This window comes from Micromonospora ureilytica (assembly GCF_015751765.1).
Classification (GTDB): Bacteria; Actinomycetota; Actinomycetes; order Mycobacteriales; family Micromonosporaceae; genus Micromonospora; species Micromonospora ureilytica.
Map to the genome: position 1 here is coordinate 113,281 of NZ_JADOTX010000001.1, position 56,388 is coordinate 169,668.

52 protein-coding genes, 1 tRNA gene, 3 pseudogenes and 1 riboswitch (2 of these 57 cut by a window edge) are annotated in these 56,388 nt (G+C 71.9%); of the genes and pseudogenes, 30 read left to right on the forward strand and 26 right to left on the reverse strand.

The window, feature by feature from the left end; genetic code table 11:
- Nucleotides 1–2,164, forward strand: the 3' portion of a protein-coding gene (locus tag IW248_RS00570) for a cellulose binding domain-containing protein (protein WP_196925216.1). 545 nt of this gene lie to the left of the window's left edge; 2,164 of the gene's 2,709 nt are visible here — the last part of the coding sequence; its start codon lies off the left edge, out of view; the stop codon is at nt 2,162–2,164.
- Nucleotides 2,165–2,319: 155 nt separating this feature from the next.
- On the opposite strand, the gene IW248_RS00575 is transcribed toward IW248_RS00570, so the two are convergent.
- Nucleotides 2,320–2,718: a hypothetical protein gene (locus tag IW248_RS00575; protein WP_124815212.1), complete on the reverse strand. Its 399-nt coding sequence runs from the start codon at nt 2,716–2,718 to the stop codon at nt 2,320–2,322.
- 184 nt (nt 2,719–2,902) lie between these two features.
- Nucleotides 2,903–3,043 (reverse strand): hypothetical protein, encoded by a 141-nt coding sequence (locus IW248_RS00580; RefSeq protein ID WP_196925217.1) that lies wholly within the window; start codon nt 3,041–3,043, stop codon nt 2,903–2,905.
- A 387-nt stretch (nt 3,044–3,430) separates the two neighbouring features.
- Here IW248_RS00580 and IW248_RS00585 point away from each other — a divergent pair, with 387 nt between their 5' ends.
- On the forward strand, nt 3,431–3,793 hold the full coding sequence (locus IW248_RS00585; protein WP_030330302.1) for an STAS domain-containing protein: 363 nt from the start codon (nt 3,431–3,433) through the stop codon (nt 3,791–3,793).
- An 18-nt stretch (nt 3,794–3,811) separates the two neighbouring features.
- On the opposite strand, the gene surE is transcribed toward IW248_RS00585, so the two are convergent.
- Both surE and IW248_RS00595 read right to left on the reverse strand, forming a co-directional pair.
- Complete coding sequence (gene surE, locus IW248_RS00590; protein WP_124815210.1) at nt 3,812–4,639, reverse strand: 5'/3'-nucleotidase SurE; 828 nt, start codon at nt 4,637–4,639, stop codon at nt 3,812–3,814.
- Nucleotides 4,636–5,613, reverse strand: coding sequence for a PfkB family carbohydrate kinase (locus IW248_RS00595; protein ID WP_196925218.1), 978 nt, complete (start codon nt 5,611–5,613; stop codon nt 4,636–4,638). Before IW248_RS00595 ends, surE begins: the two co-directional genes overlap by 4 nt.
- A gap of 172 nt (nt 5,614–5,785) precedes the next feature.
- Here IW248_RS00595 and IW248_RS00600 point away from each other — a divergent pair, with 172 nt between their 5' ends.
- Nucleotides 5,786–6,253, forward strand: a complete 468-nt coding sequence (locus tag IW248_RS00600; RefSeq protein ID WP_196925219.1) for an SRPBCC family protein — start codon at nt 5,786–5,788, stop codon at nt 6,251–6,253.
- A 148-nt stretch (nt 6,254–6,401) separates the two neighbouring features.
- Here IW248_RS00600 and IW248_RS00605 read toward each other — a convergent pair whose 3' ends face one another.
- The 5 genes from IW248_RS00605 to IW248_RS00625 all read right to left on the reverse strand — a co-directional run bounded on the left by IW248_RS00605 (nt 6,402) and on the right by IW248_RS00625 (nt 12,578).
- Nucleotides 6,402–6,905: a hypothetical protein gene (locus IW248_RS00605; protein ID WP_196925220.1), complete on the reverse strand. Its 504-nt coding sequence runs from the start codon at nt 6,903–6,905 to the stop codon at nt 6,402–6,404.
- 142 nt (nt 6,906–7,047) lie between these two features.
- Entirely contained in the window at nt 7,048–8,112 is a 1,065-nt protein-coding gene (locus tag IW248_RS00610; protein ID WP_372431633.1) for a coiled-coil domain-containing protein, read from the reverse strand.
- A 5-nt stretch (nt 8,113–8,117) separates the two neighbouring features.
- Nucleotides 8,118–8,249: riboswitch (cyclic di-AMP (ydaO/yuaA leader) on the reverse strand.
- A gap of 144 nt (nt 8,250–8,393) precedes the next feature.
- The gene (locus IW248_RS00615) at nt 8,394–9,311 is read right to left on the reverse strand and encodes a cation diffusion facilitator family transporter (protein WP_196925221.1); all 918 of its coding nucleotides are present in this window, start codon (nt 9,309–9,311) and stop codon (nt 8,394–8,396) included.
- A 106-nt stretch (nt 9,312–9,417) separates the two neighbouring features.
- Complete coding sequence (locus IW248_RS00620; protein WP_196925222.1) at nt 9,418–11,535, reverse strand: HelD family protein; 2,118 nt, start codon at nt 11,533–11,535, stop codon at nt 9,418–9,420.
- A 107-nt stretch (nt 11,536–11,642) separates the two neighbouring features.
- Complete coding sequence (locus IW248_RS00625) at nt 11,643–12,578, reverse strand: alpha/beta fold hydrolase (RefSeq protein ID WP_196925223.1); 936 nt, start codon at nt 12,576–12,578, stop codon at nt 11,643–11,645.
- Nucleotides 12,579–12,751: 173 nt separating this feature from the next.
- Between IW248_RS00625 and IW248_RS00630 the strand changes: the two genes are divergently transcribed.
- Nucleotides 12,752–13,378, forward strand: a complete 627-nt coding sequence (locus tag IW248_RS00630; protein WP_124820309.1) for a carbonic anhydrase — start codon at nt 12,752–12,754, stop codon at nt 13,376–13,378.
- A 75-nt stretch (nt 13,379–13,453) separates the two neighbouring features.
- Here IW248_RS00630 and IW248_RS00635 read toward each other — a convergent pair whose 3' ends face one another.
- Nucleotides 13,454–13,783, reverse strand: coding sequence for a hypothetical protein (locus tag IW248_RS00635; RefSeq protein ID WP_196925224.1), 330 nt, complete (start codon nt 13,781–13,783; stop codon nt 13,454–13,456).
- 309 nt (nt 13,784–14,092) lie between these two features.
- Here IW248_RS00635 and IW248_RS00640 point away from each other — a divergent pair, with 309 nt between their 5' ends.
- The 3 genes from IW248_RS00640 to IW248_RS00650 all read left to right on the forward strand — a co-directional run bounded on the left by IW248_RS00640 (nt 14,093) and on the right by IW248_RS00650 (nt 16,735).
- Nucleotides 14,093–14,584: a DUF3145 domain-containing protein gene (locus IW248_RS00640; RefSeq protein WP_124820305.1), complete on the forward strand. Its 492-nt coding sequence runs from the start codon at nt 14,093–14,095 to the stop codon at nt 14,582–14,584.
- A 96-nt stretch (nt 14,585–14,680) separates the two neighbouring features.
- Nucleotides 14,681–16,414 (forward strand): glycoside hydrolase family 3 protein, encoded by a 1,734-nt coding sequence (locus IW248_RS00645; RefSeq protein WP_196925225.1) that lies wholly within the window; start codon nt 14,681–14,683, stop codon nt 16,412–16,414.
- Nucleotides 16,415–16,516: 102 nt separating this feature from the next.
- Nucleotides 16,517–16,735: a hypothetical protein gene (locus IW248_RS00650; RefSeq protein ID WP_030488757.1), complete on the forward strand. Its 219-nt coding sequence runs from the start codon at nt 16,517–16,519 to the stop codon at nt 16,733–16,735.
- A 50-nt stretch (nt 16,736–16,785) separates the two neighbouring features.
- Here the strand turns inward: IW248_RS00650 and fabF are convergent, their stop codons facing one another.
- From fabF to IW248_RS00685, 7 genes and pseudogenes are all read right to left on the reverse strand, one after another.
- The gene (fabF, locus tag IW248_RS00655) at nt 16,786–18,012 is read right to left on the reverse strand and encodes a beta-ketoacyl-ACP synthase II (protein WP_124817184.1); all 1,227 of its coding nucleotides are present in this window, start codon (nt 18,010–18,012) and stop codon (nt 16,786–16,788) included.
- 2 nt (nt 18,013–18,014) lie between these two features.
- A complete protein-coding gene (locus tag IW248_RS00660) occupies nt 18,015–18,254 on the reverse strand; it encodes an acyl carrier protein (protein ID WP_030330276.1) in 240 nt (79 codons plus the stop codon).
- A gap of 85 nt (nt 18,255–18,339) precedes the next feature.
- Complete coding sequence (locus IW248_RS00665) at nt 18,340–19,284, reverse strand: beta-ketoacyl-ACP synthase III (RefSeq protein WP_124817182.1); 945 nt, start codon at nt 19,282–19,284, stop codon at nt 18,340–18,342.
- A 5-nt stretch (nt 19,285–19,289) separates the two neighbouring features.
- A pseudogene (locus tag IW248_RS00670) lies at nt 19,290–20,207 on the reverse strand (ACP S-malonyltransferase); the annotation flags it as partial.
- Nucleotides 20,208–20,285: 78 nt separating this feature from the next.
- Nucleotides 20,286–21,617: a PucR family transcriptional regulator gene (locus IW248_RS00675; protein ID WP_307787597.1), complete on the reverse strand. Its 1,332-nt coding sequence runs from the start codon at nt 21,615–21,617 to the stop codon at nt 20,286–20,288.
- A gap of 18 nt (nt 21,618–21,635) precedes the next feature.
- The gene (locus tag IW248_RS00680) at nt 21,636–22,337 is read right to left on the reverse strand and encodes a response regulator (protein WP_196925227.1); all 702 of its coding nucleotides are present in this window, start codon (nt 22,335–22,337) and stop codon (nt 21,636–21,638) included.
- Entirely contained in the window at nt 22,334–23,518 is a 1,185-nt protein-coding gene (locus IW248_RS00685; RefSeq protein ID WP_196925228.1) for a sensor histidine kinase, read from the reverse strand. The genes IW248_RS00680 and IW248_RS00685 overlap by 4 nt, the downstream gene beginning before the upstream one ends.
- Nucleotides 23,519–23,830: 312 nt before the next feature.
- Between IW248_RS00685 and IW248_RS00690 the strand changes: the two genes are divergently transcribed.
- Complete coding sequence (locus IW248_RS00690) at nt 23,831–24,160, forward strand: hypothetical protein (protein WP_124823068.1); 330 nt, start codon at nt 23,831–23,833, stop codon at nt 24,158–24,160.
- Nucleotides 24,161–24,216: 56 nt separating this feature from the next.
- Here IW248_RS00690 and IW248_RS00695 read toward each other — a convergent pair whose 3' ends face one another.
- A complete protein-coding gene (locus IW248_RS00695; RefSeq protein WP_124823069.1) occupies nt 24,217–24,867 on the reverse strand; it encodes a hypothetical protein in 651 nt (216 codons plus the stop codon).
- Nucleotides 24,868–25,120: 253 nt separating this feature from the next.
- Between IW248_RS00695 and IW248_RS00700 the strand changes: the two genes are divergently transcribed.
- Nucleotides 25,121–25,693 (forward strand): copper resistance CopC family protein, encoded by a 573-nt coding sequence (locus IW248_RS00700; RefSeq protein ID WP_231396124.1) that lies wholly within the window; start codon nt 25,121–25,123, stop codon nt 25,691–25,693.
- Nucleotides 25,694–25,857: 164 nt separating this feature from the next.
- Here IW248_RS00700 and gltX read toward each other — a convergent pair whose 3' ends face one another.
- The 3 genes from gltX to IW248_RS00715 are packed head-to-tail and all read right to left on the reverse strand — an operon-like array spanning nt 25,858 to nt 29,942.
- Nucleotides 25,858–27,267 (reverse strand): glutamate--tRNA ligase, encoded by a 1,410-nt coding sequence (gene gltX, locus IW248_RS00705; RefSeq protein WP_307787598.1) that lies wholly within the window; start codon nt 27,265–27,267, stop codon nt 25,858–25,860.
- Between the two features lie 51 nt (nt 27,268–27,318).
- On the reverse strand, nt 27,319–28,596 hold the full coding sequence (locus IW248_RS00710) for an MFS transporter (protein ID WP_196925229.1): 1,278 nt from the start codon (nt 28,594–28,596) through the stop codon (nt 27,319–27,321).
- On the reverse strand, nt 28,593–29,942 hold the full coding sequence (locus IW248_RS00715; RefSeq protein WP_196925230.1) for a GH1 family beta-glucosidase: 1,350 nt from the start codon (nt 29,940–29,942) through the stop codon (nt 28,593–28,595). Before IW248_RS00715 ends, IW248_RS00710 begins: the two co-directional genes overlap by 4 nt.
- A gap of 188 nt (nt 29,943–30,130) precedes the next feature.
- On the opposite strand from IW248_RS00715, the gene IW248_RS00720 reads away from it, so the two are divergent.
- Entirely contained in the window at nt 30,131–30,577 is a 447-nt protein-coding gene (locus tag IW248_RS00720; RefSeq protein ID WP_030488771.1) for an SRPBCC family protein, read from the forward strand.
- A 136-nt stretch (nt 30,578–30,713) separates the two neighbouring features.
- Here the strand turns inward: IW248_RS00720 and aceE are convergent, their stop codons facing one another.
- Nucleotides 30,714–33,452, reverse strand: coding sequence for a pyruvate dehydrogenase (acetyl-transferring), homodimeric type (gene aceE / locus IW248_RS00725; RefSeq protein WP_196925231.1), 2,739 nt, complete (start codon nt 33,450–33,452; stop codon nt 30,714–30,716).
- A 178-nt stretch (nt 33,453–33,630) separates the two neighbouring features.
- Between aceE and IW248_RS00730 the strand changes: the two genes are divergently transcribed.
- Together IW248_RS00730 and IW248_RS00735 are read left to right on the forward strand one after the other, a co-directional pair.
- The gene (locus tag IW248_RS00730; protein WP_196925232.1) at nt 33,631–34,077 is read left to right on the forward strand and encodes a hypothetical protein; all 447 of its coding nucleotides are present in this window, start codon (nt 33,631–33,633) and stop codon (nt 34,075–34,077) included.
- A 26-nt stretch (nt 34,078–34,103) separates the two neighbouring features.
- Entirely contained in the window at nt 34,104–34,508 is a 405-nt protein-coding gene (locus tag IW248_RS00735) for a YjbQ family protein (RefSeq protein WP_196925233.1), read from the forward strand.
- Between the two features lie 137 nt (nt 34,509–34,645).
- On the opposite strand, the gene IW248_RS00740 is transcribed toward IW248_RS00735, so the two are convergent.
- The gene (locus tag IW248_RS00740; protein WP_196925234.1) at nt 34,646–36,295 is read right to left on the reverse strand and encodes an alkaline phosphatase D family protein; all 1,650 of its coding nucleotides are present in this window, start codon (nt 36,293–36,295) and stop codon (nt 34,646–34,648) included.
- 204 nt (nt 36,296–36,499) lie between these two features.
- Here IW248_RS00740 and IW248_RS00745 point away from each other — a divergent pair, with 204 nt between their 5' ends.
- The 8 genes from IW248_RS00745 (at nt 36,500) to IW248_RS00780 (ending at nt 43,428) form a co-directional block, all read left to right on the forward strand.
- Entirely contained in the window at nt 36,500–36,979 is a 480-nt protein-coding gene (locus IW248_RS00745) for a MarR family winged helix-turn-helix transcriptional regulator (protein ID WP_372431642.1), read from the forward strand.
- Between the two features lie 51 nt (nt 36,980–37,030).
- Complete coding sequence (locus IW248_RS00750; protein ID WP_196925235.1) at nt 37,031–39,457, forward strand: thiamine pyrophosphate-dependent enzyme; 2,427 nt, start codon at nt 37,031–37,033, stop codon at nt 39,455–39,457.
- Nucleotides 39,458–39,569: 112 nt separating this feature from the next.
- Complete coding sequence (locus IW248_RS00755) at nt 39,570–40,007, forward strand: DUF3052 domain-containing protein (protein ID WP_124822862.1); 438 nt, start codon at nt 39,570–39,572, stop codon at nt 40,005–40,007.
- 88 nt (nt 40,008–40,095) lie between these two features.
- The gene (locus IW248_RS00760) at nt 40,096–40,560 is read left to right on the forward strand and encodes a peroxiredoxin (RefSeq protein WP_124822863.1); all 465 of its coding nucleotides are present in this window, start codon (nt 40,096–40,098) and stop codon (nt 40,558–40,560) included.
- Nucleotides 40,561–40,636: 76 nt separating this feature from the next.
- Nucleotides 40,637–40,708, forward strand: a tRNA-Val gene (locus tag IW248_RS00765).
- A gap of 164 nt (nt 40,709–40,872) precedes the next feature.
- Entirely contained in the window at nt 40,873–41,445 is a 573-nt protein-coding gene (locus tag IW248_RS00770) for an RNA polymerase sigma factor (RefSeq protein WP_196925236.1), read from the forward strand.
- On the forward strand, nt 41,442–42,587 hold the full coding sequence (locus tag IW248_RS00775) for a hypothetical protein (protein ID WP_196925237.1): 1,146 nt from the start codon (nt 41,442–41,444) through the stop codon (nt 42,585–42,587). The genes IW248_RS00770 and IW248_RS00775 overlap by 4 nt, the downstream gene beginning before the upstream one ends.
- A 289-nt stretch (nt 42,588–42,876) precedes the next feature.
- Nucleotides 42,877–43,428 (forward strand): hypothetical protein, encoded by a 552-nt coding sequence (locus tag IW248_RS00780; RefSeq protein WP_196925238.1) that lies wholly within the window; start codon nt 42,877–42,879, stop codon nt 43,426–43,428.
- A 44-nt stretch (nt 43,429–43,472) separates the two neighbouring features.
- On the opposite strand, the gene IW248_RS00785 is transcribed toward IW248_RS00780, so the two are convergent.
- On the reverse strand, nt 43,473–44,216 hold the full coding sequence (locus IW248_RS00785) for an SDR family NAD(P)-dependent oxidoreductase (RefSeq protein WP_196925239.1): 744 nt from the start codon (nt 44,214–44,216) through the stop codon (nt 43,473–43,475).
- A gap of 248 nt (nt 44,217–44,464) precedes the next feature.
- Between IW248_RS00785 and IW248_RS00790 the strand changes: the two genes are divergently transcribed.
- The 3 genes from IW248_RS00790 to IW248_RS00800 all read left to right on the forward strand — a co-directional run bounded on the left by IW248_RS00790 (nt 44,465) and on the right by IW248_RS00800 (nt 46,700).
- The gene (locus IW248_RS00790) at nt 44,465–45,100 is read left to right on the forward strand and encodes an HAD-IA family hydrolase (RefSeq protein ID WP_307787600.1); all 636 of its coding nucleotides are present in this window, start codon (nt 44,465–44,467) and stop codon (nt 45,098–45,100) included.
- A gap of 99 nt (nt 45,101–45,199) precedes the next feature.
- Entirely contained in the window at nt 45,200–45,466 is a 267-nt protein-coding gene (locus IW248_RS00795) for a GNAT family N-acetyltransferase (RefSeq protein WP_196930464.1), read from the forward strand.
- 91 nt (nt 45,467–45,557) lie between these two features.
- On the forward strand, nt 45,558–46,700 hold the full coding sequence (locus tag IW248_RS00800) for a polysaccharide pyruvyl transferase family protein (RefSeq protein ID WP_196925240.1): 1,143 nt from the start codon (nt 45,558–45,560) through the stop codon (nt 46,698–46,700).
- A gap of 8 nt (nt 46,701–46,708) precedes the next feature.
- On the opposite strand, the gene IW248_RS00805 is transcribed toward IW248_RS00800, so the two are convergent.
- Complete coding sequence (locus tag IW248_RS00805; RefSeq protein WP_124822874.1) at nt 46,709–46,915, reverse strand: DUF8847 domain-containing protein; 207 nt, start codon at nt 46,913–46,915, stop codon at nt 46,709–46,711.
- Nucleotides 46,916–46,997: 82 nt separating this feature from the next.
- On the opposite strand from IW248_RS00805, the gene IW248_RS00810 reads away from it, so the two are divergent.
- From IW248_RS00810 to IW248_RS00820, 4 genes and pseudogenes are all read left to right on the forward strand, one after another.
- Nucleotides 46,998–47,516: a DinB family protein gene (locus IW248_RS00810; protein ID WP_196925241.1), complete on the forward strand. Its 519-nt coding sequence runs from the start codon at nt 46,998–47,000 to the stop codon at nt 47,514–47,516.
- A 164-nt stretch (nt 47,517–47,680) separates the two neighbouring features.
- Nucleotides 47,681–48,158, forward strand: a pseudogene (locus IW248_RS33830) (ATP-dependent helicase); the annotation flags it as partial.
- 89 nt (nt 48,159–48,247) lie between these two features.
- Nucleotides 48,248–50,986, forward strand: a pseudogene (locus IW248_RS00815) (DEAD/DEAH box helicase); the annotation flags it as partial.
- An 82-nt stretch (nt 50,987–51,068) separates the two neighbouring features.
- Nucleotides 51,069–51,968: an SWIM zinc finger family protein gene (locus IW248_RS00820; RefSeq protein WP_196929981.1), complete on the forward strand. Its 900-nt coding sequence runs from the start codon at nt 51,069–51,071 to the stop codon at nt 51,966–51,968.
- A 4-nt stretch (nt 51,969–51,972) separates the two neighbouring features.
- Here the strand turns inward: IW248_RS00820 and IW248_RS00825 are convergent, their stop codons facing one another.
- Nucleotides 51,973–52,230, reverse strand: coding sequence for a DUF3040 domain-containing protein (locus IW248_RS00825; protein WP_088988248.1), 258 nt, complete (start codon nt 52,228–52,230; stop codon nt 51,973–51,975).
- 432 nt (nt 52,231–52,662) lie between these two features.
- On the opposite strand from IW248_RS00825, the gene IW248_RS00830 reads away from it, so the two are divergent.
- The 3 genes in view from IW248_RS00830 to IW248_RS00840 are tightly spaced (at most 8 nt apart) and all read left to right on the forward strand, a layout consistent with a single transcriptional unit that may run on beyond the window.
- Nucleotides 52,663–54,762: a DUF1800 domain-containing protein gene (locus IW248_RS00830; protein WP_196925243.1), complete on the forward strand. Its 2,100-nt coding sequence runs from the start codon at nt 52,663–52,665 to the stop codon at nt 54,760–54,762.
- A gap of 8 nt (nt 54,763–54,770) precedes the next feature.
- Nucleotides 54,771–56,153, forward strand: coding sequence for a DUF1501 domain-containing protein (locus IW248_RS00835; protein WP_196925244.1), 1,383 nt, complete (start codon nt 54,771–54,773; stop codon nt 56,151–56,153).
- A protein-coding gene (locus IW248_RS00840) for a ferredoxin reductase family protein (protein ID WP_196925245.1) crosses the window boundary here: on the forward strand, nt 56,150–56,388 show its beginning. The gene runs 1,180 nt beyond the window's last position; only the first 239 of its 1,419 coding nucleotides appear in the window; its start codon is at nt 56,150–56,152; its stop codon lies off the right edge, out of view. Before IW248_RS00835 ends, IW248_RS00840 begins: the two co-directional genes overlap by 4 nt.

The window sequence follows — 56,388 nt, forward strand, 5'->3', positions numbered from 1 at the left end:
CGGGCTCTGGCGCAGCGCCGACCACGGCGTCACCTGGGCCCGCGTCGCCGCCCTCCCCAACGTTGGCAACTACCGCGCGGACCCCAGCGACCCGAACGGCTACAACGGGCAGAACCAGGGCCTGACCTGGGTCAGTTTCGACAAGAGCACCGGCACCGCCGGCTCCACCACACAGACGATCTACGTGGGCGTGGCGGACAAGGAGAACCCGGTCTACCGCAGCACCGACGGCGGCGTCACCTGGGCGCGCATCCCCGGCCAACCCACCGGCTACCTGGCCCACAAGGGCGTCGTCGACCCGGTCGGAGGTCACCTCTACATCGCCACCAGCGACACCGGCGGCCCGTACGACGGCGGCAAGGGCGACGTCTGGAAGTTCACACGGTCGACCGGGGCCTGGACGCGGATCAGCCCGGTGCCCTCCACCAGCGCAGACGCCTACTTCGGCTACAGCGGGCTGACCATCGATCGTCTTCGCCCGAACACGCTGATGGTGGCCACCCAGGTCTCCTGGTGGCCGGACGCCATCTTCTTCCGCAGCACCGACGGCGGGGCGACCTGGACCCGGATCTGGGACTTCACCAGCTATCCCGAGCGGTCCCGTCGCTACACCATGGACATCAGCTCGGTGCCCTGGTTGACCTTCGGTGTCAACCCGGCGCCCCCGGAGGCATCGCCCAAGCTCGGCTGGATGAACGAGTCGGTGGAGATCGACCCACATGACTCCAACCGAATGATGTACGGCACCGGCGCCACCATCTACGGCACCACCGACCTGACCAGATGGGACACCGGCGGCCAGCTCACCCTCCGGCCGATGGTCCGAGGGCTGGAGGAGACCGCCGTCCTCGACCTGATCAGCCCGCCCAGCGGCGCACCCCTGATCAGCGCGCTCGGCGACGTCGGCGGCTTCCGACACACCGACCTCGACACGATCCCGTCGATGCTGTTCACCCAGCCGGTCTTCACGAGCACCACCAGCCTGGACTACGCGGAGAGCAAGCCCGCGGTGCTGGTCCGCGCCGGTAACTTCACCGACGCCGACCGGCCCAACGACAGTCACGTCGCCTTCTCCACCGACGGCGGCGCCACCTGGTTCCAGGGCACCGAGCCGTCCGGGATCAACCTGGGTGGCACGGTGGCTGCCGCCGCCGACGGCAGCCGGTTCGTCTGGGCGCCCGGTGACGCGGGCCAACGCGTGGTCCACTCGGTCGGTTTCGGCAACTCCTGGGCAGCGTCGACCGGCATCCCGGCGAACGCGACGATCGAGTCCGACCGGGTCGACCCCACCCGTTTCTACGGCTTCAGCGGTGGGCGCTTCTACCTGAGCACCGATGGCGGGGCCAGCTTCACCCCGACCGCGGCGACCGGGTTGCCCGCCACCGACGTGCGGTTCAAGGCCCTGCCGGGCCGGGCCGGCGAGTTGTGGCTGGCCGGGCCCGGCGGGCTGTGGCGCTCCACCGACGCCGGCGCCAGTTTCAGCAGGCTGAACGGCGTCAGCGCCTCCGGCAACGTCGGTTTCGGCAAGGCGGCACCCGGGCGGACCAACCCCGCCGTGTTCCTCTACGGCACTGTGAACGGTCAACCGGGAGTGCACCGCTCCGACGACGCCGGGGCGACCTGGGTACGCGTCAACGACGACAGCCACCAGTACGGCAATCCGACCGAGGCGCTGACCGGCGATCCGCGCGTCCACGGCCGGGTCTACCTCGGCACCAACGGTCGCGGGATCCTGGTCGCCGACCCCACCGACGGCGAGCCGCCGACCACCCCGCCGCCGACCACGCCGCCGCCGACGACGCCACCGCCGACGACCCCACCGCCGACCACGCCACCGCCCACCACCCCGCCGCCGACCGCCGGTTGTGCGGCGACCTACCGGGTGACCGGTTCCTGGTCAGGCGGTTTCCAGGCCGAGCTGGTGGTCAGCAACGCCGGCAGCGCCCCCATCGCCGGCTGGACGCTGAGCTGGACCTTCACCGACGGCCAGCGGGTCAGCCAGCTCTGGGGCGGCACCCACACCCAGACCGGGGCCGCCGTGTCGGTCCGGGACAGCGGCTGGAACGGCGCGCTCGCCGCCGGGGCCAGCACCACCGCCGGTTTCCTCGGCTCATGGACCGGCACCAACACGTCCCCGGCCGCCATCACCTGCACGAGTCGCTGAGCGGGTGATCCGGGCCGGGACCCCGGATCACCACCGAACACCGGTCCGCCGGGCCGCCTGAGGGGTCCGGCACCCGGCGGACCGGGTCCACCCCCATGCACCACGGAGGGCCCCGATCGACCTGAGTCGATCGGGGCCCGCGGTGGTGCTGTGGTTCAGACGGCGGGGGAGCTGGGGCGGTCGACGTCGACGAACTCCACGTCGTCGACGGCACGGTCGTCCCGGCTGCCGGCGGCCCGCGCGGCGGAGCCGACGGCCCAGCCGACCGCCGCACCGACGAGCGCGGCGCCGATCAGGAGCGTCCAGGGCAGTGCCGGCTGGCGGCCGGCGAGCGCGTCGAAGGCCAGCGAGGCACGGCGTCGCGCCTCGTCGGCGGCGGATCCCACCAGGTCACCCGCCCCGTCGGCGAGGTCGCTGCTGTTCTGGCGGGCCGAGCGGGCGGTGTCCCGCACGCTGTCTCCGGCGTAGCTGACGGCCGAGAGCAGGTGCTCCCAGGCCTGGTCCGCGATCCGCTCCGGCTTGCTGCGCCGTTCCAGCAGGTTGGTTCCGAACATCGTGGTTACCTCCTCAGGTGCCGAAGCCGCCGGCCACTTCGGACCTCGGCGTCTTTCCAGCGCGTCACGGTGTCGCCTACCCCGCAGTGCCCCGCGTCAGCCGGCCGCAAACCCCGACCTCCGCGGAGCACCGGTAGTTCGGTGCGCCGGTCATCCGCGCACCATGACCCGGCGCGTCACCGACTCAGCGCACCGCTGACACGGAGACACCTCGGGCGAAGTCGTCGTCATCATCGTCATCGTCGCCCCCGCCACCGAAACCGCAGGCCAGGACAAGGGCGAGCAGAACGCCGACGCCGGCCAAACCGGCAAGTCGCTTGATCATCGAAGATCCTCTCCGTCACGGCGGGTGTCCCGGTCGATGCTAGGGCGCGTCGGCAACCGTGGACGCGGACCGCGCCGGCCGGCTGTGGGCGACACGCCGACGGCACACGGGGCAGGCGTACGTCAGGGGCCGGTTGTCGGGTCGGGCGGGTCCAGACCGCTACCCTGGTTCGGCGGCGCGTCGGTCACGACCGATCGCCGATGCTCAAATAACAAAAAGTCTTGAGTAATCAGATACTGAAAAGTGCGGATATGGGTGGCTTTGTGGGTCCGGATCCGCGAATTGCTCATCCCGAGGGGTGGCGACCGAGGCCATCGGAGGAATACTCTCGGTCGCGGCCCGCGTACTGATGAGGCGCCCGGGGGACGGGCGGGTGGAGGTGCTCGCGTGAGCCTGTCGATCGTGAAGTCGGTTCTGTCCGGTGGTGTCGTGGAGATCGCCCCACGGGGCGAGATCGACGTCGACACAGCGTACGAGGTGCGCGAAGCGATCGCGGAGGTGCTGGCCAAGGGCCGCCCGCTGCGCATCGAACTCAACATGAGGTTGGTCACCTTCATCGACTCGGTCGGCATCAGCGCCATGGTTGCCGGCTTCCAGACGGCCGAGGTCAGCGACGTCAAGCTGGTGGTCACCGAGCCGAGCCGGTTCGTGCACCGGCAGCTCTGGGTGACCGGCCTGCTCGGCCTCTTCGGTGCCCCGGAGCCCTACTTCGCCGGCGCAGCCACCCCCGAGGTGCTGCCCGGCGCCTGAGCGCGCCGGGCGCCCCCGTCAGGGCTGCTCGTCCAAGCCGGTCAGGTCGATGTCGGTCGCCTCGGTGACCGCTCGGATGGCCGTCACCGACGCGTACCCGGCGGCCAGCAACGCCACGTCCGTGCCGGGCTGTGCGGCCTGCCCCGGCTCCTCCAGCGACGTGCGGACGAACCCGTGACCGGATTCGGCCACCGTCATCTGCACCTGACCGAAGCTGGCCAGGGTGCCTCGCCGCACCCCGCGCAGTTGCCCGTGCGGCAGGTCCGGGGTGTTCACGTTGAGCACGCTCTCCATCGGCGCGGAGGTCAACCGGGGGAGCAGGTCCAGGGCGACCCGCGCCGCAGTGCTCCAGTGCCGCTCGGCGTCGCGTACCCGGGCGGCGGCGTCCACCGCGGCGCCACCGCTCGCGGCCGTCGCCTCGCCGGCCGAGAGCACGTCGAGGGAGACCGCTATCGCCCGGCAGCCGTTCGTGGCGGCGGTGAACGCGGCGCCCACGGTCCCGGAGTGCAGCACCGCCCGGCCGGCGTTGGCGCCTCGGTTGACACCCGAGAGCACCACCGACGGCGGTGGGCCGAACGCCCCGTGCAGGGCGATCAGCGTGATGAAGCCGGGGGACCCGGCGACCCCGTACGCCGGCACACCCTCCAGGTCCGGCAGCGGGTGATCGTTCACGACGACTCGCCCGTCGCGCTCCAGGGCGCTCATCGCGGCGCTGGTGCCGCTCGCCTCCTCCATCGGCGCCGCGACCACCACGTCCAGGCCCCGCTGCCTGGCCGCCCAGGCCAGTGCCTGGATGCCCGGCGCCGCGATCCCGTCGTCGTTGGTGATCAGCACTCGCAGGGTCATCGCTCGACCACCCGGCCGGCCAACTCGTCGGGGGTGGTCCGTTCCTGTTGCCGGCTGTCCGCCGGCACCAGCCGGACCCGGTCCACCAGGCCGGTGATCGAATCCAGTCGACCGGTGCCCAGGCCGTGCCGGGTCACGTTCAGCGCGCCAGCGGCGGCGCCGGTGCGGATGGCGGTCCGGATGTCCCCGCCGCTGGCCACGACGGCCGCCACTCCGGCGGTCATCGAGTCGCCCGCGCCGCGCGGGTCGGCGGCCTCCAGCCGGGGCATCTCGACCTGGAACAGCTCCCCGTCGATGAGCGCCAACGCCGGCTGGTCGGCCCGGCTCACCACCACCGTCTCGGCGCCGCCCGCGTGCAGTTCGTACATGGCCCGGGTCAGCTCCATGGTGTCGTCGCTGCGGGCGCGGCCGTCGCGGATCAACTCCTCGTGACTCACCTTGAGGAAGAACACCCCGCTCTCCAGCACCGAACCGAGGTGATCGCCGGAGAGGTCGACCACCACCCGGCCGCCGTTGGCACCGAGGTCGGCGGCGAAGCGTCGGTACAGGTCGGCGGGCACGAGCCAGGGTTCGTTCGGCCCACTGAGGATGCTCACCGAGGCCCGCAGGCCCTCGCCGAGGGCGAGGTTGTACAGCTCGTCGATCTCGTGCCGGCTCAGCGGCTGTCCGGGCACGTCGGCGACCTCCTGCCGGGATCCATCCCGGCGATCGTGCACGTACCCACCACTACCGGAGTCACGGACCACCACCTTGAGGTCCACGCCCTCGCTGACCAGCAGCGGCTCCAGCACCTGGCCGATCTCGCCACCGAGGGCTGCGCAGAGCACCACGTCGACACCGAGGGAGATCACCATCCGGGCCTGCCAGACGCCCTGACCGCCGGGGTGCAGGTGCAGCTCAGGATGGTCGTTGGGCTGGTCCACGGTCACCGTCAGCTGTGGAGTGGGCGCGAAGACCATCACGTGCCCGCTCATCGGTCGTAGCCCTTCATGCATCCACCCTTCGTCACAGCTGGTGATTTCCCGTTAGCTGACCGTAGTGCGAACGGTGTGCGAATGCCGGGACAACAGTGCGTGTCCGTCCGGGCGTTGCCAGCCAGACATCGGTACGGGACGATCGGGCGACCAAACGACGGCGGGAGACGGTGTGCTCAGCAGCGATACCTTCAGTTACACCGTTCAGGCCCGATGCTCACCCGCCGAGGCGGCGGCGCTGCTCAGCGACCTGACCAGGCAGGGTGAGCTGCATCCGCTGATCGTCCGGGTCCGCCGGGTGCCGCCCCGACCCGGCGCGCAGGCCAGCTACACGATCAACGACCGGTTGGCGGCCGGCCCGCTGCGCTTCCGGACCACCTACCACGCGGACGTGCTGATCAGCGAGGCCGACGAGATCGTCATGGTGGCCCGCCAGTGGCCGGCCACCACGGTGCGAAACCACACCCGACTGCGCGCCGAGCCGGACGGCCTGGTCCGCATCGACGTCGAGATCACCCTGACCGCCCCGACGCCACTGTTCCGGTACGCGTTCCGCCAGGCCCAGGCCGCTCACCTAGCCCTAGCCACCCGCCTGGGCGCCGCCCTCGACCGCACCGGCAACCCCCCACCCCCGGCCTGACCCGCCCCGGCCGTTGCCCCGCTTCATGGTCGTGCTCGATCGTGGATGTAGTGGCCTCGCGGCGCCCGGAGGCCACTACATCCTGGTTGCAGCGCGATCATGGAAGCGCCGCGTGTGATCACGCCGGCGCGGTCGACGGCCGATGTGATCAGGTGGTGCGGCTACGGCCCGCGAGTGCGGTTCCGGCGGGGGCGGGACGCCGGCCCCACGGCTTGTAGGTGGACAGCACGGTCGCGATGATCATCAGGCTGGTCGACACCGCCGGCGCGATGACCAGGTCGGCGCGATCCCGTGTGGGCAGGGCGGCGCCGACCGCTCCGGCGTGGCGCAGGTTCGGGACGAGCAGAAACAGCACCAGCCCGACCATCACCGTGGTGAGCACGAGCTTGACCAGCACCCAGCGGTGGCGCAGCAGGCCCCACGGGGTGAGCAGGGAGCTGGCGACTCCGATCAGCCAGACCAGGACGCTCAGCGGCGCGAACAGCACCGTGCCGACCAGGGCCGTGACCGGATAGACCACCCCCGGGTCGGCGCCCCGCTGCACGGCGATGCCGAGGGTGAGCAGCACCAGGTCGGTGCCCAGCCAGCCGAGTGAGGTGACGAGGTGCAGGGTGAGCAGCGCCTTGCGGGTGCTGGGTCGGATCCGAGGCATACCGCGATGCTGCCCGCCGGCCCCGGCCGGGTCGTCCGACGAGCGACGACATCAGGGGTACGTCCGGCGACGTAGCCCGGCCCGGACGCAGGTGATGCCTGTGAGCCATCACCGATGGCTCACAGGCATCACGACGCGTGGGTCAGTAGACCGACAGGTGTACGTGGTTGGTGTGGTCGGTCGACGGGGTGCCGTGCGCCCCGCTGTACGACTTCCACCCGCTGCTGGGCAGCCAGATCTGCTTGTACCAGATCACGTAGAGCACGGCGAGCCGGTCCGCGTTGCGGATGAAGTACGCGGCAAGGTTGTTGCCGTACGTCTTGTCGCCGCCGGTGGCGGCTCCACCGAAGCCGCTCTTCTGTGCGGCGAAGTCGCAGGCCCGACCCTTCGGGTGTTCACCGGAGCCGCTGGGGCGGTGGCACGAGACGTACCGGGTGAAGCCCGCGGCCTTGGCCTGGTTGAGGGCGTGCAGGGTGCGCGGGGTGATGCAGCCGTTGGCCGGCGTGGGGTCGTTGACGCTGCACGACTCGGAGGGCCAGGAGCCGTCGGAGTTGCGCGGTGCGGCCTTCGCGTTGGCGCTGGAGGTGCCCCGGTTGGAACCGGTGTCGGCGGTGGTCTGCGGCTTGGGTGCGGTGGCCACGGTCAGGGCCCGTTCGGCCTGATCCTTGCGCTTGGCCATCACCGCGACCTGCTTGCGTTGTTCGTTGATCTCGCCGTCCAGGGCGCCCCGGGTGCGGTTGGCCTGGTCCTTGCTCTTCAGCAGGTCGCCCAGCACCCTGTCCTCGTTGGCGGCCACCGCGTCCAGCGCGGCGGCCCGGTCCATGAAGCCTTCGGGAGTGTTGCTGTTGAGCAGCGCCGACATCGCGCCGAGCCGGCCGGTGCGGTACGCCACCCCGGCGATCTCGCCGACCTTGCTGCTGCGCTGGTCGATCTCGACCTCGATGGTCTTCAGCTGGGTGGCGAGTTGCTGTTGCCGTTGTACGGAGGTGTCCAGGGCGCGCTTCGCGTCCAGGTAGCCCTTGCTGGCCGCCTCGAGTTGGGCGCGCAACGCCGGGGTGCCGCCCTCCTCGTCGGAGTCGGGTGCGGCGGCCCGCGATCCGGTTGGGGGAGCGGCCGAGGCGGTGCCGGCCGGAAGCGCGACGCCGAGGGCGAACATCGCGACGATCAGGGCCGCCAGTCGGGCGGCGGGTGGTCGTGCTGGTGCCACTGAGCATGTCCTTCCGTCAGCCGCCGACCGGGTTAGCTGACGGGTTCGGGACGGAAGATCCCTACCGCTGACGCGGATGCACCCCAGAAACATGGTTCCCCGGTTCGCCCAGCTGGGCGATTAGGCGGCGACCACCACCGGCGCCGGGAGGGCGCCGCCTGGTGGAGGCCGGGACCGAGCCTACCGGTGCCGATGGGGCCGCTGCAGCCAATGTGACGGACGGTGCGTGCGTCATCACGGAAAATTACGGCGAAAGTCGAGCAATGTTCCGAAAAGCCCCGTCACCATTCGATGGAGCCACACGCTCCGGAGTCGGCGCCGGGCTCGATCTGCAGTGTCGCGTGCTCGATGCGGAAGTCGTCGTGCAGGGCCGTACGCGCTGCGGTGAGCACCGCGCCGACCTCCGCGCCGGGTGCCATGGTCAGGTGTGCGGAGGCCACATCCATGCCCGAGGTGAGCGTCCAGACGTGCAGGTCGTGCACCTCGACGACACCGGGGACCGCGGCCAGCCGGTCGTGCACGGCGGTCACCTGGAGGTGCTCAGGGGCGGCCTGCACCAGGATGCGGACGGCGGCGCGGGCCAGCCGCCAGGTGCGCGGCAGGATGAACACGCCGATGGCGACCGCGACCAGGGGGTCGGCCCACCACCAGTCGGTGACGGTGATGAGCAGTGCCGCGCCGATGACGCCGAGCGAGCCGAGCAGGTCGCCGAGGACCTCCAGGTAGGCGCCCTGGAGGTTGATGCTCTCCCGGGCCCCGGCGCGCAGCAGGGCGAAGGCGCCGATGTTCGCGAGCAGGCCGAGCACGGCCACCGCGAGCATCGGGCCGGCGATGACCTGGTGCGGATCGCCGAAACGGCGGATCGCCTCGATCACCACGTAGATCGCGACGCCGGAGAGCAGGACGGCGTTGGCCAGCGCGGCGAGCACCTCGAGTCGGTAGAGCCCGAAGGTGCGTTGCGGGTCGCCGGTGGCCCGCCGGGTCGCCGTGATCGCGGCGAGCGCCATCCCGATGCCGAGCACGTCGGTGAACATGTGCCCGGCGTCGGAGAGCAGGGCGAGCGAGCCGGTGTGCAGGGCGACCACCGCCTCGACCACCATCAGGGTGGCGAGCAGCCCGAATGCGGCCCAGAGTCGACCCCGGTGCTGGTGTGCGGCATTGGCGACGGACCCATGGTGGTGGTCATGACCTGCGCCCACGAGAACCACCTTCCGTCGCTGGCCGGGACCCGGTCAAATGTATGCTCACATCGCTATGTGTGCAAGTGTACGTGCAGCGCCTCTCGCCGACGGCGGTCCGCGCAGGTCAGCCGGTCGGGTCGATGGTGGTGAGCCGCTGGGTGGCCCGGGAGAGCGCCACGTACAGGGTGCGTACCCCGGCGCCCGGATCCGCCCGGATCTCGCTCGGGGCGACCAGCACCACCCCGTCGTACTCCATGCCCTTGGCCTCCAGGCTGGTCACCACCTGCAACCTCGGCGCGCCGAGCGCGCCGAGCCAACCGGCGACCTCGTCGCGGCGGGGGACCGGCGTGATCACCCCGACCGTGCCCTCCACCTCGGCCAGCAGGCCGGCGGCGGCCTCCACCGTCGCGGTCTCCAACCCGGTGGGGGGCACCACCAGCTCGACCGGTTCGACCCCGGTGGAGCGGACGGCTGTCGGCAGCGGCAGGTCGGGGTAGAGCCGACGGATCTCCGCCGCCGCCACCGCGAAGATCTCCGCCGAGTTGCGGTAGTTGGTGGTGAGCGTGAAGTCGTGTCGCTTACGCCGGCCCAGCGCCTGGTCCCGGGCTCGGTTCAGCTCCTCCGGATCGCCGGTCCAGGCGGTCTGCGCGGGGTCGCCCACCACGGTCCAGGAGGCCAGTCGGCCGCGCCGACCGATCATCCGCCACTGCATCGGCGAGACGTCCTGCGCCTCGTCCACCACCACGTGCGCGTACTCCCGGTAGTCCTCCGGGCGCTCCCGGGCCGCCGCGCGGGCGGCCCGCTGCCGTTCGCCGAGGGTGCTCAACTCGCGGACGCCACCGGCGAGCTGGAACGGATCGCGTCGCGCGCGAGCCGGCTGCGCGGGCTTACCGAGCAGCGCGTCCAACTCGTCCAACAGCGCCACGTCGGCGATGGTCAGCCCGGCCGAGTCCAGGTTCCGGTACGCGGCGTTGAGCAGCCGGATCTCCGCCGAGGAGAGGATTCCCCCGGCGTACCTGCGCAGCCGATCCGGCTGCGCCAGCCAGCCGAGCACGTGCCGGGGGTGCAGCCGAGGCCACCACGCCTTGAGGAACTCCCGGAACTCCGACCGCTCGGCGATCTCCGCCTCGAAGGCGGGCTGCTCCGGCAGCCGACCGCTGCTCAGCTCGCGGGCCTGCGCCCAGAGCGCTGCGAACACCCCGTCGAAACCGGCCCGGCGCACCTCGTTGCGCCGCGCGCCGCGTTGCAGCGCGCGATCCCGGATCCGGTCCAGCGCGGCCCGGTCCAGTCGCAGCAGAGTGCCCCGGTAGAGCAGCCGTAGCTCACCCGGGCCGCCCGGCACCGCGTCGCGGGCCGCCCGCTCCAGCACCCGGCGCATCCGCAGCGAGCCCTTCACCGCCGCCACTTCGGGCGGGTCGGGGCGGGTCGCTGTCATCCCCGGAAAGAGGGTGCCCAGCGAGTGCAGGGTCGCGGTGTCCTCACCGAGCGACGGCAGCACGGAACCGATGTACTCGACGAAGACCGACGACGGGCCGACCACCAGGATGCCGCCGCCGGCGTAGCGGCTGCGGTCGGAATAGAGCAGGAACGCCGCCCGGTGCAGGGCGACAGCGGTCTTGCCGGTGCCGGGGCCGCCCGCGACGATCGTCACCCCGGAGCCGGGCGAGCGGATCGCCTCGTCCTGCTCCCGCTGGATGGTCGCCACGATGTCGCGCATACCCCGGCCGGTGGCCTTGGACAGGGTGGCCAGCAGCGCGCCGTCACCGACGACTGTCATCCCCTCCGGGGCGGCCGTCGGGTCCAGCAGGTCGTCCTCGATCCGGGTGACCCGCTCGGCGCGGGACTGGATGGTGCGGCGCCGCACCACGTCCAGCGGCTGCGCCGGGGTGGCCTGGTAGAAGGCGGCGGCGGCCGGCGCGCGCCAGTCGACGACAAGCGTGACGGCGTTCTCGTCGCGGATCCCCAGCCGCCCGACGTGCAGCACCTGACGGTCGCGCAGGTCCAGCCGGCCGAAGACCAGCCCCTCGTGCTCGGCGTCCAGGGTGTGCCGCCGCTGCGCTGCGTGGAAGACCATCGCGTCGCGCTCGACCAGCGCGCCGTGCGTGCCCACCCGCGCCATCCGGTAGCCGTCACGCTCGGCGCGGACGGCCGACTGCCGCAGCTCGGCCAGTCGGGCGTACACCCGGTCGAGGTGTCGTTGCTCGACGGCGATCTCCTGCTCCAGGCCGGTCTGGTCGGTCAACGCACGCTCCTTCAGAGGTCGCCGGCAGGCGGCGGGAACCGCGCGGGCCAACCGAGAAGAGTACGGCCCTGGGCCCGACCCGCCGCGCCCGAGGTGCGGGAACGTGCTCACGCACCCGTTTCGGCGGTGATCGCGTGCGGCGCTTCGGTGAGCACCCGGCGCAGAACCCCGGTGAGCGCCGCGTTGACCTCGTCCGGGCGTTCCATCATCAGCATGTGCCCGGCACCTGGGCAGACGGTCAGCTCGGTGGCCGGCAGAGCGGCCGCGATCGACTCGGCGCACGGCGGTGGGGTCAGCCGGTCCCGGTCGCCGACCAGGGCGGCGGCCGGCAGGTGGGCCAACGCGGCGAGGGTGTCCAGTCGGTGCTGGGTGCCGATGGAGGCCCGGAACCCGCCGATCGAGCGCAGCGAGGCCCGAGCCACCGCCGACGTCACCAGGCGGATGTCGGCCGGCTCGCAGCTGTCACCGAAGAGCATCCACCGGATGCTCGGTTGCAGCGCGTTCAGCAGTGCCCGGGGCGCCCGCCACGAGCCACACCGGGCCAGCACGCCGGCGCCTGTCGTCTCGGCCAGCCGGATCAACCGGGCGATCCGTGGCGAGAGCCCGTAGACGGTGTGCGTGTGTCCCTCGGCGGTGGTCGAGACGAAGACCAGGCCGGCGGTACGGGCGGCGAAGTGCGTGGGGTGGCGGTGGGCGTACTCCATGATCGTCATGCCGCCCATCGAGTGCCCGACAAGCACCACCGGGCCGGTCGGCGCCACGGCGTCGATCACCGCGGCCAGGTCGTCACCCAACTGGGCCACTGTCGCCGTGGGCAGCGCCATGCAGCTGGACCGGCCGTGCCCCCGAGCGTCGTACGCGACCACCCGCACCGCACCACCGAACGGGGCCGCGGTGAGTGCGTCGACCTGCCGGTGCCAGGCGCGCCCGTCCAGCGTCCAGCCGTGCAGCAGGATGACGGTGACCTGGGCGTCCGTCGGGCCCGTCGCCTCGACGTTGAGCCGTACGCCGTCCGGCAGACCGACCTCGAACCGCTCCGGCATCGCCACCTCCCCAGGGCCGACCCAGCACCACCAGCACCTCCGATACCCGGCGGTAACACACCGGCTACCCGCCACGACACCACGCCAATCGCACCGTGGCGAAGATTCCCGACCTCGCCCGTGCTGGACGGCGGCGGGCCAAGCTGAACGGCATGGGGTCGTCGGGGGCGCCCATGGGCGCGACGTCGGGGCAGGGGCGGCAGGCCGGCGGTACGCCGCGCGCCGCGCTGGCCGATCTGCTCGCCGGCAATCGGCGGTTCGTCAGCGGTCAGCCGGTGCACGGACACGACGTCACGGCCGCCGCGGCGGCGGCCTCCGGCGACCAGCAGCCGTACGCCGTGGTGCTCGGCTGCATCGACTCCCGGGTGCCGCTGGAGGCGATCTTCGACCAGACCTTCGGTGCGATCTGCGTGATCCGTACCGGGGGGCACGTGCTCGATCGCGCGGTCTGCGGCTCGATCGAGTACGTGGTCGGCCAGCTCGGCGTACCGCTGGTGATGGTCCTCGGCCACGAGCGGTGCGGCGCGGTGGAGGCCACGGTGGAGGCGCTGCGCACCGGGCAGCGTCCCGGGGGGTCTCTGGCGTACCTGGTGGACGAGATCGCCCCGGCGGTCACCGAGGCGGGGATCGACGATCCGGCGGTGCGGCCGCTGGCGATCCGCCGACACGTCCGGCGCACGGTGCGCACCCTGCGCGAGGACGACCTGCTGGCCGGGCCGGTAGCCGCCGGCCGGGTGGCAGTGGTCGGCGGCCTCTACGACCTGGCCACCGGCGAGGTCGCCCTGCTCGATCCAGGCTGACCCAACCGTGGACGTACGAAACCGCCCGCCGGGAGTTCCCGACGGGCGGTTTCGGTTGGTGCGGTGGGGGAGGGCTCAGCCCTCGAAGACGCCGGCCGCGACCAGGCGCTTCTCGGTGGCCTCCCAGCCGTCACCCGGGTGGGTGGCAGCCAGGTTGTTGATCTCCGCCCGGATCTTGGCGGCGTGGCCGGCGGTGGCCAGCACGCGGATCTCCTCGACGAAGGCGTCGGAGTCCGTGCGCAGGTGCGCGGTCTTGCCGTTGGTCAGGTTCCGCACGTAGGCGTGCTTGCCGCCGTTGAGCGGGATGAGGTACTTGAACTCGCCCAGCACGCTGAGGGCGCCACCCTGGCCAGCCTGGCCGGCCCGGACGGACGCGCGCGCGGTCTTAGAGGTGTTGCTCGCCACGGAGGTACTCCTTGCAAGACGTACGGGAGGACTGGACGTCCGGGGGCTGTGTGCGGGTCGTACGTGACTCGGCCCGCGAAGGTGTAACGCGGCATAAGCCGCCGGTGGAACTGTACAGGACCACGACATCATGCTGGTCGTCGCGGTGTCCTGAGAGGCAACGGCGACCACCCGTCCGGCTATTCCACCCGGCGTTTTTTCCGATTCCCTGGCGCACCACGCGTCACAGGAGTCATCATGTGTTGCAGCAGCCACCTGGGTGGACGAGGTCGTAGGGGAAGACGCACCTCGCTCTCCCGGGAGGTCACCGTGCCAACGCGTGGCGTCGTATACGTCCACTCGACCCCGCTCGCCGTGTGCTCGCACGTCGAGTGGGCGATCGCGCGCGTCCTAGCCGCGCCGGTCAACCTGCAGTGGACGGCTCAGCCCGTCGACCCCGGCGCACGCCGGGCCGAGTGCGGGTGGACCGGTCGTCCGGGGACGGGCGCCGAGCTGGCTGTTGCCCTACGGCAGTGGCCCATGATCCGTTTCGAGGTCACCGAGGAACCGAGTCCCAATGCCGACGGTGAGCGCTTCATGTACGTGCCGGCTCGTGGCCTGTTCCGGGCGACGGTCGGCGTGGCCGGCGACATCCAGCTCGGCGAGGACCGCCTTCGGGCGCTGATGGCGGCCTCCCGGGCCCCGGAGGCGTTGGCGCACGCCCTCGACAAGGCGCTCGGCACGGCGTGGGACGCTGACCTGGAGCCCTACCGGTATGCCGGCGACGGTGCCCCGGTGACCTTGCTCACTCGGGTCGGCTGACCCCGACGGTCCGCGAGGCGGCGACGTGCACGCGCGCCGCCGGTGCGGCGGGCGGGCGGTAAGGTCAAGTTGCCCCGATAAGGGGGAACTGGTGGGATGGGCGGCGTGTCGAATCGCCCGTGGCGCGCCCGTGTCGCTGTCGCCACCCTGACCGCCCTGCTCCTCTCCGGCTGCTCGGGCGGGTCACCCCGACCCACCCCGACGCCCAGCCCGGCCGCCTCGTCCGCCGGCCCGAGCGCCCCGGCCGCGCCGCCGGCCGGCGACCCCGCCGGCCGCGCCGCCGCGCTGGTGGCGACGCTGTCCGACGAAGACCTGGTCGGCCAGGTGCTGATGCCGTACGCCTACGGCGACTCGGCGACGAAGGTCTCCGCCGGCTCGGCGGCCGGTAACCAGGCCCTCGCCGGGGTCGACACCCCCGCCGACATGATCGCCAAGTACCGACTGGGTGGCCTGATCCTGGTCGGCTTCAGCGCCGACGACCCGACAAAGGGCAACCAGGAGACCACGAACGTCGACAATCCCAAGCAGGTGCACGAGCTCACCACCGGGCTGCGTGCGGCCGCCGGCCGGCTCACCGCCGGCCCCGCGCCGCTGCTGATCGGCACCGACCAGGAGTACGGCGTCGTCACCCGGGTCAGCGACGGGGTCACCGTGCTGCCCAGCGCCCTCGCGGCCGGCGCGGCCGGTGACACGAAGCTCACCGAGGCCGCCTGGCGGGCCGCCGGCACCGAGTTGGCCGCGATGGGCATCAACATCGACTTCGCCCCGGTGGCCGACGTGCTGGCCACCCGCAGCACAGTGATCGGCTCCCGGTCGTACGGCGCCGACCCGAAGCAGGCCGCCGCGCAGGTCGGCGGCGCGGTCCGTGGCCTCCAGGCGGCCGGGGTCGCGGCCACCCTGAAGCACTTCCCCGGGCACGGCCACAGCGCCGACGACTCGCACCAGGACCTTCCGGTGCTCACCCAGTCCGCCGCGGCGTTGCAGAGCGGCGCGTGGCCGCCGTTCACCGCCGGTATGGACGCGGGCGCCATGGCCGTGATGTCCGGTCACCTGGACGCGCGCGCGATCGACCCGGGGACCCCGGCGACGTTCTCGCACAAGCTGCTCACCGACGTGCTGCGCGGCCAACTCGGCTTCAAGGGCGTGGTGATCACCGATGGCATGAACATGCCGCCCGCGAAGCGTTGGGCTCCCGGCGAGGCGGCGGTCCGGGCGCTCAATGCCGGTAACGACCTCATCCTGATGACCCCGAACGTCGGTCAGGCGTACGACGGTCTGCTCGCCGCGCTGCGCGGCGGATCGCTGCCCCGGACCCGGCTGGTCGAGGCGGTTACCCGGGTGCTGACCATGAAGTTCCAGCTCGCGGACCTGCCGGCGGCGCAGATGTCCACGCTCAACATCCCGGCGCACCGGGCGGCGGCCGACGCGCTGGCCGCCGCCGCCGTCACCGTGCTGCGGGGCGCCTGCGGCAAAGCGGTACGCGGGCCGGTCACCGTCACCTCGTCCGGCGGTCGGGACGGCACCCGGGCCACTCTCACCGCCGCGTTGACCGCCGCCGGGGTGCAGGTCAAGCCCAGCGGCGGCACGATCGTGCACCTGGTGGGCTACGGCGACGGCGCCAAGGACCTGAGCCCGGACGCGGCGGTCACGGTCGCCATGGACACCCCGTACGTGCTGGCCGACGCCAAGTCACCGACGCTGCTGGCCACGTACTCCTCCAGCCGGGCGTCGATGACCGCCCTGGCGGCCGTGCTCGCCGGCAAGGCCCAGCCGGGCGGCCGGTCACCGGTGGCCGTCCCCGGACTGCCCGCGACGACCTGTCGCACCTGACCAGCCGGGCGCGGCCGGATCAGCGCCCCTCACTCGCCCTTCGCGAGCCCTCGCACGGAAATCGGGTCGCCCCGCCCCCGGCCGGTCTGACAGCCTCCACCCATGGGAGCGGCAGAAGGATTCCGGCACGTGCAACGGGCCGACGGCACTGTGGTGATCACCCACCACGGACGGGTCGCCGGCACACTGCGTGGCGCTCGGGCCGCGGAGTTCCTCGCCGAGGTCGACGACGACCCGCAGTTGGTGATGGCCCGCTGGACCGGCAACTACCGCCACGGCAACGAGCGCACCGCGAAGCAGCACCCCCGCAACCGGGGCTGAACGACACAAGGGCCCCTCCTCGACGAGGAGAGGCCCTTGCGCGGGATATCTCAGGGTCGGGCGAAGACGAGAGCCACGTTGTGGCCGCCGAAGCCGAACGCGTTGTTCAACGCGGCCGGGATGTCCATGTGGCGGGCCTTGTGCGCGGCGACATCCAGGGTGAGGCCTGGCTCCGGGTCGTCAAGGTTGATCGTCGGAGGGACGACACTGTCGCGGATCGCCAGGATGGTGGCGATCGACTCCAGCGCGCCGGCCGCACCGAGCAGGTGACCGGTCATCGACTTCGTCGCGGACAGCACCGGGTGGTCGCCGAGCGCCTTGTGCAGCCCGCCGATCTCCAGCATGTCCCCGACCGGGGTCGAGGTGGCGTGCGCATTGACGTGCACGATGTCGCGCTTGGCGATGTCCGCGTCGGCGATCGCCTTGGCGATGGCCCGGATGGCGCCCTCGCCCTCGGCGTGCGGCTGCACGATGTCGTACGCGTCGGAGGTGATGCCGGCGCCGGCGAGACGCGCGTACACCCGGGCGCCCCGGGCCGCGGCGTGCTCGGCCCGCTCCAGCACCACGATGCCGGCGCCCTCGCCGAGGACGAAGCCGTCCCGGCCCCGGTCCCACGGGCGGGAGGCCCGCTCCGGGTCGTCGTTACGTGTCGACATGGCGCGCATCGAGCTGAAGCCGGCGATCGGCAGCGGGTGGATGACCGCCTCGGTGCCGCCGGCCACCACCACGTCGGCCCGGCCGGAGCGGATGATGTCCAGCCCGAGGGCGATCGCCTCGGCGCCGGTGGCGCAGGCGCTGGCCACCGAGTGCACGCCGGCCTTGGCGCCCAGCTCCAGCCCGACCCAGGCGGCCGGACCGTTCGGCATCAGCATCGGGATGGTGTGCGGAGAGACCCGCCGTGGCCCGGACGCCTCCAGGATGTCGTCCTGGGCGAGCAGGGTGGTGGCACCGCCGATGCCGGAGCCGACGCTGACGGCCAACCGCTCCCCGTCGAGGTCGGAGCCGGCAAGGCCGGCGTCCGCCCAGGCCTGCTGCGCCGCGATGATCGCGATCGCCTCGGAACGGTCCAGGCGGCGCAGGCGGACCCGGTCCAGCACCTCGGACGGCTCCACGGCCAACTGGGCGGCGATCCGGACCGGCAGTTGCGCGGCCCACTCCTGGGTGAGGGCACTCACCCCGGAGCGGCCGGCGAGCATTGCGTCCCAGGTCGACGCGACGTCCCCGCCAAGCGGGGTCGTCGCGCCGAGCCCGGTGACGACGACGTCAGGACGAGTCATGATCAGGACTGCGCCGCGATGTAGCTGACAGCGTCGCCGACGGTCTTGAGGTTCTGCACCTCGTTGTCCGGGATCTTGACGCCGAACTTCTCCTCGGCCGCGACCACTACCTCAACCATGGAGAGCGAGTCGACGTCGAGGTCGTCGGTGAAGGACTTCCCCTCGGCCACGTCGTCCGGGTTCACTCCGGCAACCTCTTCGAGGATCTCGGCGAGGCCGGTGGTGATCTCGTCACGGGTCATTGCGGTTGGTTCCTTTCATCGGGGTTCTCCGGCGGCCGGCGTCGCCGACCGCCACTCCTCGACGCGTACGCGCCCGAGGGGGTCATCAGGGGCAGCGGACGACCTGACCGGCGTAGGTCAGGCCACCGCCGAAGCCGAACAGCAGCACCGGCGCGCCCGAGGGCACCTCCCGGCGCTCGACCAGCTTGGACAGGGCCAGCGGCACGCTCGCCGCGGAGGTGTTGCCGGACTCGACGATGTCCTTCGCGATGATCGCGTTGGGGATGTTGAGCCGCTTGGCGATGCCGTCGATGATCCGGGCGTTGGCCTGGTGCGGCACGAACGCGGCCAGCTCCGACGGGTCGACCCCGGCCCGCTCGCAGGCCTGTAGCGCGAGCGGTGCGATAGCGGTGGTGGCCCAGCGGAACACCGCCTGCCCCTCCTGCTGGATGTACGGGCGCCAACCCTCGATGCGCACCGCGTCGCTCTTGTCCGGCACCGAACCCCAGACGACCGGGCCGATCCCGGTCGGCTCGTCGTCGGTGGTGGCGGAGACCACCGCGGCACCGGCTCCGTCCGCGAAGATGATGCAGGTGGAGCGGTCGGTCCAGTCGGTGAAGTCGGACAGCTTCTCCGCGCCGATGACTATCGCGTTGCGCGACGCCCCGGCCCGGATGGCGTGGTCGACGGTGCCCAACGCGTACGCGAAGCCCGAGCAGGCGGTGTTGAGGTCGAACGCGCCGGGGGCGGTGATGCCCAGCTTGGCGGCGACCCGGCAGGCCACGTTGGGGCTGCGGTCGATGGAGGAGCAGGTGGCGACCACGACCAGGTCGATGTCGGCGGCGGTCAGGCCCGAGTTGGCCAGCGCCTTGCCGGCGGCCGCGGCGGCCATGTCGGCGACCGTCTCGGTGTCGGCGATCCGCCGGCTGACGATGCCGACCCGGTCGCGGATCCACTCGTCGTTGGTGTCGACGAGCTGGGCGATGTCGTCGTTGGTCACCACCCGGGAGGGCTGGTAGTGCCCCATCGAAACGATGCGACTGCCAGTCATGAACGACCTCCGATACGGGCGATCAGGTCCCGTGCGGCCGGCAGGTCGTCCGGGGTGTTGAGGGTGACGATCTCCGGGGCGCCGTCGCCCTTGAGTTCCCGCTTGACCAGGCCGGCGAGGGTGCCGGCCGGGGGCAGCTCGATCACGCCGGTGACCCCGAGGTCGGCCAGCGTACGCATGCACAGATCCCAGCGCACCGGCGCGGTGACCTGGCGGACGAGGCGCTGCACCATGGCCGCGCCGTCGTCGACAGCGGTGCCGTCGAGGTTCGACAGCAGGGTCCTGGTCGGGTCGGCGGGGGTGATCCCGGCGGCCTCCGCGGCGAGCGCGGTCTCGGCCGGAGCCATGTACGGGGTGTGGAACGCGCCGGCCACCTGGAGTCGGATGATCCGGGTCCGGGCGGGCGGCGCGGCGGCGAGCTTGTCGAGCCCGTCCAGGGCGCCCGCGGCGACGATCTGCCCGGCGCCGTTGCGGTTGGCGGGGTAGAGCCCGTTCGCCTCGATCGCGGCGATCACCTCGTCGGGGTCACCGCCGAGCACCGCGGCCATCCCGGTCGGCTCCAGCGCGCACGCGGCGGCCATCTCCCGGCCGCGTACGCCGGCCAGGGTGATCGCGGCGTCGGCCGACAGCACACCGGCCAGGGCGGCGGCGCCCAACTCGCCGACGCTGTGGCCGGCGGTGAGAGCGACGTCGTCCAGCGGCAGGTGCTCGGCCGCGAGCAACGCCGCGGCCACCAGCAGCGGCTGGGTGCGTGCGGTGTCCTTGATCTCGTCGGCGTCGGCGGCGGTGCCCAGGTGCAGCAGGTCGACCCCGGCCAACGCCGACCACTCGCGCAGTCGCGCCTCGGTGCCGGTCAGGTCGAGCCAGGGGGTCAGGAAGCCGGGTTTCTGAGAACCCTGGCCGGGACTAAGTACGGCGAGCACGCCTATGACTCTCCCGGATACGGGCGGGTAACGCGGTGCCGCCTTCGACCAAACCGCACTAGGACCTTTGGAGGTTTCCTACAAAGATCGGCGGGGATCATCCTCAGTTTGGGCGGATTTCCGAGCGGCCGGGGTGATTGTCTGAGTCGGGACCGGCGAGGTCAGCGGGGCAACCGGATCCAATCGACCCACTGTCAGCGCGACCTGAAGGGCGAACGCGTCGCGCGGAGACAGCGGCGAGAACCCGGTCACCTCGGCGATTCGGCGCAACCGGTAACGCACCGTGTTCGGGTGCACGAACAGTGCCCGAGCCGCGCTCTCCAGCGTGCCACCGGCGGCCAGGAAGGCGTCCAGGGTCGCCAGCAGCTCCCCGCCGGCGCGCACCAGCGTCGCGTACACGTCATGGCGTAACCGCCGACGGGCCTCCGCGTCACCGGCGAGGGCCCGCTCCGGCAGCAGATCCGCGGCCGGTACCGGCCGGGGCGCGCTGGGCCAGGCCGGGGCGGCCCGAAAGCCGGACAGCGCGGCCCGCGCCGACTCGGTCGCCTCGTCCAGGCTCGGCACGGCGGGACCGACCACCACCGGGCCGTCCCCGAACGCGCTCAACAGCTTCGCGGTGGCGGTCAGTGGGTCCGGTGCGCCGCCCAGCACGATCACCAGCCGGTCGCCGTGAACGCCGCCGATCACCTCCACACCGATCCGGCGGGCCTGCCGGTAGACCACGTGCAGCACCGCCGAGACCTCGCCGCCGGGCGACCGACCGACCGCCACCGCCACCGGCGGCGCGTCCGTCCAGCCGAGCGCGGCGGCCCGACTGGCCAGGACGTCCGGCGAGTCACCGCGCAACAACGCGTCGACCAGCAGCGCCTGCAACCGGGCGTCCCAGGCGCCGCGCGACTCGGCGGCCCGCGCGTACACCCGGGCGGCGGCGAACGCGATCTCCCGGGAGAAGCGCAGCACCGCCTCGCGCAGCTGCTGCTCCTCGCCCTCGGCGGCCAGGTGCGACACCTGCTCCTCGACCACGTCGATCGTCACCTTGATCAACGCCACGGTCTGCTGGAGGGTGATCGACCGGGCCAGTGCCTGCGGGGCGGCGTCGAAGACCTCGTCCGAGACCTCCTGGGTGCTGTCCGCAGTGCCGCCGCCCTCGCGCAGCCACTGCACCAGCGACCTCGCGCCCGCCTGCGCGACAAGCATCACCCAGGAGCGCTGGTCGGCCGGCAGCGCCCGGAACCAGGGCAGCGTCTCGTCCATCCGGGCCACGCTGGAGGTGGCCAACGCCCCCGCCGATCGTTCGATCCGGCGCAGCGTGGCCGACAACTTCCCACCGCCCGGCGTGCTCACCGCCCTAGCCTGACACGTCGTGAGCAGGCCAACCACGTCGGCACCGGTCCGCCGGCCGCCGTCCACGCGCCCAACGGGCCGGTCTCACGGCTGCGGGGGAGGGGGCAGGCCCACCTCCTGGGCCAGGATCGCGGCCTGCACCCGGCTACGCAGGTCCAGCTTCGCGAGGATCCGGCTCACATGGGTCTTGGCGGTGCTCTCCGCCAGCACCAGCCGATCGGCGATCTGCTGGTTGGACAGGCCCAACCCGAGGCACGCCAGCACGTCACGCTCGCGCGGGGTGAGGGTGTCCAGCGCGGCCCGGGCGTCCGCCGACGCGCCCGGCGCGGTGGCCGCGAACGCGGTGATCAGCCGGCGGGTCACAGTGGGCGCGATGAACCCGTCCCCCCGCGCCACCGTCCGCACCGCGCTGACCAGACCGTCGGCGTCGGTGTCCTTGAGCAGGAACCCGGCCGCGCCGGCCCGCAACGCCCCGAAGACGTACTCGTCCAGGTCGAAGGTGGTGAGCACCAGCACGTCGGCGAGCTCGTCGGTGACGATCGCCCGGGTCGCGGAGATCCCGTCCCGGCGGGGCATCCGCACGTCCAACACCGCCACGTCGGGGCGCAACTCCCGGCACAGGTGCACCGCGGCGTCCCCGTCGGCCGCCTCGCCTACCACCTCGACACCCGGTGAGCCGTTCAGGATCAGGGCCAGCCCGGCCCGTACCGCCGGCTGGTCGTCGGCGAGCACCACCCGTACCGTCGCCGCGCCCGCGTCGCCCGGTGGCCGCGCCGCCCCGGTCACCCGCCCTCCCCGGTGGGCAGGGCCGCCCGCACCTGCCAGCGACCGTCGCGCGGCCCGGCGGTGAACCGGCCGGCCAGCAGCGTGGCCCGCTCCCGCATGCCGATCAACCCGGCCCCGGCGCCCGGCAGCCCGGCCTCGCCCCGGCGCACCGGGTTCTCCACCGTCAGCACCACCTCGGCCGGCCGGTACGCGATCGTCAACTCCGCCTCACCCGTGCCGTGCTTGAGCGCGTTGGTCAGCGACTCCTGCACGATCCGGTACGCGGCGAGGTCCACCCCCACCGGCAACGCGCCGGGCGTGCCATCGGTCCGGACCCGCACCGCGAGACCGGCCGCCCGGACCCGCTCGACCAGTCCGTCCGCCTCGGACAGCCGCGCGGTGACCACCTCCGGCGTACCCGGCTCGCCAGCGGTCCCGGGCTCGCGCAGCACCTCGATCATCTGACGCATCTCGGCCAGCCCCTGCACGCTGCTCTCCCGGATCACCCGCAACGCCGACTCCACCTGACCGCGATCCAACCCGGGTACGGAGAGCACGGCGGTGGCGTGGATGGCCACCGCGCTGAGGTGGTTCGCGACCACGTCGTGCAACTCCCGGGCCATCCGGGCCCGTTCGGCGCTGACCGCCTGCCGACGGTCCAACTCGACCAGCCGGGCGGTCTGCTCGGCCCGCGCCCGCTCGGCGGCGGCCTGGTCGCGGTACTGCCGCACACTGATGCCGGTCAGAACCGGCAGCACCCCGGCGAGCACCACCAGCACGCCGAACGCAGCCCCGCGCCAGTGGCCGTACCCGACCACGCCGGCGGTCACCCCGAGCAGGCTCAGCGCCACGGTGATGCGCAGCAACCACCGCCACAGCCGGGGCGGGCCGTACACGCAGGCGTCATAGAGCACCTGCGTGTAGACCAGGACCGTGCCCAGCGAACTGCCCAGCACCGCGTCCACCACCAGCGCTGCGGTCCCCACGGCCAGGCTGGCGCGCGGTGCGACCCGCCGAAGGCCGACGGCGACGCACACCGCCACCAACGGCGGCAGGAACAACGCCGACGGCACCTGCGCGTGCGGACGGACCTGCGGTTGCCAACCCAGGGCGTACAGCACCAGGCCACCGGCCAGCGACGCGCCGGCCAGCACGAGGTCACGGCCGAGGGTGCCGGAGTCGAGCCACGGTGGCGCACGCATGCCCCGATCCCACCACAACCGTCGCCCGCCGAACTCCGACCGGGGGAGGACCTCGGCAGCACCGCCATGCGCCGAAAGGGGTACGCGAACCCTCTCCGGCCGCCGGTGCGCCTCAGCCGTGACGCGGCGGGTGAACGGTGTGGGAAGAAGCTGTGAACTGCGCTACCGGGTCCCGCGCTCACCAGCGTCTTCGAGGACCTGCCGGTCCGGACCCCGGGTACGCTGCGCGCGGCCCGTCGGTCCCGGCCAGTACGGTGACAGGGCACCTCGGGGGGAGCATCCGAGAATGAGGCGAGCGTGAGGAGACCGGGAATGGCGCACGGGGAGGCCGAACACGGCTGCGCCCAGGGCGAGCCCTGCCGGCCGGGGCACCACGACCCGCAGGCGGCTGGCAAGCACCGCCGGGCGGTCGGTGGCGCGCCAGCGCACCCGGTGGAGCCGCTCGCCGGCCGGGCCGATGATGACGTCCCGCTTCCGCGCCAGCGCTCCGGCGAGCCCAACACCCTCGCCGAGCCCGACTCCGACGTTCCCGCTGGTTGCCTCAGCGAACTTCCCGGCTGGGCCGGGGCGCATCGGCACGGCCCAGTTCGGCCGCGGCCACGGGCCACCCGCCGGGAGCGCCCACCGCGCCGCTGGTGCTGATCACCGCCGACGCACTCACTGATCAGTGCGTGCGTCAGCTCAGTGCACGCGCCAGCTCAGCGCGTGCGGCGGCGGATCAGTAGGGCGATCCCGGCGAGGCCGACAGTGATGGTCAGCATCACGCCGACGTTGAGCAACAGCAGGCGTTGCAGGTCGCCGAGCGCCTCGTCGAGGTCCTTCGCCGGGTCGAGCGTGTCCTCCGGGAGCACCCGCTCGCCGCCGCCCGCGCCGCCGCTGACAGTGTCGAACTGCCGCTCCAGCGGCACACCTGCGGTGCGCAGGGTCTCGGACATGCTGAGCCGACCCAGGAACCAGCCGGCGCTGGTCTTGCGGCCGTCCGGCTGCTTGGCCGGCCGGTAGACGCGAGGGCCACCGACCGCCTTGGGATAGAGGTCGTACGTCTGCTTCGGCGTCTCGCCGGCGAGCACCACGACCGTGTACTTCGGACCGAGGCTGGCCGCCTTCGGACCGGTCGGCATGCCGGTGCGACCAAGGAAGTTGACCTGGTCGATGACCGCGCCCACGAGGGCGGGCTCCGTGTCCTCGTGCATCCGCACCGGCGCGGACAGCCCCGTGCCGGTGATGTCCACTCCGGCGGGTGGAGGCTTCGGTGCCGCCGAGGCCGAGCCGGCGGTGCCAAGCGACAGCAGCGCCGCCGCCAGCGTGCCCGCCAACACGGTGGCCAACCGCCTCATGTGTCGGACCATCCCGCCTCCTCGCCCCGTTCGATGGATGGCTTCGTCGTGACGTCCGGACCGACCTGCCCGGTGTGGCATCGACCAGATGGTCGCGTCCACTCCTACAGACTCCGCAGAACGTCGATGAGTTGCAGCTTTTGGAACAGTATTTGGAACTATCTGCGATCTCTGCTCGACTAGTGAGGAGCCGTTTGATCAGCGGGCGGATCGTACCCTTACGGAGGGGTTCATGGGGGGCAGGGTTACACGTACGGTGCGGGTCATGCCAGTGGTGCTCGGCGTGGCGTTCGGTGTGTCGTTTCTGGTGCCGGCGACACCGGCCGCCGCCCACAACGAGCTGACCGGCAGCAACCCGCGCGACGGCGCCCGCGTGGCGACGGCACCCGCCCGGGTCGAGCTGCGGTTCCTCGCCAAGCCGTCGCCGACTACGACGAAGATCACAATAACCGGACCGGACAATGTGGTCGCCGGCGGGACTCCCGCCTTCGACGGCAGTCGGGTGCGGGTGCCGTTCAAGCCGGCCGCCGCGGGGCTCTACGTCGTCGGCTACCAGCTCGCGTCGTCCGACGGGCATCCGGTGAAGGGCGAGGTGCGCTTCACCCTCACGACCGGCACCGCCGCCGACCCGTCCGCCTCGCCGTCGGCCGCCGTCAGCTCGCCCACCGTCGGGCCCTCGTCGGCGTCGACCGGCAGCCCGACGGTGTCCGCTGTGCCGGCGGCCGGGGAGCAGTCCGACTCGGGCGGCCGCTTGTGGTTCTGGGCGCTGGGCGGCCTGGTGCTGCTCGCTGCCCTCGCGGCCGGCCTCGTGTTCCGCCGCCGGCGGCGGGTCGGGTGATCCTCTGCTACCCCCACCGCTCCCGGTGGTTCAGGTGCGCGAGCCATCCTTTGCTCTGCACCCGCGGATGCGACGGCTACGGTCTGTGACCGGTGCCTATTGGGGTGCAGAGCAAAGGCAGCGCGATGCCAGCGACCCGCCCGTGGCGGGCCAGCGAGCGACAGTCAGACCAGGCGCAGGCGGGCGGCGCGGATCCGGGTCAGGCTGCGCTCGCGACCGAGCACCTCCAGCGACTCGAACAGCGGCAGACCCACGGTGCGGCCGGTGACAGCGACCCGCACCGGCGCCTGCGTCTTGCCGAGCTTGAGGCCCCGCTCGGCGCCGACCGCCTCCAGCGTCGACTTCAGTGACTCGGCATCCCAGGACTCCAGCGCCTCGAACGCCGCGACGGCGTCGTCCAGCAGCTCGGCGGAGCCGTCCTTCATCGTCTTGGTCCAGGCGGCCTCGTCGATCAGCGGCGAGGCCAGGAAGAGGAAGTCGACGTTCGGCACGATCTCGCTGAGCACCGCGATCCGCGTCTGGGCCAGCGGCGCCACGGCGGCGAACGCGTCGGCGTCGAACTCCTCCGGCTGCCACGGCGGTGGCGCGATCGTCTCGGTGCCGGTCAGCCACGGCTGGCAGGCGTCGATGAACTCGGCCACCGGCAGCGCGCGAATGTACTCACCGTTGAACGCGCGCAGCTTCTTCTCGTCGAAGAACGCCGAGGACAGGTTGACCTCGTCCAACCGGAACTCGTCCTCGATGACCGACCAGGGCACGATCTCCCGGTCGCCGGAGGGCGCCCAGCCGAGCAGCATGAGGTAGTTGCGCATCGCCCCGGCGAGGTAACCCTCGTCGCGGTACGCCTCCAGGGCGACCTTGTCCCGGCGCTTGGAGAGCTTCTGCCGCTTCTCGTTGACCACCACCGGCACGTGCGCCCAAATCGGCGGCTTGACCCCGAGGGCCTCCCAGAGCAGCTGCTGCTTGGGGGTGTTGGGCAGGTGCTCCTCGGCCCGGATCACGTGGGTGATCCCCATGGTCATGTCGTCGACGACGTTGGCCAGCAGGAACACCGGCGAGCCGTCGCCCCGGGCGATGACGAAGTCCTCGATGAGCTTGTTCTCGAAGGTGGGCTCACCGCGGATCAGGTCGACCACCACTGTCGTGCCCTCGTCCGGCGTACGGAAGCGCAGCGCACGCCCCTCACCCGGGCCGAGGCCGAGGTCGCGGTGGTAGCCGTCGTAGCCCTGGTACTGCGAGCCGGTGCGGGCCTGCACGTCCTCACGGGTGCAGTCGCAGTAGTAGGCGCGGCCCGACTCGTACAGGCGCGCGGCGGCGGCCCGGTGCTCGCCGGCGTTCGCCGACTGGAAGTACGGGCCCTCGTAGCTGCCCCGGGAGATCCCGATCCAGTCCAGCGCGGAGAGGATGCCCTCGGTCCACTCGGGCTTGTTGCGCGCCGCGTCGGTGTCCTCGATACGCAGCACGAACACGCCGCCCTGCTGCTTGGCGTAGATCCAGTTCTGCAGCGCCGAGCGGGCGCCGCCGACGTGGAACATACCGGTCGGGGAAGGGGCGAAGCGCACACGTACTGTCACGTCCCCCAGCCTACGGCGGTACGCGACTGCTTTCCGCCACCGCCCCCTGGCTCACGGCACCGAGCGGATCTTCACGACCAGGGCGCTGCCGAGCAGGGTGACCACGGCGGTGACCGCGTAGAGCGTGGGATAGCCGCCCAGGTACACCACGAGCGGGGCGGAGAGCGCCGGGCCGAGCACCTGCGGCGCCGAGTTGGCGATGTTGATGATGCCCAGGTCCTTGGCCCGGTCAGTGGCCCGGGGCAACACCTGGGTGATCAACGCGGCGTCCACCGCGAGGTAGACGCCGTAGCCGGCGCCGAGCAGCAGCGCCGCGACGATGGCCATCGGCCAGACCGGCGCGACAGCGAGCAGCAGCGCCGCCACCGCCATGATCAGCCCGGAGACGATCACGTAGATCTTGCGGCGGCCGGAGCGGTCGGACAGCCGTCCGGCGACCACGGCGGTCAGCATCATCCCGAGCGTGTAGAGCAGGATCAGCACCAGCAGGCCGCCCTCGGGGTCGGGGTGGCGCACCCCGTCGCTGAGGAAGTACAGCAGGTAGAGGGTGCCCAGGGCGTTGCCCAACTGGACCAGGAACCGGGTGATCCAGGCCCAGGCGAAATCCGGGTGCCGGCGGGGGCTGATCCACATCGAGGCCAGCAGCGCCCGCGTCCGGACCACCGGCCGATGCGTACGCGGCAGCGGTTCGTCGGGGGTGAGCAGCGCGAACGGCAGCGACAGCAGCAGGATGGCCACGGCGATGGCCAGATAGCCGGCGGCGTTGCCGGTGACCACGGCGGTGACCAGCACCGCGCCGAGCACCAGTCCGAGCGCCTGCGGGATGCCCACCCAGCCCGAGACGCCGCCGCGCTGGGTCACCGGGACCCGGTCCGGGACGGCGGCGCTGAGGCTGGCCAGCATCGCGTTGAAGCAGACCTGCGCGGCCACCCAGCCGAGGGCGACCCCGAGGATGGTCCGTTGCTGGGCCAGCAGCACCAGGGCCGCCGCGCCGAGCACGGCCCCGCCCGCCGTCCACACGTGCCGTCGACCGAACTCGCGGCCGGCGATGCGCAGGCAGGTCCGGTCGGAGAGCGCGCCCGCTAGGGGGTTGGCCAGCACTGCGGCCAGCGCGCCGAGGCCGGTGACCACGGCCAGCATGTTCTCCTTGTCTCCAGGCGCGATCTGCTCGATCTGCTGCGGCAGCAGCACCTGGATGGGCGTGAAGAACGCCATCCAGACACCGAGGTTGGCCGCGAAGATCAGGCCGATCCAGCCGCGCCGCACCGGCACCGTCGGCTCGGCGAGCGCCGCCGGCAGCGACGCCGGCGTCGGGTCGAGGGTGGTCACCGCGCCGACCCCAGCCGGTTGGCCGCGATCACGTCGCGCAACCAGGTGTACGACGACTTCGGCGTACGGGTCTGGGTGGCGTAGTCGACGTGCACCAGACCGAAGCGCTTGGTGAACCCCTCGGCCCACTCCCAGTTGTCCAGCAACGACCAGACGAAGTACCCGCGGACGTCCACCCCGTCGTCGATGGCGGCCCGGACCGCGCGCAGGTGCCCGTCGAGGTACGCGATCCGCTCCGGATCGGCGACCTGCCCGTCGGCGTCGGGCGCGTCGTCGTACGCGCAGCCGCTCTCGGTGATCTCGATGGGCGGCAGCGCGTCCCCGTACGTGTCGCGCAGCCAGCCGAGCAGCTCGCGCAGCCCGTCGGGGGCCACCGGCCAGTCGAAGGCGGTACGCGGGTAGCCGTCCAGCGGTACGAGGTCGAACGGCAGGCGTGAGCCCTCCTCGGCCGCCCGTATGCCGGTGGGGTTGTAGTAGTTGACCCCGAGCACGTCGATCGGCGCGGCGATCGTGTCGAGGTCGCCGGGGTGGATGACGCTGGGGTCGAAGCCGGGCAGCTCCGGGTAGCCGCGGCCGAGCAGCGGGTCGGTGAAGAGCCGGTTGTGCAGCGTCTCGTACGCCGCCCCGGCGGCCCGGTCGGCGTCGCGGTCGCCGAGCACCCGCACCGGCGAGTAGTTGTTGGCGATCGCCACCGGGCTGGCGGTGTGGGCCCGCAGCGCGGCGACCGCGAGCCCGTGCCCGAGCAGTTGGTGGTGGGCGACCGGGAAGGCGTCGAACAGCAGCGTCCGGCCGGGGGCGTGCTCGCCCATGCCGTAGCCGAGGCTCATGTGGATGAACGGCTCGTTCAGGGTGATCCAGAGCCGGACCCGGTCGCCGAGCCGGGCGGCGGTCTTCTCGGCGTACTCGGCGAACCGGGCGGCGGTGTCGCGGTGCAGCCAGCCGCCGGCGTCCTCCAGGGGTTGCGGCAGGTCCCAGTGGTAGAGGGTGGCCACCGGGTCGACGCCGGCGGTCAGCAACTCGTCCACCAGGCGATCGTAGAAGTCCAGGCCGGCCGCGTTGGCCGGGCCGGCGCCGGTGGGCTGGATCCGAGGCCAGGCGATGGAGAACCGGTACGCGGAGACGCCCAGGCCGGCCAGCAGAGCCACGTCCTCGGTGTGCCGGTGGTAGTGGTCGCAGGCCACCGCGCCGCTGCTGCCGTCGCTGATCCGCCCGGGGGAGTGCGCGAAGGTGTCCCAGATGGAGGGACCTCGACCGTCGGCAGTGGTGGCGCCCTCGATCTGGTGGGCCGATGTGGAGACGCCCCAGCGGAAGCCGGTGGGGAACTGGGGCATCGGTGCTGTCGACATGCGCCCTCCCGGTCAACGTGAAACGTGTTCGGGACTTTAGAGCGCTCTCGATGAATGCGCCATAGGCCGGTCTGGCGCATTGCGCAATGGTTGATCGGCGTGTCTTTTTCCGAACCCGTCCAGGTAAGTCCGATTTAGCGCATAGAGTGCCGATATCGTGGGATGTCCTCACCGGAGGAAAGACGGAAATGATCCTCGTGGAACGCAGTGCGCACGTGGCGGCGCCAATTGAAGTGGTCTGGGATGTCGTGCAGCGGGCCGAGCAGTTGCCGGCCTGGCTGGCCGGGGTCCGCGCGGCCGAAGTGCTCTCGGGAGAGGGCTTCGGGCGGCGACAACTGGTCCAGGCGGGGCGCGGCTCGGCGCATGAGGCCGAGGTGATCGCCTACCAGGAGCCGACGCTGATCGGCTGGCGGGAACGGGCCAAGGGCGCCGGATCTCGGGCGGAGGCGCGCACCGAGATCTACGTCCAGCTCACCGGAGACGAGGAGGAGGGCGGGACCATCGTGCGCCTCATCGTGGTCCGTTGGCCGGCCGGCCCGGTCAAGGCGGCCCTGCTGCGCCTCGGACTGCGTCGGGTCGGCGCCGACCTGGAGGACTCGCTGGCCCGGCTCACCGACCTGGCCGCCGTCGGCTGACGAGCGCCCATCCTCCCGGCGTCACCCGCGACGGCGGTGGTCCGGATCCCCGCCAGGGCCCCCGGACCACCGCCGCTCCGTACACCGAGAAGGGCCCGGCGCGGGGATGCGCCGGGCCCTTCTCAGTGGTGCTGGGTCAGCTGTCGCCGCCGGTCTCGCCGACCGGGGCGGCGTTGACGTCGTCGATCGCGTACTTCTTGGCTGCCTCGGCCGGCACCGTGGTCGCCACCGCGCCGCTGCGGGCGAGCTGCCGCAGCGTGGCCACCACGATCGACTCCGCGTCGACGTGGAAGTGCCGGCGCAGCGCGTGCCGGGTGTCCGACATGCCGAAACCGTCGGTGCCGAGCGACGTGTAGTCGCCGGGTACCCAGCGGGCGATCAGATCCGGTACCGCGCGCATGAAGTCGCTGACCGCGACCTTCGGCCCGTCCGCGTCGGCCAGCTTCTGCTGGATGTACGGAACCTTCGCCTCGGCGCCCGGGTTGAGCAGGTTGTACTCCTCGGTCTCCACCGCGTCGCGGCGCAGCTCGGTCCAGGAGGTCACCGACCAGACGTTGGCGCCCACCCCCCAGTCCTGGGCGAGCAGCTGCTGGGCCTTGAGCGCCCACTGCATGCCGGTGCCCGAGGCGAGCAGGTTGGCCTTCGGACCGTCGACCTGCGGTGCCGGCGAGTAACGGTAGATGCCCTTGAGCAGGCCCTCCACGTCCACGTCGGCCGGCTCGGCCGGCTGTAGCGTCGGCTCGTTGTAGACCGTCAGGTAGTAGAAGACGTTCTCCTGCGCGTCCCCGTACATCCGGTGCAGACCCTGCTCCATGATGTGCGCGATCTCGTACGAGAACGCCGGGTCGTACGCGACCACCGCCGGGTTGGTGGCGGCGATCAGCAGCGAGTGCCCGTCCTCGTGCTGGAGGCCCTCACCGTTGAGGGTGGTCCGACCCGCGGTGGCGCCGAGCAGGAAGCCCCGCGCCATCTGGTCGGCCGCGGCCCACAGCCCGTCGGCGGTCCGCTGGAACCCGAACATCGAGTAGAAGATGTACATCGGGATCATCGGCTCGTCGTGCGTGGCGTACGCCGAACCGGCCGCGGTGAACGAGGCCACCGAACCGGCCTCGTTGATCCCCTCGTGCAGGATCTGCCCGGAAGTCGACTCCTTGTACGACAGGAACAGCTCGCGGTCGACCGAGGTGTAGCGCTGGCCGTGCGGGGAGTAGATCTTCGCGGTCGGGAAGATCGAGTCGAGACCGAAGGTACGGGCCTCGTCCGGGATGATCGGCACCCAGCGCTTGCCGAACTCCTTGTCCTTCATCACGTCCTTGAGCAGACGGACGAAGGCCTGCGTGGTGGCCACCTTCTGCTTGCCCGAGCCGCGCTTGATGTCGGCGAACCGCTCCGGGCCCGGGATGGCCAGCCGCTTCGTGCTGGTCCGCCGGGACGGCAGGTACCCGCCGAGCTGCTCGCGCCGCTCCTTGAGGTACGCCAGCTCCTCGGACTTCTCGCCCGGGTGGAAGTACGGCGGCAGGTAGGGGTTGTCCTCCAGCGCCGAGTCCGGGATGTCCAGGTAGAGCCGGTCGCGGAAGGTCTTCAAGTCCTCCAGCGTCAGCTTCTTCATCTGGTGGGTCGCGTTGCGGCCCTCGAAGTGCGAACCGAGCGTCCAGCCCTTGATCGTCTTCGCCAGGATGACTGTGGGCTGACCGGTGTGCTCGGTGGCCGCCTTGTAGGCCGCGTAGAGCTTGCGGTAGTCGTGCCCGCCCCGCTTGAGGTTCCAGATCTCGTCGTCGCTGAGCGGCTCGACCATCTTGCGGGTCCGTGCGTCACGGCCGAAGAAGTGCTCCCGTACGTACGCGCCGGACTCCGCCTTGTAGGTCTGGTAGTCGCCGTCGGTCGTGGTGTTCATCAGGTTGACCAACGCGCCGTCGGTGTCGGCGGCGAGCAGCGGGTCCCACTCGCGACCCCAGACGACCTTGATGACGTTCCAGCCGGCACCCCGGAAGAACGCCTCCAGCTCCTGCATGACCTTGCCGTTGCCCCGGACCGGGCCGTCCAGCCGCTGCAGGTTGCAGTTGATCACGAAGGTGAGGTTGTCCAGCTCCTCGCGGGCGGCGACGCCGATGGCGCCGAGCGTCTCCGGCTCGTCCATCTCGCCGTCGCCGAGGAACGCCCAGACGTGCTGCTGGGAGGTGTCCTTGATGCCGCGGTGCTGCAGGTACCTGTTGAACCGGGCCTGGTAGATCGCGTTCAGACCGCCGAGGCCCATCGAGACGGTGGGGAACTCCCAGAAGTCCGGCATCAGCCGAGGGTGCGGGTAGGAGGGCAGCCCACCACCGGGGTGCGACAGCTCCTGGCGGAACCCGTCGAGCTGGTGCTCGCTGAGCCGCCCCTCCAGGAACGCCCGCGCGTACATGCCGGGGGAGGCGTGGCCCTGGTAGAAGATCTGGTCGCCACCGCCCGGGTGGTTCTTGCCCCGGAAGAAGTGGTTGAAGCCCACCTCGTAGAGCGACGCCGAACTGGCGAAGGTGGAGATGTGTCCGCCGACGCCGATCTCCGGGCGCTGCGCCCGGTGCACCAGCATGGCGGCGTTCCACCGGACGTACGCCCGGATCCGCCGCTCGACGTGCTCGTCACCCGGGAACCAGGGCTCGCGTTCCGACGGGATGGTGTTGATGTAATCGGTGGTGGTCAGGGGCGGAACCCCGACCTGGCGCTCACGGGCCCGCTCCAGCAGGCGCAGCATGACGTAGCGGGCGCGTTTGGCGCCGCGTTCGTCGATGACACCGTCAAGCGACTCGACCCATTCGCTTGTCTCTTCAGGGTCGATGTCCGGAAGCTGGCTCGGTAGGCCGTCGCTGATCACCGGGCGCTTGCGTTCCGTAGCCACAGGCGTTCCCTCGGTTGTGTGTGGGATAGGTCTCTAGCGCCATCCTGCCCCCTGGTGGCACCCGTCGTCACGTCTAGGTCCCCCCGACGCGATGCTGAACACAGGTACTCGTCGGTAACTTAGCGCGACGGTCGCGTGAAACGTGAGCGGTTTGACCGCCACTCCTACCGTCAGCACCATGAACAGACGCCATGTCGCGGTCGCCGCGAGCATGATCGTTGTCGGGGTGGTCGGCCTGGTCATCGGCGCGGTCGCCGTCGCCTCCGGCAACCTGCCGATGGTGGGACTGGTGGCCCTCGGCGCCCTGGTGGCCGTGCTCGGCGCGGCCCTGCTCCGGGACGCGAACCGCGCGGCCCGGCTGAGCGGCGCCGAGAGTCGTCGCCGCCGTCGTTCGGACACCGACGGCGCCGCCGGGTACCCCTTCTACCCGATGCCCGCCGGGGACGCCGGGAGCGGGCACGTCGGCCGCCAGCGTGACGGCGACCACGACAACTCCGACGGTACGGACCCGGTCGGCGGCGGCGACTCCGGCGGAGGCTGGTCCGGCTGGGGCTGGTCCGGCGGTGACTCCGGTGGCGGTTGGTCCGGCGGCGGCGACTCCGGCGGCGGTGGCGGCAGTTCCTGACCGCGCCCTGCGGCAGAATGCGACGTATGCGCAGCGACGTGATCACCGTCCAGACCGGGTCCCGGCCGACAGTCCGGGACATCACAGCGGAGGCCCAGCAGTTCGTCTCAGGCGAGGGCGACGGCCTGCTGCACGTCTTCGTGCCGCACGCCACCGCCGGCGTGGCGATCATCGAAACCGGGTCGGGCTCCGACGACGACCTGCTCGGTGCCCTGAACGACCTGCTCCCCACCGACGACCGCTGGCGGCACCGCCACGGCTCGCCCGGCCACGGCCGCGATCACGTGCTGCCGGCGTTCATCCCCCCGTACGCCACGCTGCCGGTCCTCGGCGGTCGGCTGGCCCTCGGCACCTGGCAGTCGATCTGCCTCGTCGACACCAACGGCGACAACCCGACCCGCCAGGTCCGCTTCTCCTTCCTCCCCGGCTGACCACCCGCCTGCCCGGCCGTCGTCCCGGCACGCCGGCCCGCCTCAAGATCTGCACAACCTCCCCGAAACTGCTGCCTCAGCGCGTGGCGAGGCAACAAGTTCCCTGATGCTGCGCGGATCTTGAGGCGTCGGGCGGGTTATGGACGGACGGTCTCCTGCTGGACGGTCTGCTGGCCGGGGTCCGCGGACGGCGCGGCGCTGCGGACCGCTGACGGGATCGGGTTGTCCGCCGTCTGGTGCAGGCCGGGCACGCGGTCCTCGATCACGAACGAGGCCCGGGTGTACGCGGGCGCGCCCGGCCGACTGACGTATGGCAGCACGTCGAAGTCGGCGGTGAGCTGTCCCGGGGTGATCGTGGTGCGCACGTACCCCCGCAGGTTGTTCTGGAAGCGGAGGTGCGGGTTGAACGCGAACCACGGGTGCGAGCCGGACGCCGAGTCCGCGCCGTCACCCGTCGAGGTGATCGAGGAGCAGACCAGTTCGGTGCCGACGGTGCGCGAGGTCGGGTCGGCATAGTCCAGCTTGAGATCGCTGGCCCAGTGCGCGTGCACGTCTCCGGTCAGCACCACCGGGTTGCGTACCCCGGCGGCCAACCAACCCCTGGTGATGCGGTCCCGGGAGGCGACGTAGCCGTCCCACGAGTCCATGCTGGTGACGGTGAGCGGGCCGGAGTTGTTGTCCCGTTGAGCGAAGAAGACCTGCTGGCCCAGGATGTCCCACTGAGCGTCCGAGCGACGGAAGCCGTCCAGGAGCCACGCCTCCTGCTCGGCCCCGGTGATCGACCGGGCCGGGTCGGATGCCGCCGCGCAGTCCTTGTAGCCGTCGCCGCAGGCCTGGTCGTCGCGGTACTGCCGCGTGTCGAGCATGTGGAACGTGGCCAGCCGCCCCCAGCGCACCCGCCGGTAGAGCTGCATGTCGATGCCGCGGGGGATCGAGGTGCGCCGCAGCGGCATGTTCTCGTAGTACGCCTGGAACGCCGCCGCCCGCCGCGCGGGGAACTCCGGGTCCGGCGCCTCGGGCACCTCGTCGGCCCAGTTGTTCTCCACCTCGTGGTCGTCGAACACCACAGCCCACGGCGCCACCGCGTGTGCGGCCTGCAGGTCGGCGTCGGTCTTGTACTGGGCGTGCCGCTGCCGGTAGTTGGCCAGCGTCCGGGTCTCCGGTCCCTCGTGGTCACGCGGGTTGCCAGCGGGGACGTTGTACGTGTCCGGGGCGTACTCGTACTGGTAGTCGCCCAGGTGCAGGATCAGCTCCGGCTCGGTCTCGGCCAGCCGCCGGTAGGCGGTGAAGTAGCCGTGCTCGTACTGGGAGCAGGAGGCGAAGCCCATCGCCAGGGCGGCCGGCATGGTCCACGGTGCCGGGGCGGTGCGGGTGCGTCCGGTCGGCGAGACGTGGCGCTCGGCACGGAACCGGTAGAAGTACTCGCGCCCTGGCAGCAGGCCGGCCAACTCCACGTGCACGCTGTGCGCCGAGCGGGTGCGGGCGACCGCGACCCCGCGGCGCACCACATGCCGGAACCGCTCGTCGGCGGCCAACTCCCAGTGCACCGGCACCTCGCGGTCCGGCATGCCGCCGAGGCCGTCCTCGGCCAGTGGCTGCGGGGCCAGGCGGGTCCACAGCACGAACCCGTCGTGGTCGGGATCGCCGGAGGCCACACCGAGGGTGAACGGATAGGCCAGCGGCCGGTGGGCCGCCGCCGCGCCGGCCGCCACCGGCAGCCCGGTGACCGCGCCCGCGGCGCCGAGTGCGGCGCCGGACAGCAGGATGGTACGTCGGGACAGTGACACGAAATCCTCCCCAGAATCCGATCTCTCGTGACTGGGTGAGCCTCGCGAGCGTTGGTGGCCGGGAGGTGACGACGAGGGCCCCGGCCCGTCGCCGGCAGTCGAACACCGACGATCGCTGTCGATCCGTCCCTGCCGGGCTTCAGTCCTCGCCGAGGAGTTTGATCGCTGACCCGGGCGGCGAGATGGCGTGCGTACGATGTGGCGGTGGCGCAGCAGGTCGTTCCCGCAACAGGTGAGCCGCTGGATCGGGCCGCTCTCGCCGTCGATGTGGTGCGGCGGATGGCGCACGTCACCGCCGTCCTGCGACACCGGCAGGGCTCCGCGTTCGCCGAGTTGGGGCTCACCCCGGCGGCGGCTCGGGCACTGCGGGAGTTGGACCCGGACCGCCCGCTGCCGGCCCGGGATCTCGCTGGTCAGCTGGGTTGCGACAGGTCGAACGTGACGGTGCTCGTCGACAAGCTCGAGCAGGCCGGGCTGGTCGAGCGCCGTACCGACCCGACGGACCGGCGGCAGAAGACGCTGCTGGTGACCGAGGAGGGCCGCGTCGTCCGGGCCCGGGTGATCGAGGTGATGTCCGACTCCCGACTCCTGTCCGGGCTGAGCGACGAGGAGCTGAGCACCCTTCGTGACCTGGTCTGGAAGGTGTCCGACGGCGGCTGTCCGGAGTCCTTCGGGCCGGAGTGAGCGCACCCCCGTCGGCCGTGTCCCACTGGGCGAGCAGGGCTTCCGTCGGTAATGCTGTCCGACGTGACCACCCCGCAAGATCTCGACGACCGGTTCCGGGAGACGCTGGCGGCGCTGCCTGCCGCCGAGCGGCGGCGTGACCCCGCCGACCCGGTCACCGACGACGCCCCACTGACCGGCGAGCAGGTGCTGGACCTGTTCGACGCGCAGGTGACCAGCCGGCAGCTCGACCTGGCCGGCCGCTGGCTGCGCAGCTTCGGGGAGGGTTTCTACACGATCGGCTCGGCCGGGCACGAGGGCAACGCCGCGGTCGCCGCCGCGCTGCGTCCCACCGATCCGGCGTTGCTGCACTACCGCTCGGGCGCCTTCTACTGCCTCCGCGCCGCCCAGGCCGCCGCCGCCCCGGCGTCCGACGCCGCCGACGCATCCGCGTCCGCCGTCGAGCCGGACCCGGCCGCCGAACCCGAGCCGGCCGGGTCCGAGCCACCTGCTGGGGGATTCGCGGCGTACGCGCAGGCGGCCCGGGACGTGCTGCGCGGGATGGTCGCGTCCAGCCTCGACCCGATCGCCGGGGGCCGGCACAAGGTGTTCGGTCGAGCCGACCTGGCCATCGTGCCGACCACCTCCACCATCGCCTCGCACCTGCCCCGCGCGGTCGGGATGGGACTGGCCGTGGAGCGGCTGCGCCGGCTGGACAGCGCCGGACGGCGTACCGGGGCCGGGGTGCGGGTCGGCAGCGGCGCGGGCGCCACGCACGCTCCCTGGCCGCCGGACGCGATAGTGGTCTGCTCCTTCGGAGACGCTTCGGTCAACCACGCCAGCGCCACCGCCGCCTTCAACACCGCCGGCTGGTACGACCATGCCGGGCTGCGGATCCCGGTGCTCTTCGTCTGCGAGGACAACGGGCTGGGCATCAGCGTCCGATCGCCGGAGGGCTGGGTCGAGACGACCCTGCGGGCCAAGCCGGGCATCCGCTACTTCAGCGCGGACGGGGCCGACCCGGTGCGGACGTACGAGGTGGCGGCGGAGGCCGCGGCCTGGGTACGCCGCAACCGCCGGCCGGCCGTGCTGCACCTGCGCACCGTGCGGCTGATGGGGCACGCCGGGGCGGACGCCGAGTCGGCGTACCGCAGCCCGGCCGAGCTGGCCGAGGACCTGGACCGGGACCCGGTGGCCGCCACCGCGCGGCTGCTGGTCGATTCCGGCGTGGCGACCGGCGAGGAGCTGCTGGCCCGGTACGACGAGACCGGCTGGCAGGTACGCCGGCTGGCCGAGGAGGTGCTGGGCGAGCCGAAGCTGGACTCCGCGGCCGACGTGGTGTCGGCGCTGGCGCCCCGCCGTCCGGTGCGGGTGGCGCGGGCGGTGGCCGACGCCGCGGCGCGAGCCAGCGGCCCGGGCGCGGGCGCCCGGGCGGAGGCGTTCGGCGGGAAGCCGCCGGAACTGGCCGGGCCGATGACCCTGGCGCAGAGCATCAACGCGGCACTCGCCGACGGGATGCTCGACCACCCGCAGATGGCGCTCTTCGGTGAGGACGTGGCCGCCAAGGGCGGCGTGTACGGGGTGACGAAGGGGCTGCGCGACCGGTTCGGGGCGGCCCGGGTCTTCGACACCCTGCTCGATGAGACCTCGGTGCTCGGGCTGGGCCTCGGTGCCGGGTTGGCCGGGATGCTGCCGGTGCCGGAGATCCAGTACCTGGCGTACCTGCACAATGCCGAGGACCAGCTGCGCGGTGAGGCGGCCACCATGCGGTTCTTCTCGCAGGGGGCGTTCCGCAACCCGATGGTGGTGCGGGTGGCGGGCCTGGCGTACCAGGAGGGGTTCGGCGGGCACTTCCACAACGACAACTCGGTGGCCGTACTCCGGGATGTGCCCGGTCTGGTGGTCGCGGTGCCGGCGCGGCCGGACGATGCCGCGCCCATGCTGCGGACCTGTCTGGCGAGCGCGGCGGTGGACGGCAGTGTGTGCGTGTTCCTGGAACCGATCGCGCTCTACCACACCCGCGACCTGTACGCGGATGGTGACGGGGAGTGGCTGGCCGGCTATCCGGAGCCGGGCGGGTGGGTGGCCGGCCACGTGCCGATCGGGCGGGCCCGGGTCTACCGGGTCGGCTCGGCGGACGACCTCACCATCATCACCTTCGGTAACGGGGTGCGGATGTCGCTGCGGGCGGCGGCCGTCCTCGCCGAGGAGGGGGTGGGCACTCGCGTGGTGGATCTGCGCTGGTTGGCGCCGCTGCCGGTGGCGGACATCATCCGGGAGTCCTCGGCGACCGGCCGGGTACTGGTCGTCGACGAGACGCGCCGTTCCGGCGGGGTCGGCGAGGGAGTCATCGCCGCGCTGGTCGACGCCGGATATGTCGGAGCCGCACGTCGAGTGGCGGGAGTTGACTCGTTTGTACCATTAGGTCCGGCAGCACGTCACGTACTGGTCTCCGCGGAAGCCATTACCGACGGTGCCCGTACGCTGCTGGCACGGTAAATTCCGTTCCACCCGGTGCGCCACTTGCGCGCAGACCAACAACTGTGTGGACTTTGCCTGACGGCGTCGCACCGACGCCGCGAGCAGGGACGAGATGAGGAGGCACGCGACAGTGAGCGCGACCGCTGGTCAGGCCGCCGACGGGGTACGCAGCCTGGCGGACCGGTTCGGAATCGAACCGGGGATGGTCGTCATGGAGATGGGGTACGACGAAGACGTCGACCAGGATCTCCGAGACGCCCTGACCGACCGCTGTGGAGATCTGGTCGACGAGGACACCGACGAGGTGGTCGACGCGGTGCTGGTCTGGTACCGGGACGGCGACGGTGACCTCTTCGAGCTGCTCGTCGATGCCCTCGGCCCGCTGGCCGACAACGGCGTCGTGTGGCTGCTCACCCCGAAGGCGGGGCGTGACGGGCACGTCGAGCCGAGCGAGGTCGCGGAGTCCGCGCCCACCGCCGGCCTCCAGCAGACCTCGACCGTGAACGCCGGCCGTGACTGGAGCGGCGCACGTCTGGTGCTGCGTCGAGGGGCCAAGGCCAAGAAGTAGCAAACGCCCCATCCCGCGCCCGACGGTCCGCCCACCGCCGGGCAGCAGGCTGGTGCCGTTCACCCGACTCGACGCGAGGAGAGTTCGCATGCCCATCGAGGTTGGTGCCGTGGCGCCGGACTTCGTGCTCAAGGACCAAAACAACCAGGAGGTCCGACTCTCGGACTTCCGGGGCAGACGCACCGTACTGCTGGTCTTCTACCCGCTCGCCTTCACCGGCACCTGCCAGGGTGAGCTGAGCGAGGTGCGAGACAACCTCGGCGAGTACGTGAACGACGACGTCCAGGTGCTGACCATCAGCGTCGACTCGGCCTACAGCCACAAGATCTGGGCCGACCGTGAGGGTTACCAGTTCCCGATGCTTGCCGACTTCTGGCCGCACGGCGCCGTCGCCCAGGCGTACCGGGTCTTCAACGACATCGCCGGCGTCGCCAACCGGGGCACCTTCGTCATCGACCGGACCGGCGTGGTCCGCTTCGCCGAGATGAACAGCCCGGGCGAGGCCCGCGACCAGCAAGCCTGGCGCAAGGCCATCGCCGAAGCGACCACCTGACCGGGGTACGCCGTGCGCCCGGGTCGGTGGCGGGCAGGTAAGCTTGCCAGCCACCGGCCCGCCACACGGGCGATCCGGGCGCGTAGCTCAGTGGGAGAGCACCCGCCTTACAAGCGGGGGGTCGCAGGTTCGAAACCTGCCGCGCCCACACTCTGATCAGCATGCGACGAGGGCCGCCGGATGACCGGCGGCCCTCGTCGTCTCATGTCGGCCTTCCGGAACAGCCCCGCGACCCTCGGCCCTCGGCGCCTGAACACTTTCCCGCCTGAACGGCAATGACTGGTTGAAGCGCGGACTTTGCCGAGGAGGGCCATGGCTTCGGATGCGGATCTGATCGGCCGGTCGCTGGATGGCGATGTCGACGCCTTCGTGGAGGTGGTCGAGCGTCATGAGGCCGCCGTCGGTTCGTACCTCGTTCGACGGGCGGGGCGGGATGCGGCTGAGGACCTCCTGGGCGAGGTTTGGGTTGCGGCGTTCGAGTCGCGGCGATCGTACGACCGGTCGTACAACGATGCGCGGCCGTGGCTGTACGGGGTGGCATTGAATCGCTTGCGGCGCTACTGGCGGTCCCGGCCGGCCGAGGACCTGGTCGCGGACGTGCCGGACGTGGCTACTGGATGGGACCCGTGGTCGGCGGTGGACCTCGGCGTGGACGCCCGGGCGGTGCTCCGGTCGGCCCTGACGCGGCTCAAACCCGAAGAGCGGGAGGTCCTGAGGCTCGTCGCCTGGGAGGACCTGACCGCAGCCGACGCCGCGCGGGCACTCGGGATACCGGCCGGCACCGCGCGGCGGCTGCTGAGCCAGGCCAGGACGGTATTGCGCGACGCGCCGGGGGTGTCCGCGCTTCTGAAGGACCGCAACAGCGCGAAGGAGAGACACCGATGACCGACGAGCTCGATCTGGTCGGTGCGTTGGGCAGCGCAGAACCACTACGCCCGGAGGCGTATCAGCGGGCGCGGGCGGTGCTGCGGGCGGCTATGGCCGACCCCGGAACCGTGCGGGTGCTGGGCGCGATATCAGCGGAGCACACGACTATGGAGGCGACTTCAACAATGGAGACGACGACAACCACGCGGGACCACGAATCCAGCCCGGCGATTCAGCGCCGCCGCCGGATCGGTATGACGGGCCGACTGAGCATCGGCGCCGCGGTGGGGGTTGCCGCCGCGGCAGCAGTCGTCGCTGTGGTGGTCAACTCGCCGGCGACCGGGGGCACGGGGGCCGGCAAGGATTCGTCGGCCGCCACCTCGGGCTCGACCACCGTCGACGGGTCCGCCGAGCGCGCGCCGCTGATGACCCTGGCCGGCTCCATCAAGACGGTCACCCCGTCGGCGGGCGACGCGTGGCTGGTGAAGGCGACGCAGGTCCACGGCACCAAGACCATGCAGGTCGTCTACACGCTGTACACCGACGGTCATGCGATCTATACGGGCAACAGCGTGAAGGACATCAAGCGTGCGATCGCCCGTCACCAGGACCAGATGACTGACGGCGGCTACGCTCCGCTCCTCAAGGCAGCCGTCGCCGCGGCGGACAGCAGCCCGGCCGACGGCCGGACCCAGATGCTCAAGGCGGCCAAGGATCCGCTGGTGGGCCTCGACCCCGCGGCGCAGAAGGCGGTGTGGGACAAGCAGCAGGCGGCCGCCCAGGTGATTATCAAGCAGAAGGGCGGCAACGCCGAGCCGAAGCCGTACAGCCCCCAGGCCGTTCAGCGGCACTTCGACAACGCCCTGTGGACGTACAGCACCCAAGCGCTGTCCGCCGGCGACGGCAACACGCAGGTCCGGGCCGGTGTGCTGCGTCTGCTGTCCACCATCTCCGCGGTCAGCGTCAAGGACTCGACCACCCACGGCACGGCCACGCTGACGATCACCGCCGGCCCCGAGGTGTTCGGCGGCGAGGGCAGCGAGGTGCTGACCATTGACGCCAAGACCGGAATGCTGGTCAAGGACGTCTCCACCGTGCCGGGCCTCCCGCAGGCCTCCACGACGTACGAATCCTCCCGCGTGACGAAGGCCGACCTGTAGGCCGGGAACTCCCACCCGCCAGCATTCCGGCGGACGGGCGTAACGCGCCCGGTGTTCGGTAACGGTGCGGGCCGCCTCCAGGCGGCCCGCACCGTCTTTTGGTTTGTTCGCACGGCCGAGGGTTGTGTGCACCTGGCAGAAGGGCGAGCGCCGACCTGGCATGGATCTCCAGCGAGCGGCTGCATCAGCGCTCTCTGGGATGGGCGCGCTGAACGTGACCCAGCGCGTGACAGGGGCGGAATTCGTGACCGGCGGTGGCTCCGACTCCGGGCACCGCCATGATGGGCGGGTGCAGGACACCGTCGCCGTCGCGCTGATCACCTCACTGTCCACCTTGGCCGCTGCCGCCCTGACCGGGCTGGTCGGCGCGCTCAGCACCCGTCGGCAACTGGCCCACCAGCTCACCGTCGCCCGACAGGAGAGTGTCGAGCGCCGGGCGACGCGTCGGGACGAGCTGCGGCGGGACGCGTACGTCGGTTTCCTGAGCGCCTGCGACCAGGCGTACCGGCAGTTGGACCGGCGGTGGCTGGACGCCGGCGGGGGTGAGCCGACGCCCGGCTACGACGACACGTACGCGGCGATGCGCGCCGTGGACGAGGCGTACAACCTGGTGTTGCTGGAAGGCCCGGCGCCGGTCTCGGCGGCCGGCCGGGCCGTGTTGACAAGCCTCACCACGGAGTACGCCGACCAGCGCCGGTTCGGGGACGAGCCGGGCGACGGGAGCGCGCCGCTGCGCGACCGGCACCGGGAGCGCTGGCTCGCGGCGATCGAGGTACGGACGAAGCGCCGGATCGCGTTCGTCGACGCGGTGCGCCCGGCGTTGGGTCGCGACGATTGTTGAGGCCCGGGCGGCGACGGATGGCGCGGCGACGCCGCCCGGGTTCCTCAGCTGGTGAAGCCGCCGTCCACGTTGACCACCGCTCCGGTCACGTAGCCGGCCTCGGGGCTGGCCAGGTGCGCGACGGTGGCCGCGATATCGGCGGGGCGAGCGTACCGGCCGACGGCGGTGAATCCGCTGATCGCCGCCGCGTTCGGGCCGTCCGCCGGGTTGGCGTCGGTGTCCGTCGGCCCGGGGTTGACCAGGTTGACGGTGATGGCCCGTGGGCCCAGTTCACGGGCCAGACCCCGGGTCAGCCCGACCAGAGCGGTCTTGCTCATCGCGTAGAGCGTCAGCCCGGGGAAGACCGCCCGTTCACCGACGTTGCTGCCGATGCTGATGATCCGTCCACCGTCGCCCAGGTGCCGCAGCGCCGCCCGCGCGGCGACGTACGGTGCCCTGATGTTGACAGCGATCGTCTGCTCCACCTCTGCCGAGCCGAGCTCGTCCAGGGCGCCGACCAGGAACACTGCGGCATTGTTGACCAGGATGTCCAACCGACCCAGTTCGGCGGCCGCCCGGTCGACAGCGCTGCGCACAGCTTCCGGGCCGGCGCCGTCCGCCTGGATCGCCAGCGCTCTGCGGCCCAGCGCCTCGATCTGCTTCACCACTGTCGCGGCCCGCTCGGCGTCCTGCCGGTAGGTCAGCGCCACGTCGGCCCCGTCCTGTGCCAGGCGTAGGGCGATGCCGGCCCCGATGCCCCGGGAGCCGCCGGTCACCAAGGCGACCCTGTTGTTGAGTGTCGTCGTCATGCAAACGATCGTCTGGCCGCGCCGGCCTCCCGTCTGGCGGCTATCGGACCCCTCGCTCCGACCTCCAGGTCCGATTCCCGCGATCCTCGACTTCCCGCGATCCCCGACGGCCTGTCGACCCGGCGGGCCGCCATGATCCGGGCAACTTCACGGATCCTGCTGTCTCACCAGGCGACGAGACAGCAGGATCACCGAAGTTGCGCGGATCTTGCGAGGTGGGGGAGGGTGGGGCGAGCGATTCGGGGAGCGTGAGCGTGGGACTGGCGGGTATTGGCGCGGTGTTGTTCGACATGGACGGCACCCTTGTCGACTCCGACGCCGCCGTGGAGCGGGCCTGGGAGCGGTGGGCCGCCGAGTACGGCGTCGACCCGCGGACGGCGTTGGCGATCGCGCACGGCAGCCCGGCCGACCGGACCATCCGTCGGCTGCTGCCCGCGCTCGACGACAGGGCGGTCGCCACCGCCGCGGCGCGACAGTTGGCGTTGCAGTACGACGACCTGTCCGACGTGACGGCCACCCCCGGGGCGCACGAACTGCTGAACGCGCTGGCCCGGCTGGGTTTGCCCTGGGCGGTGGTGACCAGCGCCGACACGCGGCTCGCCGAGGCCCGGCTCGGGGCCGCCGGCATCAAGGCGCCGGTGCTCGTCACGGTGGAGGACGTCAGCGTCGGCAAGCCGGACCCGGAGGGCTATCTGCGGGCTGCGGCGCTGCTGGGCGTACCCGTGGCGCGGTGCCTGGTCGTCGAGGACGCCGAGGTCGGCCTGCGGGCCGGTCGGGCGGCCGGGGCGATGACCGCCGCGCTGAAGGGCCTCGACGGCGACCTGCGTCTGCACGACCTGGCCCAACTGGCGCGCCAACTGGAGTCGCCACCCACGGCACCCTGACCGCCAGGTCGGTCGGTACGCCCCGGCGGGGAATCCGTTGGCGTGTCCGGGCCGGTTCTGCTGTATTACCCGCTGGCGACGAACGAAGGGGGAGACGCGGTGGAGTTGACGTTGACACCGATGACGGCGCAGGACCTGGCCCGGTTGCTCGGTGAATTGGAGCAGGGGTACGCCGAGGACCTCGTCGTGAACCGGGGGCTGACCCGGATGATTCAGCTCATCGAGGCCGAACTCACCCAGTTCGGCGTGCCCGAGCTGGGTCTGAACGTCTTCGGTACGAACACCGTGGCGATCGGCCTCTACCGCGGTCTGGGCTTCGAGGTCACCTCGCAGCAGATGGCGAAGCGCCTCACCCCGGCGAGCTGAGTCGGGGGAGACCCAGGTCGGTCCCCCCGGCAGGACTGTTCACCTGCCCAGCGGGAAACCGGCGCGGACCGCACCTGGGGAGGAGCGACGGATGACGCATGGCGCCGGACTGACCATCGGTGTGCTGGGTTCGTACGGTGGGCGAAACCTCGGTGACGAGGCGATCCTCACCGGCCTGCTCACCGATCTGCGTACGCAGGAACCGAACGCCCGGATCATCGTCTTCTCGCGGAACCCGGAGCACACCCGGGCCGCACACCCGGACGTCGAAGCGGTGCCGTGGGAGGGCGTGAGCCGTACCGATTCGGCCCTCGTCCTGGCCCAGCTGGACCTGCTCATCCTGGGCGGCGGCGGCATCCTCTACGACCGGGAGGCCCGCCGTTACCTGCGGGTGGTCCGGGTCGCCCAGGAGCGGGGCCTGCCGCTGATCACGTACGCGGTGGGGGTCGGGCCGCTCAGCGACGGGGTGGACACCGGCATGGTCCGGGAAACGCTCTCCAGCGCGACCCAGGTGACCGTCCGGGACCAGGAGTCCCGGATGGTGCTGGAGGAAGCCGGCCTGCTGAACCCGATCACGGTCACCGCGGACCCGGCTTTCCTGCTGCAACCGGAGGAGTTCCCTGCCCACCTGCTGGCCGAGGAGGGTGTGCCGGTCGGCAAGAGGTTGGTCGGGATAAGCGTGCGGGAGCCGGGCCGGGCCGCCGAACGCCTCGACGTGGATGGTTACCACCGGCTGTTGGCCCAGATCGGTGACTTCCTGGTGCACCGGATCGACGCGTACGTGCTGTTCGTGCCGATGGAACGCGACGACATCCGGCACGCCCACGGGGTGCTGTCCCACATGGTCGCCGCCGAGCGGGGTCGAATCCTGCACGGCACCTACTCGCCGCAGCAGGTGCTGGGGTTGATGCGCCACTTCGACCTGGCCGTCGGCATGCGCCTGCACTTCCTGATCTTCGCGGCGATGGTCGGTACGCCGTTCCTGCCCCTGCCGTACGCCGGAAAGGTCTTCGACCTGGCCCAACGGCTCGGTGTGCCGGCGCTACGCGGCGTGGAGCGGGAGGTCGAGGGGCCGCTGCTGGCCGAGGTCGACCGACTCTGGGACGAGCGGGAGCAGCGCGCCGAGGCCACCGCCCGACGGGTGGCGGAGGTGTGCGATCAGGCGAGGGGCACCTCGGAGGTCACCCGCGGCGTGTTGGAGAGCCTGCGCAGCCAGACCCTCACCCGGGTCTGAGCGGGCGGTCACACCGCCGGGCCGGTCCACCGGTAGCGCCACTCGCGGGCCTCCTCGCGGGCGGTCTCCAACTCGTAGATCTGCGCGTCAACCAGCCCACCGGAGCCGATGTGATGGTGGGTCAGCGGCGGGCGGCCGTTGGTGTCCAGTTCGACGGTGATGGTCTGCCCGTCCGCCGTGCCGCCGACGAGAAGGATCTGCACGGATGAAGCCATGCGCCCATCCTGCCCGTCGTAGCGCCCGCCCGCAGCGGATAGCGGGGCAGCGGGGGACCCGGCCCGTGGCTAGGGTCGGCGGATGGAGCAGACGATCGATCCCACGCTCGGTCCGGTGCTCGCCCGCACCGGCGACGAGCGCGCCGTCCTGACCTCGTTCCTCGACTTCCATCGGGCCGTCGTGCTGCGCAAACTGCGCGGTCTCTCCGACGCCGACGCCCGCCACCGGCTGGTGCCCTCGGCGACCACGCTGGTGGGGCTGGTCAAGCACCTGACAGTGGTCGAGCGGAACTGGTTCCCGACCCTGCTGGCCCCCGAGCCCGGCGACGTCTACCTGACCTCCGAGGAGGACGCCGTCGCCAGCTTCACTCTCGGCGACCAGGAGACCGTCGCAGGGCTCGTTGAGGCGTACGAGCGGGCCTGCGCCCGTTCCCGGGCGGTCGCCGCGAGCGTCGACCTCGACCACGTGGTGCCGCACCCGCAGCTCGGCGAGGTGTCGGTGCGCTGGATTCTCGTGCACATGATCGAGGAGACGGCCCGGCACGCGGGCCACGCCGACATCCTGCGCGAGCTGACCGACGGCGACTCCGGCGCGTTCTGACGGGCTCCCACCCCCACAGCCCCGCGATCTTGCACTTTCTGCGGTGACAAAAGGCGCACTCTCCGCAGAACGCCAACACAAACTGCAAGATCGCGCAGATGGCGGCGGTGGGTCGCCCTGGGGGGCCGCCTATTCTGGGGGCGGGCGGCGACTAGGGGGAGCAGGTGCTGGTCATCCACGGGCTGTGGTTGCCCGGCGACAACTCGACCGGCAGCCTCGCCGTCTGGGCCGAGGACAGCGCCGCACCGATTCCCGCGCCGCGCTCGGGCCGACCGGCCCGGGAACGCCCGCACCCCTTCGCCGCCGGGCACACCGACCTGGCCGCCGTCCTCGCCGAAGCCGCCGAGCCGACCCAGCCGGACACCGCGCTGCTCACCCTGCCCACCCTGGCGGGCGCGCCGACCGACTCACCCGAGCTGATCCGGACCACCGTCGCACCCGCGGCCCGCGGCCGGCTCGCCCTGGCCGGGTGGCGGGTCCCCATCCTGGTGTACGCCCCGGACGACGCCCTGACGCTGCTGCACGCCCTGGACGACATCCCGGCGGTACCCGGGGCCACCCTGCGGCACCTCGCCGAGCTGGCCGACTTCGCCGCCGACCTGGTGACCCGTGGCCGGGTCCTCCCCGGCGTACGCACGACGACGGGCGACCAGACGTCCGGCGCCGGCGTGACGACGAGCGACCGAACGTCCGACGCTGGCGTGACGGGGCCGTCCGGCGCTGCCGCGCAGGCGGTCTGGCGTCCACTGTTGACCGGCACCGACGCCGCCTGGGCGCGATCGCTGGCGCTCGCCCTGCCACCCGCCGCCCGAGCGGCCGTGGTGCCGCCAGCCGTCCGAGAGGCCGCCCTGCCGCCGGCCGCCCGAGCGGCCGTCGTGCCCCCCGCCGTCCGCGCGGCCGTAGTACCGCCCGCCACCGAGCCGCCCGCTACCGAGCTGACCGCCGGCGCCCTGGTCGCGGATGCGCTCGACGTGTTGACCGACGCCGCCGCGCGGGCCGCTCTGGCGACCACCACGCTGGCCCGAGGGTTGCGCCCGGGTGGTCCGGCGCCGGCGTGGTTGGCCGCGCTCGCCGGCCCGCAGCGGGACTTCACCATCGACCCGGCCGGGCTGGCGACCCTCTCCTCCGAACTGGAGGCGTGGCAGCGCGACGCTGCCGGTGGCCCGGTGCGGGCCAGTTTCCGCCTGGTGGAACCGGCCCCCGACGAGGTCACCGAACCGATCCTGGCCACCCGGCCGGTCCCCGCCGACAGTGCGCGGGTGCCGGTGCCCGCGGACAATGCGCCGGTGCCGGTCGAGTCGATCGGGGGCGGGCGTTGGCGGCTGGAGTTCGGGTTGCAGGCCGCGGACGAGCCCGGCCTGCACATCGACGCCGGGGACATCTGGCGGGCGCCGCAGGCGCTCGGCGGCCTGGCGGGCCGTACCACCAGCCCGCAGGAGACGCTGCTCGCCGAGCTGGGGCGGGCCAGCCGGCTCTGGCCGGACCTGGACGCCGCGCTGCGGACCGCAGCCCCGGAGGCGATGGAACTCGACGTCGAGGGGGCCCACCGGTTCCTCAGTGCGGGTGCCCCGGTGCTGCACGCGGCCGGTTTCGGGGTGCTGCTGCCGTCCTGGTGGCAGCGTCCGTCGGCGCGCCTGGGCGCCCGGTTGCGGGCGCGCAGCCGTACCGCGCCGGGCACTGTGGGTGGCACCGACGCCGGCGTCGGTCTGGACGCCCTGGTCGACTACCGCTGGGAGATCGCGCTCGGTGACCAGCCGCTGTCCGCCGAGGAGTTGGCGGCGCTGGCCGAGACGAAGACCCCGTTGGTACGGCTCCGCGGCCGGTGGGTGGAGTTGGACCCGGGGCGGCTCGCAGCCGGTCTGCGCCTGCTCCGCTCCGCGGGCGAGTTGACAGTCGCCGACCTGCTCCGCCTCGGGCTGGCCGACGGCGAGGCCACCGGTGAGCTGCCGGTGTTGGAGGTGACCGCCGACGGGGCGCTGGGTGACCTGCTCGCCGGTGCGGTCGAGCGGCGGCTCACACCGCTGGACCCGCCGCCGAGTTTTCAGGGGACGCTGCGGCCGTACCAGCAGCGGGGACTGGCCTGGCTGGCCTTTCTGCGCTCACTCGGCCTGGGCGGTGTGCTCGCCGACGACATGGGGCTGGGCAAGACCGTGCAGCTGCTCGCGCTGCTCGCCGGGGACCCGCCGGAGACCGGGCCGACCCTGCTGGTCTGTCCGATGTCGCTGGTCGGCAACTGGCAGCGGGAGGCGGCGCGGTTCACTCCGGAGCTGCGGGTACACGTACACCATGGTGCCGAGCGGGCGCGGGGGGCGGAGTTCACCGCGGCCGCGCACGGCGCGGACCTGGTCCTGACCACCTACTCGGTGGCCGCCCGCGACGCCGCCGACCTGGCCGGTATCGACTGGCACCGGGTGGTGGTGGACGAGGCCCAGGCGATCAAGAACGCGTCGACCCGACAGGCCGAGGCGGTTCGCGCGCTGCCCGCCCGGCAGCGGGTGGCGGTGACCGGTACGCCTGTGGAGAACCGCCTCGCCGACCTCTGGTCGATCATGCAGTTCGCCAACCCGGGTCTGCTCGGGCCGGCCGCGACGTTCCGCAAGCGGTTCGCCGAGCCGATCGAGCGGCATGGCGACGCCGAGGCCGCCGAGCGGCTACGCCGGATCACCGGCCCGTTCGTGTTGCGCCGACTCAAGACCGACTCGTCGATCATCTCGGATCTGCCGGAGAAGTTGGAGATGGAGGTGCTCTGCAACCTCACCTCCGAGCAGGCCGCGCTGTACCGGGTGGTGGTCGACGACATGCTCGCCCGGATCGAGACCAGCGACGGCATCGAGCGACGCGGCCTGGTGCTGGCCACCATGACCCGGCTCAAGCAGGTCTGCAACCACCCCGCCCAACTGCTGCGCGACGGCTCACCGTTGGAGGGCCGCTCCGGCAAGCTGGCGCGGCTCACCGAGATCCTGGAGGAGGTGCTGGCGGCGGGGGAGCGGGCGCTGCTCTTCACCCAGTACGCCGAGTTCGGTGCGATGTTGCGCGGTCACCTGTCGGCGCGGTTCGGCCGGGAGGTGCTGTTCCTGCACGGTGGCCTCGGCAAGGCCGAGCGGGACGCCCTGGTGCAGCGCTTCCAGTCGGCGGAGGGTCCGCCGCTGTTCGTCCTGTCGCTCAAGGCCGGCGGCACCGGCCTGACCCTGACCGCCGCGAACCACGTGGTGCATGTGGACCGGTGGTGGAACCCGGCGGTCGAGGACCAGGCCACCGACCGGGCGTTCCGGATCGGGCAGCGCCGACGTGTGCAGGTACGCAAGTTCGTCTGCGCCGGCACTGTCGAGGAGAAGGTGGCCGCGATGATCGCCGACAAGCGCAGCCTCGCCGAGCGGGTGGTCGGCACCGGCGAGCAGTGGATCACCGAGTTGTCCACCGGCCAGTTGCGGGACCTGTTCGCCCTGGAGGCCGGGGCGGTGGTGGAGTGAGCGAGCGGAGCGAGCGAATCATCAGGCACAGCACCTTTGTGCCTCACGCCGGCACGGAGCGTAGCGGAGTGCCGACGTGAGCATGGACTTCGCCGACTACGGGCGCCCCCGCAAGGTCGACGGGGGCCTGCGGGCGCGCAGCGCCCGAGGCGCGATCGGCAGGTCCTGGTGGTCGCGGCGGTTCCTGGAGGTGCTGGAGTCGTTCGCGCTCGGCACCCGGTTGACCCGGGGCCGGTCGTACGCGCGGGCCGGTCAGGTGCTCACGCTCGACATCACACCCGGGAGGGTCAGCGCTGTGGTGCAGGGCTCCCGGCCGAAGCCGTACCAGGTGTCGATCGCCCTGAAGCCGTTCCCGGCCGCGCTCTGGTCCCGAGTCGAGAACGAGCTGGCCGGGCAGGCGTTCTTCAGCGCCCGGCTGCTCGCCGGTGACCTGCCCGACGAGTTGGAGGAGCTGTTCGCCGCCGCCGGCGCGCCGCTCTTCCCGGCCGGCGTGGACGAGCTGACCCAGCGTTGCAACTGCCCCGACTTCGCGGTGCCCTGCAAGCACCTCGCGGCGACGTTCTACCTGCTGGCCGAGGCGTTCGACGCGGACCCGTTCGAGCTGCTGCACTGGCGCGGCCGGTCCCGCGCGGAGTTGCTCGACGAACTCCGCGCCCGGCGCGTCGCGGCCACCGGTGCCACCCCGCCGCCCCCGCCGGTCGACCAACCGTCCGAATCGGACGGTGTCGTGTCGACAGTGGACGTCGTCGCGCCGGTCGGTGCCGCCCGCGCGCTCGCCGGGCTGTCCGCGACGCCCCTGGCGGAGGCGGCCGACCGGTTCTGGTCGGCGCCGGTGCCGCTGCCGGATCGGCCGCCCCGACTGGTGACCGGCACCGACCTGCTGCTGCGCCAGCTCGGAGCACCGGCCCCGGCCATCGGTGGGCCGGGACTACTCGAACGATTGCGCCGCGCGTACCGGGCGTTCGGCCCGACCGACCGGTGAGCCGTCACGTCCACCGGCGGCGGAACCGCCACATGATCGCGGCGTTGGCCACCAGCACCACCGCGCAGATCGCGCCGGTCAGTCGACCGGCGAACACGGCTATCGCCGGCAGCGACGCCCACAGCACGATGGTCAACAACATCAGATAGCGGCCCCTGCGGGCCCGAACCCTGTGGTCCAGCCGCTTGAAGAAGGCCGGATCACTCTCTCGGAGCTGACGGGTGATCTGGTCGAATCTGCGCTGATCCTCTTTGCTGAGCATGGCGCTGCCTTCCCCTCACGCGTTCAGCGGTTCGGCGGCATACCCGCTGCGGTGGCGGCTCACGCTCGCCCGCTGCTCCTACTTTTCCTCCACGTGAGCGCGCTTCATGTCCGGCTTACCTGAACCTTAAGTTTGCCTTTGGTGGTGAACGGCGCCGAAAGTGTCGCGTACGGCGGCGTTGGTCCGATCCGTGCTCGGCTGCCGCGCGTACGCCCTGCTGGGAAGGTCTGCCGGCACGTCCACCTCACCGCCCCCGGCCGCTGTCGCACTGAACGCTGTCTTAAGTGCCCTGACGAGTGTGTTCCGGCCACCTTGAAGGGCCCTGGGGCCTTGGTTACCTTGCCGTAGCAACCCCCTCAGGCAACAGTCGCCGCACCTGCCGCACCTGCCCGGTAGCAGCTTCCGGCGCTTCTCAGAAATCGGGATTGGTACATGGCCGACCAGAATGTGCCACCACGTCGACCGCGGGACGACCGCGGTTGGGACGGACATCAGCACCCCAGCGCTGACGGCTACGGCGACCCCCACACGCCGGCGCCCTACGGCTACGACTCGCCCCACCCTCAGCAGGGCGGCTACGCCGCGCAGGCCGACCCGCGTGAGCAGTACGCCGACGGGTACGCGCACGCCGGGCAGCCCGCACCCGCGCCGCGCGGCCCGCAGTGGGTCGGCCCGGAGGGCCTTGGCCGGCCGGCCCCGGCGCGCCCGGCCGGCACCGGACTGCCCACCATCGACGATGACGACGAGCCGGGCCGCAAGGTCGGTCGACGTAAGGCGATGGTGGCCCTCGGTGGCACCGCCGCCGTCGTCGCCGGTGGCGCGGCGCTCGCCATGACCCCGCAGTTCCGTGGCCTCTTCGGCGACGAGGCGGCGGCCGGCGACGCGACCGGCAGCACGGTGACCGACGGCACCGCGGCGCGGCCCAGCGGCCAGCAGCCCAGCACGGTGCGTACCTACACCGAGCAGAACGAGAGCTACATGGGCTCCCGCGCCGGTGAGGCGCTGAAGAAGAACGCGCCGGCCGGTGGGCGGACCTTCTCCGGCCCGGCCGCGGCCGCGGCGGCGACCAAGGTGACAGTGAAGACGGTGCTGGCCAAGGACCCGATCCTGCACCTGGCCCGGCGCACCACCTTCGGCGTGACGCCCGCGGTGGTCGCCGACATCAAGCGCGAGGGCATGGACGCCTGGATCCGCGCCCAGCTGGACCCGGAGAAGTTGGAGCCGAGCAAGGGCGAGCTGAAGCTCGCCGAGCTGCCGACCCAGAAGCTCTCCGTGCAGCAACTGCGCGACCAGCGGGACAAGCTCAACGAGCAGGACGCCCAGCCGGAGCGGGAGATGGTCGACGCCACCATCGCCCGGCAGATCTGGTCCAAGCGCCAGCTGTTCGAGGTGATGGTCGACTTCTGGAACGACTTCCTGCACGTCGCCGCGGACTTCGACGGCGGCGAGGTGTACCGCAGCTCGTTCGACCAGGACGTCGTGCGCAAGCACGCGCTGGGCAGCTACCCGGAGATGCTGGTCGCCGCGAACAAGCACCCGGCGCTGCTGATCTACCTGAACCAGAAGGACTCCCGCAAGGACGCGATCAACGAGAACCTCGCCCGGGAGAACCTCGAGCTCTACTCGGTCGGCGTCGACGGCGGCTACAAGGAGCCGGACGTGCGGCAGGCCGCCATGTTGCAGACCGGCCGCGGTGTCGACGACAAGGGCAAGTACGTCTTCCGCCCCGAGCAGCACTACGTCGGCAAGGTGAAGATCCTCGGCTTCAGCCACCCGAACAACTCGGCCGACCCGAAGAAGGCCGAAGCGGCGATCGACGCGTACATCACCTACATCGCGACGCACCCGTCGACCGCGAGGTACGTGGCGCAGAGCCTGGCCACCCGGTTCGTCTCGGACACCCCGCCGAAGTCCCTGGTGGACCGGCTGGCCAAGACGTACACCACAAACAAGGGCATGATCAAGCCGGTCCTGATGACGCTGTTCTGCTCCTCGGAGTTCTGGGCCGGTGTGGGCCAGAAGGTGCGTCGGCCGATGGAGTACCTGGTCGCCACGTACCGCACCCTGGGCGTCTCCCCGGAGGCGTCGCCGAAGCACAACAACGGCGACAGCAAGCGCACCGCGTACGCGCGGGGGCTGCGGCAGATCCACGACAAGATGCGCGAGCTGGGCCAGTCCCCGATGGGTCATCCGACCCCGGACGGCTACCCGGACGTCTACGTCGCCTGGACCTCGGCCGGCACGATGGTCAACGGCTGGAACGAGGCGGGCGAGATCCTCGCCGGCTACCGCACCACCTTCACGTACACGGCGCCGGAGAAGCTGGTCGCCAAGCCGCCGGCGACCGCCGGGGCGTACGTGGACGCTCTCTCCCTGCGCCTGGTGGGCCAGAAGTTGAGCACGCGGGAGAAGAACCTCATCCTCGGCGTGGCCGGTGTGACGGCGACCGCCAAGGTCGACGCCACGTTCAACGGGGCCATCACCGCCGTCGCGCGGGCGATCCTCGCTTCCCCCCAGCACCACCTCCGGTGAGGCACCCGATGGAGAAGACTGTGTACAACTCTTTCCCCCTGCACCCCGAATGCCCCGACCTGCGCCGGCTGGCCGACAACCCGGCCGAGGCGTTGCTGCGGGCCGAGGCGGACATCGTCGCCGCCGAGAACGCCGCCGAGTTCGACAGGTACCGCACCCTGGAGGACCTGGAGGAGGCCCAGCAGGACGGTCGCGGCGTGACCCGACGGACCTTCGTCGCGGGTGCCGCGGCCACCGCCACCGCGCTGGCCACCGCCCAGTTCGTCACCACCTCGGCGTCGTTCGCGGCGACCAAGACCGGCACGCTGATCCACGTCTTCCTCTACGGCGGGCTGGACGGGCTGAGCCTGATCGCGCCGGACAACGACGCGGTGCTCAACAAGGCCCGGCCCGACCTGCTGCTCGGCAACGATTCGCTGTCCCTGGGCCGCGGCTTCAAGCTGACCAGCGCGTTCAAGCCGCTGGAGAAGTGGCTCAGCGCCGGTCAGCTGGGCTTCATCCCGGCGGTCTCCGACGAGCGGCTGTCCCGCAGCCACTTCCAGGCCGCCGACGCCTGCAACCTGGGCGGGCTGCCCAACGAGACCGGCGGCCGGGGCTGGCTGGACGGGCTCGTCGACAACCTGGGCAAGGGCACCGCGTTCCGTAGCGTCGGCATCGGCAGCACGCTGCCCCGCTCGCTGGTCGGCAACAACGGCGCGTTGTCGCTGAACAACGTCGGGTCGCTGCGGCTCAACGGTGACGACCGGTTCCGCGCCGCCACCGAGAAGGCCATCAAGGGGCTCTTCACCGGGATCAACCACCCGGTCGAGGAGGCCGTGCAGGAGGGCATGGGCGCGCTGGCCACCGCCCAGAAGCTCGCCGCCAAGCCGTACCAGCCCGCCGAGGGCGTCAAGTACGAGGGCGTCGGCAACGCGTTCCAGCAACTCGCTCAGCTGATCAAGGGCGGCGCCAACGTGCGGGTCGCCACCGTCGGCATGGGTGGTTACGACACCCACGAGAACCAGGGCACCCGCGAGGGTGGCCAGTTGCACCGCCGCCTCAACGAGCTGGCCAGCGCGATGGCCGCGTTCTTCACCGACCTCGGCCCGAAGGCCGCCGACGTGACGATCATGGTGTCCAGCGAGTTCGGCCGTCGGGTCGGCTCCAACAACAACGGCACCGACCACGGGCACGGCGGTGTGGTCACCCTGCTGTCCGGCAAGAAGCTGGCCGGTTCGCTGCTGGGCACCTGGAACGGCCTGGACAAGCTGGACTCCGGTGACGTGCCGGAGTACAACAACATGTTCAACGTCTACGGCGCTGTGGCGCAGGGCCGGTTCGGGCTCACCAACGCGGAGGTCGACAAGGTCTTCCCCCGCCAGAAGTACGCCCCGATGAAGCTGTACGCGTGACGTACTCGCACACCCACGCCGCCGGCCGTCGTACCGGGACCTCGTCCCGGCACGGCGGCCGGTCGGCTGCGCCCGTACCCCCGCAGATCCCGGAGCGGCGCGGACCCGGCGGCCGACGGCTGTTGGGCGTGCTGCTCCTGGTCGGCCTGCTCGCCAGCGTGCTGCCGTGGTGGTTGGGCACCCCCGCCGGATCGCTGCGGACCACAGCGACGACAGTCACCGCGGCCGGCCGGAT

Bases quoted from the DNA above. Each gene is read 5' to 3' on its own strand.
- IW248_RS00650 (WP_030488757.1), top strand. From the start codon at position 16,517: ATGGGAGCGGCAGAAGGATTCCGGCACGTGCAACGGGCCGACGGCACT.
- IW248_RS00820 (WP_196929981.1), top strand. From the start codon at position 51,069: ATGGACTTCGCCGACTACGGGCGCCCCCGCAAGGTCGACGGGGGCCTG.
- IW248_RS00760 (WP_124822863.1), top strand. From the start codon at position 40,096: ATGCCCATCGAGGTTGGTGCCGTGGCGCCGGACTTCGTGCTCAAGGAC.
- IW248_RS00690 (WP_124823068.1), top strand. From the start codon at position 23,831: ATGGCGCACGGGGAGGCCGAACACGGCTGCGCCCAGGGCGAGCCCTGC.
- IW248_RS00730 (WP_196925232.1), top strand. From the start codon at position 33,631: ATGAACAGACGCCATGTCGCGGTCGCCGCGAGCATGATCGTTGTCGGG.
- IW248_RS00665 (WP_124817182.1), bottom strand. From the start codon at position 19,284: ATGACTGGCAGTCGCATCGTTTCGATGGGGCACTACCAGCCCTCCCGG.
- IW248_RS00810 (WP_196925241.1), top strand. From the start codon at position 46,998: ATGGAGCAGACGATCGATCCCACGCTCGGTCCGGTGCTCGCCCGCACC.
- IW248_RS00630 (WP_124820309.1), top strand. From the start codon at position 12,752: ATGGGCGCGACGTCGGGGCAGGGGCGGCAGGCCGGCGGTACGCCGCGC.
- IW248_RS00735 (WP_196925233.1), top strand. From the start codon at position 34,104: ATGCGCAGCGACGTGATCACCGTCCAGACCGGGTCCCGGCCGACAGTC.
- IW248_RS00800 (WP_196925240.1), top strand. From the start codon at position 45,558: ATGACGCATGGCGCCGGACTGACCATCGGTGTGCTGGGTTCGTACGGT.
- IW248_RS00830 (WP_196925243.1), top strand. From the start codon at position 52,663: ATGGCCGACCAGAATGTGCCACCACGTCGACCGCGGGACGACCGCGGT.
- IW248_RS00595 (WP_196925218.1), bottom strand. From the start codon at position 5,613: ATGAGCGGGCACGTGATGGTCTTCGCGCCCACTCCACAGCTGACGGTG.
- IW248_RS00645 (WP_196925225.1), top strand. From the start codon at position 14,681: ATGGGCGGCGTGTCGAATCGCCCGTGGCGCGCCCGTGTCGCTGTCGCC.
- IW248_RS00825 (WP_088988248.1), bottom strand. From the start codon at position 52,230: ATGCTCAGCAAAGAGGATCAGCGCAGATTCGACCAGATCACCCGTCAG.
- IW248_RS00660 (WP_030330276.1), bottom strand. From the start codon at position 18,254: ATGACCCGTGACGAGATCACCACCGGCCTCGCCGAGATCCTCGAAGAG.
- IW248_RS00835 (WP_196925244.1), top strand. From the start codon at position 54,771: ATGGAGAAGACTGTGTACAACTCTTTCCCCCTGCACCCCGAATGCCCC.
- IW248_RS00715 (WP_196925230.1), bottom strand. From the start codon at position 29,942: ATGTCGACAGCACCGATGCCCCAGTTCCCCACCGGCTTCCGCTGGGGC.
- IW248_RS00605 (WP_196925220.1), bottom strand. From the start codon at position 6,905: ATGCCTCGGATCCGACCCAGCACCCGCAAGGCGCTGCTCACCCTGCAC.
- IW248_RS00720 (WP_030488771.1), top strand. From the start codon at position 30,131: ATGATCCTCGTGGAACGCAGTGCGCACGTGGCGGCGCCAATTGAAGTG.
- IW248_RS00770 (WP_196925236.1), top strand. From the start codon at position 40,873: ATGGCTTCGGATGCGGATCTGATCGGCCGGTCGCTGGATGGCGATGTC.
- fabF (WP_124817184.1), bottom strand. From the start codon at position 18,012: ATGACTCGTCCTGACGTCGTCGTCACCGGGCTCGGCGCGACGACCCCG.
- IW248_RS00750 (WP_196925235.1), top strand. From the start codon at position 37,031: ATGCTGTCCGACGTGACCACCCCGCAAGATCTCGACGACCGGTTCCGG.
- IW248_RS00580 (WP_196925217.1), bottom strand. From the start codon at position 3,043: ATGATCAAGCGACTTGCCGGTTTGGCCGGCGTCGGCGTTCTGCTCGCC.
- IW248_RS00575 (WP_124815212.1), bottom strand. From the start codon at position 2,718: ATGTTCGGAACCAACCTGCTGGAACGGCGCAGCAAGCCGGAGCGGATC.
- IW248_RS00685 (WP_196925228.1), bottom strand. From the start codon at position 23,518: ATGCGTGCGCCACCGTGGCTCGACTCCGGCACCCTCGGCCGTGACCTC.
- IW248_RS00700 (WP_231396124.1), top strand. From the start codon at position 25,121: ATGCCAGTGGTGCTCGGCGTGGCGTTCGGTGTGTCGTTTCTGGTGCCG.
- IW248_RS00805 (WP_124822874.1), bottom strand. From the start codon at position 46,915: ATGGCTTCATCCGTGCAGATCCTTCTCGTCGGCGGCACGGCGGACGGG.
- IW248_RS00775 (WP_196925237.1), top strand. From the start codon at position 41,442: ATGACCGACGAGCTCGATCTGGTCGGTGCGTTGGGCAGCGCAGAACCA.
- IW248_RS00625 (WP_196925223.1), bottom strand. From the start codon at position 12,578: ATGCCGGAGCGGTTCGAGGTCGGTCTGCCGGACGGCGTACGGCTCAAC.
- IW248_RS00785 (WP_196925239.1), bottom strand. From the start codon at position 44,216: ATGACGACGACACTCAACAACAGGGTCGCCTTGGTGACCGGCGGCTCC.
- IW248_RS00695 (WP_124823069.1), bottom strand. From the start codon at position 24,867: ATGGTCCGACACATGAGGCGGTTGGCCACCGTGTTGGCGGGCACGCTG.
- surE (WP_124815210.1), bottom strand. From the start codon at position 4,639: ATGACCCTGCGAGTGCTGATCACCAACGACGACGGGATCGCGGCGCCG.